The 53,659-nt window shown below is 69.7% G+C and carries 57 protein-coding genes, 1 tRNA gene, 1 pseudogene and 1 riboswitch (1 of these 60 cut by a window edge); of the genes and pseudogenes, 27 read left to right on the top strand and 32 right to left on the bottom strand.

Translation table 11 applies throughout. The features are described from left to right. Nucleotides 1-438, bottom strand: partial view of a hypothetical protein gene (locus ACZ4YL_RS03745; protein WP_389114173.1) — the 5' portion only. Its footprint begins 249 nt before the window's first position; 438 of the gene's 687 nt are visible here — the first part of the coding sequence; it begins with the start codon at nucleotides 436-438; the stop codon falls past the left edge of the window. A gap of 36 nt (nucleotides 439-474) precedes the next feature. Here ACZ4YL_RS03745 and ACZ4YL_RS03740 point away from each other — a divergent pair, with 36 nt between their 5' ends. From ACZ4YL_RS03740 to ACZ4YL_RS03730, 3 genes are read left to right on the top strand one after another with little or no spacing between them, the layout of a single operon-like run. After that, nucleotides 475-1,971, top strand: coding sequence for a transcriptional regulator (locus ACZ4YL_RS03740; protein ID WP_468113570.1), 1,497 nt, complete (start codon nucleotides 475-477; stop codon nucleotides 1,969-1,971). Nucleotides 1,972-1,973: 2 nt separating this feature from the next. Next, entirely contained in the window at nucleotides 1,974-3,800 is a 1,827-nt protein-coding gene (locus tag ACZ4YL_RS03735) for a DEAD/DEAH box helicase (protein WP_468114079.1), read from the top strand. Beyond that, nucleotides 3,784-4,635: a protein NO VEIN domain-containing protein gene (locus tag ACZ4YL_RS03730; RefSeq protein WP_468113569.1), complete on the top strand. Its 852-nt coding sequence runs from the start codon at nucleotides 3,784-3,786 to the stop codon at nucleotides 4,633-4,635. The genes ACZ4YL_RS03735 and ACZ4YL_RS03730 overlap by 17 nt, the downstream gene beginning before the upstream one ends. 51 nt (nucleotides 4,636-4,686) lie before the next feature. Here ACZ4YL_RS03730 and ACZ4YL_RS03725 read toward each other — a convergent pair whose 3' ends face one another. After that, a complete protein-coding gene (locus ACZ4YL_RS03725) occupies nucleotides 4,687-5,157 on the bottom strand; it encodes a very short patch repair endonuclease (RefSeq protein WP_389114177.1) in 471 nt (156 codons plus the stop codon). A gap of 52 nt (nucleotides 5,158-5,209) precedes the next feature. Then, a complete protein-coding gene (locus tag ACZ4YL_RS03720) occupies nucleotides 5,210-5,848 on the bottom strand; it encodes an ATP-binding protein (protein WP_468113568.1) in 639 nt (212 codons plus the stop codon). Nucleotides 5,849-6,061: 213 nt separating this feature from the next. Between ACZ4YL_RS03720 and ACZ4YL_RS03715 the strand changes: the two genes are divergently transcribed. From ACZ4YL_RS03715 to ACZ4YL_RS03705, 3 genes are all read left to right on the top strand, one after another. Continuing rightward, a complete protein-coding gene (locus tag ACZ4YL_RS03715) occupies nucleotides 6,062-6,907 on the top strand; it encodes a helix-turn-helix domain-containing protein (protein ID WP_468113567.1) in 846 nt (281 codons plus the stop codon). Then, entirely contained in the window at nucleotides 6,907-7,113 is a 207-nt protein-coding gene (locus tag ACZ4YL_RS03710) for a DUF397 domain-containing protein (RefSeq protein ID WP_468113566.1), read from the top strand. The genes ACZ4YL_RS03715 and ACZ4YL_RS03710 overlap by 1 nt, the downstream gene beginning before the upstream one ends. 207 nt (nucleotides 7,114-7,320) lie before the next feature. Further along, nucleotides 7,321-8,343, top strand: a complete 1,023-nt coding sequence (locus ACZ4YL_RS03705) for an NAD-dependent epimerase/dehydratase family protein (RefSeq protein WP_468113565.1) — start codon at nucleotides 7,321-7,323, stop codon at nucleotides 8,341-8,343. Nucleotides 8,344-8,357: 14 nt separating this feature from the next. Here ACZ4YL_RS03705 and ACZ4YL_RS03700 read toward each other — a convergent pair whose 3' ends face one another. Further along, entirely contained in the window at nucleotides 8,358-9,680 is a 1,323-nt protein-coding gene (locus ACZ4YL_RS03700; RefSeq protein WP_389114182.1) for a tetratricopeptide repeat protein, read from the bottom strand. Nucleotides 9,681-9,916: 236 nt separating this feature from the next. On the opposite strand from ACZ4YL_RS03700, the gene ACZ4YL_RS03695 reads away from it, so the two are divergent. The 5 genes from ACZ4YL_RS03695 to ACZ4YL_RS03675 all read left to right on the top strand — a co-directional run bounded on the left by ACZ4YL_RS03695 (nucleotide 9,917) and on the right by ACZ4YL_RS03675 (nucleotide 13,873). Next, nucleotides 9,917-10,132: a hypothetical protein gene (locus ACZ4YL_RS03695; RefSeq protein WP_389114183.1), complete on the top strand. Its 216-nt coding sequence runs from the start codon at nucleotides 9,917-9,919 to the stop codon at nucleotides 10,130-10,132. Between the two features lie 435 nt (nucleotides 10,133-10,567). Beyond that, on the top strand, nucleotides 10,568-10,927 hold the full coding sequence (locus tag ACZ4YL_RS03690; RefSeq protein WP_266907177.1) for a hypothetical protein: 360 nt from the start codon (nucleotides 10,568-10,570) through the stop codon (nucleotides 10,925-10,927). A gap of 92 nt (nucleotides 10,928-11,019) precedes the next feature. Continuing rightward, nucleotides 11,020-12,201 carry a radical SAM protein gene (locus ACZ4YL_RS03685; protein WP_468113564.1) on the top strand — a complete coding sequence of 394 codons (1,182 nt, stop codon included), beginning with the start codon at nucleotides 11,020-11,022 and terminating at the stop codon, nucleotides 12,199-12,201. Beyond that, complete coding sequence (locus ACZ4YL_RS03680; RefSeq protein WP_468113563.1) at nucleotides 12,198-13,076, top strand: radical SAM protein; 879 nt, start codon at nucleotides 12,198-12,200, stop codon at nucleotides 13,074-13,076. The genes ACZ4YL_RS03685 and ACZ4YL_RS03680 overlap by 4 nt, the downstream gene beginning before the upstream one ends. Nucleotides 13,077-13,090: 14 nt before the next feature. Continuing rightward, nucleotides 13,091-13,873, top strand: coding sequence for a hypothetical protein (locus ACZ4YL_RS03675; protein ID WP_468113562.1), 783 nt, complete (start codon nucleotides 13,091-13,093; stop codon nucleotides 13,871-13,873). Nucleotides 13,874-13,934: 61 nt separating this feature from the next. On the opposite strand, the gene aspS is transcribed toward ACZ4YL_RS03675, so the two are convergent. After that, nucleotides 13,935-15,251 carry an aspartate--tRNA(Asn) ligase gene (gene aspS / locus ACZ4YL_RS03670; RefSeq protein WP_468113561.1) on the bottom strand — a complete coding sequence of 439 codons (1,317 nt, stop codon included), beginning with the start codon at nucleotides 15,249-15,251 and terminating at the stop codon, nucleotides 13,935-13,937. Between the two features lie 497 nt (nucleotides 15,252-15,748). Here aspS and ACZ4YL_RS03665 point away from each other — a divergent pair, with 497 nt between their 5' ends. Further along, nucleotides 15,749-16,195: an SRPBCC family protein gene (locus tag ACZ4YL_RS03665; protein WP_468113560.1), complete on the top strand. Its 447-nt coding sequence runs from the start codon at nucleotides 15,749-15,751 to the stop codon at nucleotides 16,193-16,195. Nucleotides 16,196-16,199: 4 nt separating this feature from the next. Here ACZ4YL_RS03665 and ACZ4YL_RS03660 read toward each other — a convergent pair whose 3' ends face one another. Together ACZ4YL_RS03660 and ACZ4YL_RS03655 are read right to left on the bottom strand one after the other, a co-directional pair. Continuing rightward, nucleotides 16,200-16,496, bottom strand: a complete 297-nt coding sequence (locus ACZ4YL_RS03660; RefSeq protein WP_301370832.1) for a hypothetical protein — start codon at nucleotides 16,494-16,496, stop codon at nucleotides 16,200-16,202. Between the two features lie 39 nt (nucleotides 16,497-16,535). Further along, nucleotides 16,536-16,727 (bottom strand): hypothetical protein, encoded by a 192-nt coding sequence (locus tag ACZ4YL_RS03655; RefSeq protein WP_468113559.1) that lies wholly within the window; start codon nucleotides 16,725-16,727, stop codon nucleotides 16,536-16,538. Between the two features lie 186 nt (nucleotides 16,728-16,913). On the opposite strand from ACZ4YL_RS03655, the gene ACZ4YL_RS03650 reads away from it, so the two are divergent. Beyond that, on the top strand, nucleotides 16,914-17,450 hold the full coding sequence (locus ACZ4YL_RS03650) for a GNAT family N-acetyltransferase (RefSeq protein WP_468113558.1): 537 nt from the start codon (nucleotides 16,914-16,916) through the stop codon (nucleotides 17,448-17,450). 34 nt (nucleotides 17,451-17,484) lie between these two features. After that, the gene (locus ACZ4YL_RS03645; protein WP_468113557.1) at nucleotides 17,485-18,519 is read left to right on the top strand and encodes a hypothetical protein; all 1,035 of its coding nucleotides are present in this window, start codon (nucleotides 17,485-17,487) and stop codon (nucleotides 18,517-18,519) included. Here the strand turns inward: ACZ4YL_RS03645 and ACZ4YL_RS03640 are convergent. The 5 genes from ACZ4YL_RS03640 to ACZ4YL_RS03620 form a co-directional block, all read right to left on the bottom strand. Beyond that, nucleotides 18,489-20,153, bottom strand: a complete 1,665-nt coding sequence (locus tag ACZ4YL_RS03640) for a DUF445 domain-containing protein (RefSeq protein ID WP_468113556.1) — start codon at nucleotides 20,151-20,153, stop codon at nucleotides 18,489-18,491. The two genes, ACZ4YL_RS03645 and ACZ4YL_RS03640, sit on opposite strands and share 31 nt — an antisense overlap. A gap of 364 nt (nucleotides 20,154-20,517) precedes the next feature. Further along, a complete protein-coding gene (locus ACZ4YL_RS03635) occupies nucleotides 20,518-21,168 on the bottom strand; it encodes a DUF1707 SHOCT-like domain-containing protein (protein WP_468113555.1) in 651 nt (216 codons plus the stop codon). A gap of 106 nt (nucleotides 21,169-21,274) precedes the next feature. After that, complete coding sequence (locus ACZ4YL_RS03630; RefSeq protein WP_301370822.1) at nucleotides 21,275-22,243, bottom strand: ABC transporter ATP-binding protein; 969 nt, start codon at nucleotides 22,241-22,243, stop codon at nucleotides 21,275-21,277. Between the two features lie 4 nt (nucleotides 22,244-22,247). Continuing rightward, nucleotides 22,248-23,162, bottom strand: coding sequence for an ABC transporter permease (locus tag ACZ4YL_RS03625; RefSeq protein ID WP_468113554.1), 915 nt, complete (start codon nucleotides 23,160-23,162; stop codon nucleotides 22,248-22,250). Beyond that, nucleotides 23,155-23,958 (bottom strand): ABC transporter permease, encoded by an 804-nt coding sequence (locus ACZ4YL_RS03620; RefSeq protein WP_373037163.1) that lies wholly within the window; start codon nucleotides 23,956-23,958, stop codon nucleotides 23,155-23,157. Before ACZ4YL_RS03620 ends, ACZ4YL_RS03625 begins: the two co-directional genes overlap by 8 nt. 294 nt (nucleotides 23,959-24,252) lie before the next feature. Here ACZ4YL_RS03620 and ACZ4YL_RS03615 point away from each other — a divergent pair, with 294 nt between their 5' ends. Next, nucleotides 24,253-26,721: a transglycosylase domain-containing protein gene (locus ACZ4YL_RS03615; protein ID WP_468113553.1), complete on the top strand. Its 2,469-nt coding sequence runs from the start codon at nucleotides 24,253-24,255 to the stop codon at nucleotides 26,719-26,721. 17 nt (nucleotides 26,722-26,738) lie between these two features. Here ACZ4YL_RS03615 and ACZ4YL_RS03610 read toward each other — a convergent pair whose 3' ends face one another. The 3 genes from ACZ4YL_RS03610 to ACZ4YL_RS03600 form a co-directional block, all read right to left on the bottom strand. Next, the gene (locus ACZ4YL_RS03610) at nucleotides 26,739-27,059 is read right to left on the bottom strand and encodes a DMT family transporter (RefSeq protein WP_030158619.1); all 321 of its coding nucleotides are present in this window, start codon (nucleotides 27,057-27,059) and stop codon (nucleotides 26,739-26,741) included. A 31-nt stretch (nucleotides 27,060-27,090) separates the two neighbouring features. Then, nucleotides 27,091-27,160, bottom strand: a riboswitch (guanidine-III (ykkC-III) riboswitch). A 41-nt stretch (nucleotides 27,161-27,201) separates the two neighbouring features. Next, complete coding sequence (locus ACZ4YL_RS03605) at nucleotides 27,202-27,543, bottom strand: GroES family chaperonin (protein ID WP_030009035.1); 342 nt, start codon at nucleotides 27,541-27,543, stop codon at nucleotides 27,202-27,204. 43 nt (nucleotides 27,544-27,586) lie between these two features. After that, nucleotides 27,587-27,907: a DUF3618 domain-containing protein gene (locus tag ACZ4YL_RS03600; protein WP_468114078.1), complete on the bottom strand. Its 321-nt coding sequence runs from the start codon at nucleotides 27,905-27,907 to the stop codon at nucleotides 27,587-27,589. A gap of 108 nt (nucleotides 27,908-28,015) precedes the next feature. Between ACZ4YL_RS03600 and bcp the strand changes: the two genes are divergently transcribed. From bcp to ACZ4YL_RS03585, 3 genes are all read left to right on the top strand, one after another. After that, a complete protein-coding gene (gene bcp / locus ACZ4YL_RS03595) occupies nucleotides 28,016-28,483 on the top strand; it encodes a thioredoxin-dependent thiol peroxidase (RefSeq protein ID WP_030009033.1) in 468 nt (155 codons plus the stop codon). Nucleotides 28,484-28,618: 135 nt separating this feature from the next. Beyond that, complete coding sequence (locus ACZ4YL_RS03590; RefSeq protein WP_468113552.1) at nucleotides 28,619-29,260, top strand: HNH endonuclease signature motif containing protein; 642 nt, start codon at nucleotides 28,619-28,621, stop codon at nucleotides 29,258-29,260. Between the two features lie 48 nt (nucleotides 29,261-29,308). Next, a tRNA-Leu gene (locus ACZ4YL_RS03585) sits at nucleotides 29,309-29,381 on the top strand. Nucleotides 29,382-29,432: 51 nt separating this feature from the next. On the opposite strand, the gene rdgB is transcribed toward ACZ4YL_RS03585, so the two are convergent. From rdgB to ACZ4YL_RS03565, 4 genes and pseudogenes are all read right to left on the bottom strand, one after another. Further along, nucleotides 29,433-30,047, bottom strand: a complete 615-nt coding sequence (gene rdgB / locus ACZ4YL_RS03580) for an RdgB/HAM1 family non-canonical purine NTP pyrophosphatase (RefSeq protein ID WP_468113551.1) — start codon at nucleotides 30,045-30,047, stop codon at nucleotides 29,433-29,435. Nucleotides 30,048-30,063: 16 nt separating this feature from the next. Then, the gene (locus tag ACZ4YL_RS03575; protein WP_468113550.1) at nucleotides 30,064-30,444 is read right to left on the bottom strand and encodes a hypothetical protein; all 381 of its coding nucleotides are present in this window, start codon (nucleotides 30,442-30,444) and stop codon (nucleotides 30,064-30,066) included. 105 nt (nucleotides 30,445-30,549) lie between these two features. Continuing rightward, nucleotides 30,550-31,275 (bottom strand): ribonuclease PH, encoded by a 726-nt coding sequence (gene rph, locus ACZ4YL_RS03570; protein WP_301370806.1) that lies wholly within the window; start codon nucleotides 31,273-31,275, stop codon nucleotides 30,550-30,552. A gap of 92 nt (nucleotides 31,276-31,367) precedes the next feature. Then, nucleotides 31,368-31,610: pseudogene (locus tag ACZ4YL_RS03565) on the bottom strand (PTS sugar transporter subunit IIB); the annotation flags it as partial. A 218-nt stretch (nucleotides 31,611-31,828) separates the two neighbouring features. Here ACZ4YL_RS03565 and ACZ4YL_RS03560 point away from each other — a divergent pair. Together ACZ4YL_RS03560 and ACZ4YL_RS03555 are read left to right on the top strand one after the other, a co-directional pair. After that, nucleotides 31,829-33,124 (top strand): PTS transporter subunit EIIC, encoded by a 1,296-nt coding sequence (locus ACZ4YL_RS03560; protein WP_468113549.1) that lies wholly within the window; start codon nucleotides 31,829-31,831, stop codon nucleotides 33,122-33,124. 356 nt (nucleotides 33,125-33,480) lie between these two features. Next, entirely contained in the window at nucleotides 33,481-34,755 is a 1,275-nt protein-coding gene (locus ACZ4YL_RS03555; RefSeq protein WP_468113548.1) for a PTS transporter subunit EIIC, read from the top strand. A gap of 130 nt (nucleotides 34,756-34,885) precedes the next feature. On the opposite strand, the gene ACZ4YL_RS03550 is transcribed toward ACZ4YL_RS03555, so the two are convergent. After that, the gene (locus ACZ4YL_RS03550; protein ID WP_468113547.1) at nucleotides 34,886-35,638 is read right to left on the bottom strand and encodes an MBL fold metallo-hydrolase; all 753 of its coding nucleotides are present in this window, start codon (nucleotides 35,636-35,638) and stop codon (nucleotides 34,886-34,888) included. A gap of 195 nt (nucleotides 35,639-35,833) precedes the next feature. On the opposite strand from ACZ4YL_RS03550, the gene ACZ4YL_RS03545 reads away from it, so the two are divergent. Further along, entirely contained in the window at nucleotides 35,834-36,253 is a 420-nt protein-coding gene (locus tag ACZ4YL_RS03545; protein ID WP_468113546.1) for a hypothetical protein, read from the top strand. Continuing rightward, complete coding sequence (locus ACZ4YL_RS03540; protein WP_468113545.1) at nucleotides 36,250-36,612, top strand: DUF488 domain-containing protein; 363 nt, start codon at nucleotides 36,250-36,252, stop codon at nucleotides 36,610-36,612. Before ACZ4YL_RS03545 ends, ACZ4YL_RS03540 begins: the two co-directional genes overlap by 4 nt. 133 nt (nucleotides 36,613-36,745) lie before the next feature. On the opposite strand, the gene ACZ4YL_RS03535 is transcribed toward ACZ4YL_RS03540, so the two are convergent. From ACZ4YL_RS03535 to clpS, 7 genes are all read right to left on the bottom strand, one after another. Further along, a complete protein-coding gene (locus tag ACZ4YL_RS03535) occupies nucleotides 36,746-37,696 on the bottom strand; it encodes a PLP-dependent cysteine synthase family protein (RefSeq protein ID WP_468113544.1) in 951 nt (316 codons plus the stop codon). After that, entirely contained in the window at nucleotides 37,696-37,974 is a 279-nt protein-coding gene (locus ACZ4YL_RS03530) for a MoaD/ThiS family protein (protein WP_030010597.1), read from the bottom strand. Before ACZ4YL_RS03530 ends, ACZ4YL_RS03535 begins: the two co-directional genes overlap by 1 nt. Before the next feature lie 90 nt (nucleotides 37,975-38,064). Further along, nucleotides 38,065-38,172 (bottom strand): putative leader peptide, encoded by a 108-nt coding sequence (locus tag ACZ4YL_RS03525; RefSeq protein WP_314252769.1) that lies wholly within the window; start codon nucleotides 38,170-38,172, stop codon nucleotides 38,065-38,067. Nucleotides 38,173-38,249: 77 nt separating this feature from the next. Beyond that, nucleotides 38,250-38,672 carry a M67 family metallopeptidase gene (locus tag ACZ4YL_RS03520; protein ID WP_468113543.1) on the bottom strand — a complete coding sequence of 141 codons (423 nt, stop codon included), beginning with the start codon at nucleotides 38,670-38,672 and terminating at the stop codon, nucleotides 38,250-38,252. Nucleotides 38,673-38,817: 145 nt separating this feature from the next. Further along, nucleotides 38,818-40,257 (bottom strand): amino acid permease, encoded by a 1,440-nt coding sequence (locus tag ACZ4YL_RS03515; protein WP_468113542.1) that lies wholly within the window; start codon nucleotides 40,255-40,257, stop codon nucleotides 38,818-38,820. Between the two features lie 318 nt (nucleotides 40,258-40,575). After that, on the bottom strand, nucleotides 40,576-41,178 hold the full coding sequence (locus ACZ4YL_RS03510) for a DUF2017 domain-containing protein (RefSeq protein WP_468113541.1): 603 nt from the start codon (nucleotides 41,176-41,178) through the stop codon (nucleotides 40,576-40,578). Then, a complete protein-coding gene (gene clpS / locus ACZ4YL_RS03505; RefSeq protein ID WP_030010601.1) occupies nucleotides 41,178-41,492 on the bottom strand; it encodes an ATP-dependent Clp protease adapter ClpS in 315 nt (104 codons plus the stop codon). Before clpS ends, ACZ4YL_RS03510 begins: the two co-directional genes overlap by 1 nt. Nucleotides 41,493-41,600: 108 nt before the next feature. On the opposite strand from clpS, the gene ACZ4YL_RS03500 reads away from it, so the two are divergent. Further along, nucleotides 41,601-42,929, top strand: coding sequence for a nicotinate phosphoribosyltransferase (locus tag ACZ4YL_RS03500; protein ID WP_468113540.1), 1,329 nt, complete (start codon nucleotides 41,601-41,603; stop codon nucleotides 42,927-42,929). A 163-nt stretch (nucleotides 42,930-43,092) separates the two neighbouring features. Next, nucleotides 43,093-43,695, top strand: a complete 603-nt coding sequence (locus ACZ4YL_RS03495; protein WP_468113539.1) for a nicotinamidase — start codon at nucleotides 43,093-43,095, stop codon at nucleotides 43,693-43,695. A 66-nt stretch (nucleotides 43,696-43,761) separates the two neighbouring features. Here the strand turns inward: ACZ4YL_RS03495 and ACZ4YL_RS03490 are convergent, their stop codons facing one another. Both ACZ4YL_RS03490 and ACZ4YL_RS03485 read right to left on the bottom strand, forming a co-directional pair. Beyond that, nucleotides 43,762-44,064, bottom strand: coding sequence for a hypothetical protein (locus tag ACZ4YL_RS03490; protein WP_468114076.1), 303 nt, complete (start codon nucleotides 44,062-44,064; stop codon nucleotides 43,762-43,764). Between the two features lie 112 nt (nucleotides 44,065-44,176). Continuing rightward, complete coding sequence (locus ACZ4YL_RS03485; protein ID WP_468114074.1) at nucleotides 44,177-46,531, bottom strand: immune inhibitor A domain-containing protein; 2,355 nt, start codon at nucleotides 46,529-46,531, stop codon at nucleotides 44,177-44,179. A gap of 472 nt (nucleotides 46,532-47,003) precedes the next feature. On the opposite strand from ACZ4YL_RS03485, the gene ACZ4YL_RS03480 reads away from it, so the two are divergent. After that, entirely contained in the window at nucleotides 47,004-47,309 is a 306-nt protein-coding gene (locus ACZ4YL_RS03480) for a hypothetical protein (RefSeq protein WP_468113538.1), read from the top strand. A 78-nt stretch (nucleotides 47,310-47,387) separates the two neighbouring features. On the opposite strand, the gene ACZ4YL_RS03475 is transcribed toward ACZ4YL_RS03480, so the two are convergent. Both ACZ4YL_RS03475 and ACZ4YL_RS03470 read right to left on the bottom strand, forming a co-directional pair. Continuing rightward, entirely contained in the window at nucleotides 47,388-48,131 is a 744-nt protein-coding gene (locus ACZ4YL_RS03475; RefSeq protein ID WP_468113537.1) for an RDD family protein, read from the bottom strand. A 99-nt stretch (nucleotides 48,132-48,230) separates the two neighbouring features. Beyond that, nucleotides 48,231-49,730 (bottom strand): RDD family protein, encoded by a 1,500-nt coding sequence (locus ACZ4YL_RS03470; protein WP_468113536.1) that lies wholly within the window; start codon nucleotides 49,728-49,730, stop codon nucleotides 48,231-48,233. Between the two features lie 258 nt (nucleotides 49,731-49,988). Here ACZ4YL_RS03470 and ACZ4YL_RS03465 point away from each other — a divergent pair, with 258 nt between their 5' ends. Continuing rightward, a complete protein-coding gene (locus tag ACZ4YL_RS03465) occupies nucleotides 49,989-50,468 on the top strand; it encodes an SsgA family sporulation/cell division regulator (RefSeq protein WP_468113535.1) in 480 nt (159 codons plus the stop codon). 77 nt (nucleotides 50,469-50,545) lie between these two features. On the opposite strand, the gene ACZ4YL_RS03460 is transcribed toward ACZ4YL_RS03465, so the two are convergent. Next, complete coding sequence (locus ACZ4YL_RS03460; RefSeq protein ID WP_351162493.1) at nucleotides 50,546-51,928, bottom strand: FAD-binding oxidoreductase; 1,383 nt, start codon at nucleotides 51,926-51,928, stop codon at nucleotides 50,546-50,548. 96 nt (nucleotides 51,929-52,024) lie between these two features. On the opposite strand from ACZ4YL_RS03460, the gene ACZ4YL_RS03455 reads away from it, so the two are divergent. Next, nucleotides 52,025-53,512, top strand: coding sequence for a tetratricopeptide repeat protein (locus ACZ4YL_RS03455; RefSeq protein WP_468113534.1), 1,488 nt, complete (start codon nucleotides 52,025-52,027; stop codon nucleotides 53,510-53,512). Nucleotides 53,513-53,659 lie beyond the last annotated feature (147 nt).

Below are 53,659 nucleotides of genomic sequence, written 5' to 3'. Positions count from 1 at the left end.
GGGGAGCACCACGTCGCGGCGCGAGACGGAAAGCACGGCGGTCTGATTGATGTCGTCGGCGTACGGTTCGGCACCGGTGATGCCGCACACGGTGCACATGTAGTCGTCCCGCTCCAAAGCGGCCCGCACTTCCTTCGCAGACACCTTCTTCGGCGTTGCGGCACGACGCGCGACCGGATCCCACACCGGTACGCCCGCCTTGACGAACCGTTGCTGATCGGAAGCTAGCGAAGCGTCCTCAGTGTTGGTATGCATGACCCAGTCGAAGATACGGAGGCCCCGGATCCGCCGGTCGGCTTGAGCGATTCCAGGGAAGGCTTCACGGATCTGCTCCTTGGTGAAGGTGCCGCCTTCACCAATCTCCTGGAGGAGCCACAACGCCCCGCGGACCATGGTGCCACCGTTGACCTCCGGGTCGTTCCATGCAGGCAGAGACACCGCAACTCCGTTCACACGCTGACTGGGTGACTGATTATGATCATCCGACTCAAGTCGTCAGTGGCTGCTGCAATGATGCATGACATCACGGATGGCCACGGCGCCCTTGGAGGATCAGGCATGGCAGGGAAGTTCGACGTTCCGCCTGAGGCAGAGACGAACCGCATGCTCGTCGAGGAGCGCCTCGTCCAGGCAAGGACGGAGGCCGGCGCCAAGGTCACGGTCGACTGGAGGGGGCAGCAAAAGCACCTAGACGTCATCTCGATGCCTGTCCAGATGCTGTACTTCAACCCTGATACGCACCGCATCCGGGCACAGCGCTCCCTCGACCTGGAGCGGAACCGTGTTTTGGACGAGGAACCTTGGAGCGAGCCCGCCCAGGACTATCTGCGCCACCTGCTCGGCTGCAAGCCCTCGAACCCGAATCAGACCGACCCCGACTTCACCGCCCTCGTCGATGAGCTCCGCGAGTCCGGCCAGAAGGATCCCGGGATCATCACGCCCGAGGGAATCCTCGTTGACGGCAACACCCGATGCGCCGCTCTACGACAGCTCGGAGTCAAGGACATCCGTGTTGCCGTCCTCCCGCCGGACACCTCGCGCAGCGATATCAGCGACGTTGAACTCTCTCTCCAGCTCCGTCGCGACAAGCGGCGCGACTACACATACGTGAACCGGCTCATCGCAGTCGAAGAGCAGCTGGCCGCAGGTAGGCGCGAAGACGACATCGCCCGCGCTTTCAACATTAAGACGAATACCCTCCACAAGGACAGGTGGGTATACCAGCTCATTCTCGATGCGATCGAACGCAGTCGGACAGATAGCGGAGCAACCCTGCGCCTGGTGGACTTCGAAGAAGACCAGGAACAGCTCCGAGAATTGCACCGCGACTACACCAAACTGAAGCAAACCGACCCCGATGCAGCAGATCAGCTGAAGGAGTCGCGCCTGGCCATGGTCGTGCTGGACTTCGCCAAGACGTCAATTCGACTGGCGGAGGCCGACTTCCACACCCGGTACCTTGACGAGCGCCTGCCCATGGAATTGAAGCCTGCAGAACAGCAGTCCGCTTCCGTGGGCATTCCCGGCCTTCCAGGCGTAGCTGTCCAAGACGCAGCCCCGACGGTCAAGACAACTCGTGCCCTGACCGATACCCTCCTGCGAGCAAAAGCCGCAGTACAAAACGCCGACAAGCTGGACCCCGCAGAGGTGGCCAGAGCAGGTCAGCTTATGACTGCTGCAAGCGATGTCTTTACCGCCGCAGTTAAGCTGGCCGGCCTGAATGCCCAACTGCAGAAGCGTAAGATCGCCGTGCCAGAGCGCCTCACGGATGCTGCAGATCACGTGAATCAGTGCGCTTCCGAGTTCGCCGACGCCAAAGCAAAGCGCGTCCTTGATGAAGAATCATTCGACGACGCACTACTTACTCTCCGGGCAAGCCTTGTTCGACTGGCGAAGCAGGCCGGGCGAACGTTCACCACTCCTGGCGACGGCGTGGCATGGCTGCTCGAAGCCACGCGCGCGGAGGCGTGATCATGCAATCGGTCGGACCGAGCCTGAAGATCGAGTTCGGCGATGCCGCGACCAAGGCCCGCCTTCGAGCAGCATTCGGCTTCGAGGCCGACCTGCGCCGGCTCGCGCTGCGCTTCAACAGCAGCACGCAGCGCTCACACGGTTCTGTTGACATCGAAATCGACGACCTTCTCACTAACCTTGTGGCAGTCGCTTCCTGGCCACAACCCAGCTCGGTAGAATGGGATCCTCAGCTGGCTGCCCTCGCCACAGACTCAGCAGCCGACGCTCAAGCTGTAGAGAGGCGCCTCGATCCGGAAGCCGCTGCCGTAGGCGCTGTGAACCCAACCGAGATCGACGGACTCCTCGGCCCTGGATGGACTGCCGATCTGACCGGATTCCAACGGCGGGATATTGCCAAGCTGATCTCGCTTCGGCACGGCGCCAACTTCTCTGTGCCCGGCGCCGGCAAGACCCGGGTCGGCCTCGCTGTCTTCCAAGCCATGCGGCGAGCAGAAGGAGTTGAGCGACTTCTCGTCGTAGGGCCGAAGTCCTGCTACGAGGCATGGCATAACGAGAATTCCCAGTGCCTGGAGAAGCCTCTCAACATGGAAGTCTTCTCCGGAAGGGTGGATCCGACGGCTGAAGCCGTCATCGTGAACTACGAGCGCCTCAGTGGCGCTGTCAATGAGCTGAGCGCTTGGTTGACAGCCCGGCCATCGTTGTTGCTGCTCGATGAGGCTCACCGCATGAAGCTCGGAGCTGACGGCACCTACGGCTCTGCCTGCCTCGCCCTCGGCCCCAGGGCCCGCCGCCGACTCATCCTCACAGGCACCCCGGCCCCCAACGGTGTCAGAGATTTGGAAAATCTGTTTGGATTCGTCTGGCCAGGCCATGGCCGCAGGAAGGTCACTCAAGCCGTGGCCGGCGGCGATCTGGTCAAGGCGAGCCAGGCGCTCCGCCCCCTCTTCGCCCGAACAACGAAGGGCGAGCTTGGGCTGCCGCCCGTGACTACCAGCCTGCGTCCTGTGCCCCTTCCTCCTCTGCACCGCGAGATCCACGACGCGCTCATCGGCCGGTTCTCAGCACGCGTTGCGGGTGCGGAGGCCGATTTTCAGCAACTCGGCAAGGTCATCGTCTACATGCTGATGGCGGCGACCAGCCCTGCGCTCCTAGCAGTGGGCACAACGCGTCACGAGCCTCTGGCGTACCAAGTACCCCCGCTCACCGTGCCGGAGAACACGCCGCTCTACGAGTTGATGCAAGACCTGCCCAGCTATGAGATGTCACCCAAGTACCAGGAGGTGTTGGCCATCGTCTCAGCCAATGCAGCCCTGGGTCGCAAGACGCTCATCTGGTCCACGTTCGTTCGCAGCTTGAACACGCTCAAGCGGATCCTCGGGGCATTCTCCCCGGCTGTCGTTCATGGCGGCACTGAGGATCGTGATGACCAGATCAACCGGTTCCGCAGGGATCCTGACTGCATGGTGCTCCTATCCAACCCAGCGACGCTCGGCGAAGGCATCAGCCTTCACCACGACTGCCACGATGCTGTCTACGTCGATCGGGACTTCGCGGCAGGGCGCTTCCTCCAGAGCCTCGACAGGATCCACCGTCTAGGGCTCGCTCCAGAGGCCGAGACCCGCATCACCGTACTCGCTTCCGAAGGCACCATCGACGAAGTAGTCGCCCAGCGGCTCGCCGACAAACTGCAGTTCATGGGACGCATCCTCGACGATCCTGCGGTTCAGGAACTGGCCGACCTCGATGAGGAGCCAGCCGTTGGCGGTGGCTTGGATCTAAAGGACCTGCAAGCGATGATGGGCTACCTCCATGCCCGTACCTCCTGATCCGGTCCTACGCGCGGCCGCGCGCTGGCTCCACCGCCTCCCGGCATCGGGCGCCGCGCGCTGCCGTGCGCTCTTCACGACGCACGCCGAGTTCAGCGACATCACGCCCACCCAGTACGACGCCGCATACGCATGGATTCGCAAGACGGGGATGCTCGATGCGAAGGACGTCGGCGTACCTCCAGAAGTGAGAATCTACGACGCTGCGATCGTGGACAGCGGCGCCTCCTGGCTGTCTGATGCCGACGTACTCGTCCAGAGCCCCGACGAAATCCCTGAGGACGCACTTCGTGCTGCCGAGGCGCTAGGGCTCAAAGCCGACGACGCGTACGCGCGCATCGGCGCCGCCTGGGGAAAGGTAGACGCAGCTGGACGCGCCCGAATCGGGGCCATGGGCGAGGAGGCCCTACTCAACCTTCTGCATGCCTCGACTGCGGCAGCAGTCGAGCACATTGCAGCGTGGTCCGACGCTCACGGTTACGACATCGCAGTTCAGGGACAGGTCTGTTCGGTCCATCTCGAAGTCAAATCAACTATGCGACGTGGCCGGTTGGCGGTCTACATATCGCGCAATGAGTACGAGACGATGCTCCGCGACCCCCACTGGCGCATGGTCGCTGTCCAGCTCCGACCGAATGGCGAGCCGATCGCCGTATGGACCGTACCGAGCGACTGGATCGCGTCGCACGTTCCGACCGACCCTGGCGTCCTCGGGCGCTGGGAAGCGTGCCGTCTCAACATCCCATCCGATGTTCTCGAATCAGGCATACCGGCACTCGCCCCTCTGCTAACACCCACAGCATCTGTGCTACTCGCAGCAACAGATGCTGGCTGAGGAGGAGCGGAATCCCGAGAGGGAGCTTCGAGGCTTCACCCTTCGAGATCCTCACTCGGGTGCGTTCCTCCGGGCAGCGATCGCACCCCGAACTGCATCCGCGCACTCCTCGGGAGCCTGATGCTCCCAGAAGCGCAAGACAAGCCAACCCGCCTCGGCGAGCTTCTGGTCCGTCTCCCGATCCCGCTGCATGTTCCTGCCGATCTTCTCCCGCCAGTACTCAGGGTTTGTCTTCGGCGCTACGAAGTGATCAGGGCAGCCGTGCCAGAAACAGCCGTCGACGAAGACGGCAACGCGTACAGGGCGGAACACCAAGTCAGCGGTACGACGCATGTCCGGAAGCGGTTTGGCCGCCACGCGGTAGCGCAGCCCGCTGGCGTGCAGCAGAGACCGCAGTGCCCGTTCCGGTGAAGTGTCGCGGCTTCGGTTGCCCAGCATGCTGCGGCGGTTAGCCGCCGACGATGCCCAGGAGCCGGGGGGCGGGCTCCACGGAACGGGCTCGGAGGGTTCTTTCTTGTCCATCGCGTAGGAAGTCTAGGGACTTCCTACGCGATCGCCCCGGCTCCGGCGCTCCCTATGCCGCGCCCGTCTCGGCCTCGTAGTGGGTCTGGGCACGGTCCAGGATGTCGTCCGGGTCGCAACCCTGTGCCGCTAGCCAGTGGAGGACGTCGGCGATGAGATCAGCCACCGACTGCTCCACGGCCTGCGGGCGCCAGGCGGCGGGAGGGTGCGGGCTATCGGAAAGACCGCGGTAGGCCGCCAGGACGGCCGCTCCGCGTTGCACCCGACGGTACTGCCGGTCCGACTGGAGTGCGAGTTCGCACCAGACCGCCTTGCCGGTTGCCGTCAGAACCGTGCCCCAGTCAACCGCCAGCGCAGCCAGCAGGTGCAGGCCCCTGCCGGACTCTTCTTCACGGGACGGCCGCTCCATCACAGGGGTGGTGTGGCTCTTGTCGTGGATCTCTACTCGAAGACGTGCCTCAGCAGGCTCTGACTCCATGACCAGCGTCGCGGACGTGCCCGCACCCACATGCTTGATCACATTGGCCGTGAGTTCTGTGACGGCCAGCTGCGCATCTTCAGCGAGGGCCGGGAGACCCCAGGCAACAAGTTGATCTCTGACGATGCGTCGCAGGAGACACAGTTCCGCAGCCTCCGCCGTGAACGGCAGAACACAGCGAGACCGGCGGTCGACAGACGGATATCCACTCATGGAGCTCCCTCCCATGCCACGACAGCACCTGCACCAGTCGTATCCGTACGACTGCGCTGCGTAGCGTCACGAGTGGAGTATCGCATTGAGAAGTCTCACCATGTAACTTCTCACGAGAATCGTCCGGGTGAATTCCGACGGCGCAACGTCCGTCGCACATAGCCTTGTTGCCTCCACTCCGGCAGCAGAACAGCACCTCGGGAGACGGCACGCATGTCAGCCAGAGCAACCACCCGACGCCGACAGCTCGGGGCGACCATGCGCAAGCTGCGCGCCCGCGCGGGCATGACTCTGGAGGAGGCCGGCCACGTCGTCGGCGTATCCAAGGCCACCGTCAGCCGGTACGAGACCCAGGCGGGGCCGGTGAAGTGGCCCATCGTGGAGGCGTTGTGCCGCGAATACGGGGCCACCGATGCTGAGCGGACTGCAGTCGTAGAGCTAGCGAAGGGCGCGAAGCGGCAGGGATGGTGGAACTCCATCGCCGACTCGATTCCGGAGAGCATGAATCTGTTGCTCACCCTGGAGGACGAGGCTGTGAGGGAGGACCACTTCAACTGCCTCTACGTACCTGGGCTTCTCCAGACACGCGCCTACACAGAAGCCGTCCAGTACGCCTCAGAGATGAGGCTGCCACCCAAGGAGATCGAGCCGCTCGTCGATATCCGGATGAAACGGCAGGAGATCCTCGACCGCCCCAAGCCACCACACCTCTGGGCCATCCTCGACGAGTCGGTGATCCGACGTGTTGTGGGCTCGCGGCAGGTGATGAAAGCTCAGCTCGAGCGCCTCCTTGAGGCCAACGAGTCTCAGCACATCACCTTGCAGGTGCTGCCCTTCTCCAAGGGTGCGCACTCCGCCGCCATGGGCAGTTTCGTGATCATCGGCGGGCCCGAGCCATCCTTGGATGTCGTGTACGTGGACACTCACGTAGGTTCGCTGTTCATGGAGCAGGACAAAGAGCTGGACCGCTACCGGCTTGCCTTCGAGTACCTCCGCGCACAAGCGTTGGACATGGCTGCATCATCAGCACTAATCAAGCGTGTCCACGAGGAGTTGTAATGAACCTCATCTCACCGGCCATAGGCACCACCGTCTGGGTCAAGTCCTCCTACAGCGGGGCCGAGCACAGCGAGTGTGTCGAGGCAGCATTCGTCACCTACTCGATCGCTCTGCGTGACTCCAAGCGACCGATGGGAGAAACGGTTTCGTTCGGGGATGTGGCTTGGCGCGTCTTCATCGAAGGGCTTCGGAACGCACAGCCGTAGCGGTGGTTCTCGGCACCACAAGAAGCCAGAGCGGCCGTGACAACCGCACCAGGTACCGGCCAGCCGCGGCACCGGTCACATCCACTGAACGGGGCATCCAGCCCCACCGCTACCAACCACCAGATTCAACCGGCCTTTCGTGGGCTCAGCCGCTGGCCATGACGGGCGGGATGGTGTCGCATGGCGCTGCATGGCAGGGTCGACCTCATGCGGATTCTCGTGATGGGTGGCACATGGTTCCTCGGCCGAGCGATCGTTGACGAAGCACTTCGACGCGGGTGGGAGGTGACGGCGTTCAACCGTGGCCGCTCCGGTGCGGTCGAGGGCGCCGACACTGTCCGGGGCGACCGGACCAGCCCCGAGGACATGAAGCGGCTCGCCGCACATGGGCCGTGGGATGCTGTCATCGACACCTCCAGCAGCGAGTTCCCTCCCCGTGATGTGCTCCTCGCCGCCGAGGCCCTGCGCCCGGTCGCCGCCCGGTGGGTGCACGTGTCCACGGTGTCCGTCTATCAGGGCTGGCCCCACCAAGCGCTCACCGAGGACTCCCTTCTGCTGGAGTGCCCACCGGATGCCGACGAGTTGTTCGGGCACACCAGCGCCGACGGCAGTCCGACGAAGTACGGGTTCCAGAAGGCGGGCGGAGAGGCTGCTGTACGCGCCGCCTTCGGGGACGACGTGGTGTTCCTGCGGCCCGGGGTGATCTTGGGGCCTGGCGAGTACGTCGGCCGCCTCCCCTGGTGGCTCACCCGAGCCCAGCGCGGCGGCCCGATCGTCGTCCCGGCGCCGGCCGCCCAGAGGATCCAGCCTGTGGACGTGCGGGACGTCGCCGCCTTCGCCGTCGATCAGGCCGGCACCGGTGGCACCGGCCGGGCGTTCAACATCGCCCACCCCGGGGGCGTCAGCTGGGCCGACTTCATCGCCACGTGCCTGGCCGTTACCGATAGCACCGGCAGCCCGGTGTGGGCCGATGCGGCGGCACTCACTGCGCACGGTGTCAAGCAGTGGACGGAGCTTCCACTGTGGCGCACCCACTCCGGGGTGTGGTCCGTCGACGCTTCCCGTGCCGTGGCTGCCGGGCTCCGCTGCCGTCCGCTTGCCGACACCATTGCCGACACCTGGGCGTGGATGCAGGCAGATGGTCGGCCGGTCGAACATCCGAGGTGGGCCGAGCACGGCATGGACCCCGCCAAGGAAGCCCAGATCCTTGCCGCCCTCGGCTACTCGTAGGCGCAGGGGCTGGATCAGGGCTCGATGGTAAGGAGCCCGCTCCCCGTACCCAACTGCCTCGGCGCCGAGAGACGCCCGAACTCTTCGATCTGCTCGCCGAGCGTGACGGCCACCTGCGTCCCTCTGAACGCAGGGGCCGTCAGCGCACGACGCAAGCCGCCAGTGCGCTCCAAGAGTCCCGCCACACGCTGTTCTGCTGGGATCACCCACACCGTCTCCAGCGTCGCCGCCGCCGCGTCCAGGTCGCCCCGGAGCACCTGCGCCGCAGCGAGGTCGGCCGCGGCCTTGCCCCGGACCGCTACCGACTGCCGGGCCGGCGGCCGGGACGCGACCAGGTCCAGCGCCCGCTGCGCAGTCACCTCGGCCCCTGCCCCGTCGCCGACGAGCAGGGCGGTGGTGCCGTTGGACATCAGCAGCCGTTCCTCGTTGAAGGCGAACTCGCCTCCGACGTCGTCGTGCAGGGCGTCCCGATCGCCGCTGTCCTGCCGCGTGGACGCGACGAGCGCGCGGGTGGCCCGTTCCCGGTCCCCGAGGTGTCCGTGGGCGCGGGCTTCGATGGACAGCAGTCGCCGCCGGGCCGTGTCGCCCAGACCGGCGTAGGCCATTGCGGTCCGCGCGTGGCGTACGGCCTCCGAGGGGCGGCCCGTGAAGTACGCGCAGATTGCCAGGGATCCGGTGGCGTAGGCCCGTAGTGGATCGAAGCGGGCCATCTCCCCGTACAGGGCCGCCGACCGGGCGAGGCGTGCCGAGTCGTCCAGGGCGCCGAGGTCGAACGCGGCGGTCGACAGCAGCGCGCATGCCTGTCCCGCCACGATCAGCAGCTCCTGTTGCTGCGCAGGCACCTTGGTGAGTCCACGTTGGTGCTCGGCCTCCGAGCGGAGAAGCCTGGCCCGCCGGAACACCTCGAAGGCGCTTGCGGCGCCGTACGAGCGGGCGAGGGACAGGGCGTCGTCACGGAGCTGGTCGATGGTCGTGTCGGATACGGACTGCGCGGCGGCAGCCCCCGCCTCATCAGCGGCGTCACGTGCGGTCATGGCGATTTCACTTTCGAGGTCGTACGCAGTGGGAGTCACCGATGCCGAGGGCGACAGCGCGGGCGGTGGCCCGAACAGCGCCGCGGCGTCCACGCCGAAGAGTTGCTCCAGTGCCCGGCACGTGTCCGGTCCCGCCATGGTCTTGATCCGGCCCGACGTCCACCGCCGGAACTGTGCCTCCGACACCGACATGCCCTGCACTCCGGCCTGTACGGCCGCGCGCTCGAATGCCGTGACGAAGTCCCTGTAACGCCAATGCCGTTGCTGGACTAACACGCGCAGCAGCGTCGCCGGATCGTCCATCGGTCGCTCCCTCAAGGTCAGGAGACGGGCCACGTCGCGCCCGCTCCACTTCGTGCCTACTGCTCAACATCCCTGCTGCGCAATGGAATCCGTGCAGATGACATCGCGGTGCCACCTCCATGACACCCCGGTCACCCTGGCGAGCACCTGAGGACACCAACCGCGTCGTGGCCGTGACACCCGCACCAGGGGGACCCTTACGCCACCTCGAAGACCCCGGCGAAAGGGAGTGGAACGTGAGCGGCCCCCGGCTTCCCCGAAGAACCCCTGGCGCGATCAGCACGCACTACGAGGCCGTCGTGGCCCCGTACGTGGAGACGTCAGCCGGCACCCCGTCGGAGCGCCGCGGCCTGCCCCGGGCCGCCGAGGCGTTCCGTAGCCGGAACAGCGACCCCTCCACCTGGAGCTCCGCCCAGTTCGACGCCTTCCTCGGCCTCGGAGGAGCCCAATGAGCGAGACCACGGGGACGAACGTCTGGGTCACGGAGGACACCGGGCACCGGTTCCTCGGCCAGGACGTCGCACACCCCGCCAGCGGACGTCGCGGAACCGTGGGCGCCGTCCTGGTCTACGTATCGAAACTCACCGATAGGCCGGTCAGGAAGGTGGCGCACATGCGCCCGATGGACCACTCGGGTCGGGAATGGACTGCCGATCCGAACACTCTCCATCTCCTACGGCCGATCGCCCACCCGGCCCAGCCCAGCGAGACAAGGGGCTGAACAGGCTTCCCGTCGGTGCCGACCAAGCGGACGGCACCGACGGGGAACGGCGCCAGAGCGCCGCGCACGAAACCGGCGAGGTGCCATACGGCACCAGACCGGCGGCACCAGAGCGGATCCAAGCTGCCCGTCCCGGGCGGTCACCCTTCCACCAAGGAGATCAGCTATGCCGAAGCCCAGGAAAGAGAAGCAGAACCACCTCATCTACGCGGACGTCGTGGACTCCAAGTCCAAGGCGGGCGTGTGGATGGGAGAGCGCGCCTCCTTCCGCGACAAGCAGGGCCGCATCCTGGAGGCCCTGAAGGACCGCACCGACTGGGTCAGCCTGGAGGGCGCCGTCATGGTCATCAGCACCGAACCGGCCGGTCTCACGGTCATCGCGCCGAACCCGACTCTCCCCGGTGTGATCGTCCTCTCCGACGGCGGTTCCCCCGCGGCCTCCGCCCGGCTCCAGGCCGACGCCGAGGACAAGGTCCGCGCCGTCATGGCCGAGCTGGGTATCGCCGAAGAGGAAACGGCGGCCTGACCCAGTGGCCACTCCCCAGCTTCTGTGGGGGAAATACTTCCAGTACGACCGGGACGGGGAGGCTGTCCTCCTCGACCCGGTCACGCTGGAGAGTGTGCTTCTCGACCCCGGCCGCGACGCACTTAGCCCTCGCCGGGCTCGGCTTCACCAAGGACGGCCCTGCGGCCGACCGCCGTGAAGCACTCCACCACCGCCTTTACACCCTGGGCATCGACCCGACGCCGCGTCGGATCAGCGGCCTGCGGGTAGTGCTCACCGACCGCTGCAACATGGCCTGCACGTACTGCTTCGTCGACACGAACAGCGGCAAGCCGGACATGACGGAGCAGGAGCTCGCCGCCGGCCTTGAGTTCCTGTTCGAGCAGAACGCTGGGCAGGAAGAGGTCTCGATCCAGTGGTTCGGCGGCGAGCCGACGATCCGCTTCGACCTCATGAAGTACGGCGACGAACTCGCCGACACCCTCGCGGCCCGGCACGGCGTACAGCGGGTCCGGCGCACGGTCGTCACCAACGGCGCTCGCCTGACGGACGAGGCCCTCGACCACTTCGTACAGCGCGAGTACGGGGTGGGCATCTCCATCGACGGCCCGCCGGGCATCAACTCGGCGAACCGGCTCCTCCTCGGCGGACAGCCCGCGGACGACCGCATCCGCCGCAACGTCCGGCGCCTGGTCGAGGCGAAGGGCCTGCACGTTGGCTGCAACCTCACCCCGACGGCGTCGAACATCGGGCGCCTGGCCGAGAGCGTGCAGTGGATCATCGACGACCTCGGCCTCAAGTTCATCTACGTCAACACGCCCATCCCCACCGAGGGCGAGTGGCGGGTGAACGGCACGGACCTGGCCCGGGAGCTCTACGAAGCCCGCCTGACCGCACTCGGGAAGGGCGGGATGCTCTTCTCCGTCCTCGACCGCGCCTTCCAGGCCCTCGATACCCGCCGGCCGATGCTCTTTGACCACATGCAGGGCGACCGCAGCCTCAACGCCGCCCTCCTGCCCGGCAACCAGGTCAGCGTCTGCGACATCAACTTCACCGAACCCGAGTTCCTCCACACACTCGACGAGCTACGGTCAGACCCCAGCCGCCTCACAAGGGCGACGAAGAAGGTCGCGCCGATCCCCGCGTGCGGCGACTGCCCGGCGCTGGCCATATGCGGCGGCCCGTCCCGCAACGAACAAGCCCTCATCGGCGGCAGCACGCCCGACCCGCAGATGTGCGCTTTCTACACCAGCACCGTGGCCATCGCGGTATGGGACAACACGGGGGTGCAATGAGCACCCCGGTCCGTACGGCGCTGATCTCGACGGCGGGGCACTGCGAGGTCGCGTGCAGTTTCTGCTTCCGGGCTGACCGCGCCCGCGGCTTCCTCACCACCGCGACGTACACCCGTGCCCTGTCGCGGCTGAAGGAGACCGGGGTGGAGGGCGTGTGCCTCACGGGTGGTGAGCCGACCCATCACCCAGACCTCCGGCAGCTCGTCCGCCTGGCTCTCCAGTTCGGCATGACGGTGTCCATGGTGACCTCGGCCCGCTCGGAGGCTGAGGTCGCTGCCCTCGCGGAGGTCGGTCACCTTCTGACCAACGTGACCGTCTCCGCGGACTCGCAGGGCGCAATGACGCTCGGCCGCACCACACGGACGGCGGCCTCGGCCGTCGCGACGCTGGACGCCGTCGACACCCCCTCGAAAGTCCTTCACCTCACCTACTGGGGTGTGGACGCCGACGAAGCCGCGCAGCTCATCGACCTCGTAGCGGGAACGGGAATCGACGTCCAGCTGAGTCCCGTCCTCCTCTCCGAAACCGCCCTGCGCCGGGACAGCCGATCACTCCAGGACTCCCTGATGCAGAGGGCACGCGACACGGCGGCACTCGACCAGTACTTCCGCCTGTCCAACGGATACCGCTCCTACCTCGACGACCTGCGGCAGCTACAGCTGTCCAAGGAGGAGAGCCACCCCTGTCGGTCGGCAACGCTCTACATGTCAGCTGACGGCGACGTGCGGCACTGCCCCTATGGAGCATCCGAGGTCAGTGTCCACGCCCCACGTACCGATATCCGAGCCTTCCTCGACGCGCCGGCCACGGACCGCGTCGTACCCGACTGCGCCGCCATCTGCCGCCCGGCGTCCCGCGACTGCGCGGTGGCCTGACCTTGGAGGTCTACGTGCAACCGTCGGTCTCCGTCACCGATCCCGACGACTTCAACACCCACTGGAGGAAGCCGCCGAACTTCCGCATGCAGGTCCCGTTCGACTACCTGTTCCTGCCGGCAGTCGACATCCTCGACCATGTCCGCCGGGACGAGGAGGTGCGGTTCACGATCCTCGGCGAGGACGACTGGAAGGTGCGCATGGACCGCACCGCCGCGTTCCGTACGGCCCCGGTCGAGGAGATCGCCACATGGCCGTTCCGCCTGGTGCACTTCAACCTCGCCCGGTTCTACGGCGAGATCCTGGCCGGCTTCCAGAACGAGGTCATGGTGCCCTGGCGCACCTATCTGTCGTCGCAGGGATTCACGTGGCAGCGGTGCGCGCCCATCCTGTTCCTGTCCACCGAGGGGGCGGCCTCGACCTACCACAACGACAACTCGCACGGTCTGGTGTGGCAGGTCCAAGGGATCAAGACCTTCCACAGCTACCACAACCCCGACAAGCACCTGTCCCCCGAAGCCGCGGTCCTCGGTGAGACCACCGCCGAAGACCCCCCACCGCACGACGAGGCTCAGCGGCAGTCGGTGACGATGCAGCCAGGCGACCAGCTGTGGAGCCACGCCCTGACCCCGCACTGGGTCACCACCGAATCACCACTCGCGCTCAGCGTCACGCTCTCCCACGGCGGCCTCTCCCGCCGCGGCCGGTACGCCGACCGCGAGCTGGCCCTGCGCGCCCACTGGGATAAGAACCCCGCCGAGGCGTGGACCCTCGACCTCGGCCACACCCGGTACTGAGCGAGCCCCCGCTGCCCCACCGCCAGACAGGCGGTGGGACAGCGGTGCGTCTACCCCTGGCTCAGGGGGTGAGGCGGTTCGGCCCCCGGAACAGGAACGCAGCTTCGCGGATCGAGTCCAGGCCGAGCATGACCATCAAGATCCGGCCCAGGCCGGCGCCGAGGCCGCCGTGTGGCGGGCACCCGAACCGGAAGATGTTCATGTAGTCCTGCATCGGCTCTGTGTCCATGCTCTTCTCCTCCGCCTGCTTGAGCAGCACATCGGAGCGGTGCTCACGCTGGGCCCCGGTGGTGATCTCCAGGCCCTTCCAGAGCAGGTCGAAGCTGAGCGTCAGGTCCGGCCGGTCCACCGGACGCATGTGGTAGAAGGGCCGGATGCCGGCCGGGTAGTGCGTAATGAACACGAACTCGTGACCCGTGAGCTCCTTCATATGGGCGGCGATGGTGCGCTCACCCTCCGGGTCCAGGTCCTCCTTGACGCCTTCGGGGTCCCAGCCGCCGGCCCGCAGGATCTCCTGCGCCTCGGCCATCGTGATCCTGGGGAACGGAGCCTCCGGCACAACGACCTCGATGCCGAAGACCTCCTGGATCGCCTCACCGTGGACCTCGGCAACCTTCGCGATGGCATGAGCGAGCATCCGCTCCTCGAACGCCATCACGTCCTCGACGTCGTCGATCCACGACAGCTCAACGTCCACGCCGGTGAACTCGGTCGCGTGCCGAGATGTGTACGACGGCTCGGCCCGGAAGACAGGCCCGACCTCGAAGACCCGGTCGATGCCCGCGGCCACGGCCATCTGCTTGTAGAACTGCGGCGACTGCGCGAGGTAGGCCGAGCGGTCGAAGTACCCGAGCTTGAACACCTCCGCGCCAGACTCCGACGCGGTGCCCATCAGCTTCGGCGTGTGCATCTCCGTACAGCCGTTCTCCGTGGCGTACTCGCGCAGCCCCTGCTCCAGGGTCGTCTGCGCGGCGAACACCATCTGCGCCGTGGCACGCTTGCGTACGTCCAGGAACCGCCAGTCGAGCCGGTGCTCGGGGCCGGTGTGCTCGTCAATCGGCAGCGGCGTCTCCGCCCGGTTCAGCACCTCGATCGTCTCGGGGACGATCTCCAAGCCACCCAGGTTGACCTGGGCCGCCTCTACGAGCCGGCCGGTGATCCGGACGGCGGACTCAGGGGTAACCGATTCGATGATGGCTTCAAGCGGGCCGCCGTCGCGCTTGTGGGTCACCTGGACCATGCCGGAGTGGTCCCGCAGGATGACGAACTGCATCTTGCGCTGCAGCCGGAGCGCGTTCACCCAGCCCGAGACGGTGACGGTCTGGTCGAGGTGTGCGCGTAGGTCAGAAACCAGTACGCGGCTAGTCGTGTGGATCATCGCAGCCCTCCAGGGGCGTCGTCATGATCCCTTGGAAGCGTGGGCGAGAAGGGTACTCGCGGTGCCACCACGCCTTTGCCACCGCCAGACAGCGGCGGCCTCATTCAGCCCGATGACGGGGGCAAACCGGCGGGGCATTGGGCCCGTGGGCCTTTCCTCCCCGCGCTCGGGAGGGTCTTCACCACGGGGCACGAGTCCGCCTTCACAGCTACCGGCGGCTCTCTCTGCTCGCGTGATCCGTGGCTACTCGTCTCCGTCGACGCGTTGCCCGAAAGGATACGGATGCAGTAAGAGCCCCGCAACGGAATCACAGCGGCAGCGCCGGACGTGGCCGGAGATCGATTGTGAGGGGCTGAACCAAAGACTGCTGATGCTGATGCGCCCGGGCGACGCAATTGCGATGGCGCGTCCCATAGCTGCGGCGTCCCTGCGACAGCGCGGTTCCCGCCTCCTACGATGGAATGAGTTGCTTTTCCGCCGCATCCCCAGGGGGCGTGATGACTCAGGACGGCTTGCTCAGGCTCCGCATGGAGCGCGCGTTCCCCGTAGCGCCCGGGGTGGTGTTCCAGGCCTTGACCGATCCCGTGGAGCTGGCGAAGTGGTGGGGGCCGGACGGGTTCAGCATTCCCCGGGTGGAGAGCGACCTGCGGCCCGGCGGGTCCTATCGGATCGAGATGCAACCGCCGGAAGGGGGTTCCTTCTTCCTCACCGGCGAATTCCTCGAAGTGGAACCTCCCGCCCTGCTGTCGTACACGTTCCGCTGGGAAGAACCCGACCCCGAGGACCGGGAGACGATCGTGGTCCTGGAGCTGCACGGCGACGGCACGGGCTCGACCCGGCTCGTCTTCGTGCAGCTCGGCTTCGCCACCGAGGGACGTCTCGCCCTGCACGACGAGGGCTGGACCCAGGGCTTCGACAAGCTCGAGGGCCTGCTGAAGGCCTAGCGGGCTACCTGTCGGCCGCCGCGTAGGCGGCCGTGGCTACCGCGGCCGCCGCCGTGAAGACCGCCGGCCAGGCGCCGATCTTCTTCGCCAGGGGGTGCGACCCCGCAAACGCGGCGACGTAGGCCGCGCCCAGGAGGGCCGTCGTCGCCGGGGTCGTGCGGCGGTGCCATTCGCGGGCCGCGAGGGTGCCCGCGGCCGCGAGGACCACGCCGCCGAGCGGGCGTACGCCGGTCCAGCGGGCCGTGGCGTAGCCGCCGACCAGGCCGGCCGCTGCTACTGCCGAGGTGGGAATCTGCGCCATCGTGGGGTCCTCCAGCCGTTCGAACGTCTCCGGACGAGGCTAACGCGCCCGCCGCGTGAAGCGGCGCGCGGCCGTCACGCCCAGGACCACGACGGCTCCGCCGAGGACGCCGGGCGGGACGGTGTCCTGGACGGTGCGGGGCAGGACGGCGATGACGCCCAGGGTGATGAAGAACGCCACCGCGCACGCGGCGAGGCCGACCAGGGCTTTGCGCAGGAGAGAACTGGACACACGGGTTCAACGCCGGGCCGGGGGACGGCGATACGGGCGGGCCGGAACACCGTACGGAAGTCGGATTTGTCGCACACCCTCCGGATCCGCGCAGGTGCCCTCCGTGGAACCTCCCCGGCGTAGATTCACTCTCCTACACGGGCGATACGACCGAAGCCGCCCAAGCCGGCCCAAGGAGCTGCAAACGTGATCTGCTATGGACCGGCCGTGCTGGACCTGTCGGACGAACTGGCCGACGCCTACAGCGAGGTGTTCTCCGCGCCACCGTGGAACGAGGACGAAGAAACCATTCGCCAGTTCTCCCTCCGGCTCCAGGCCGACAGCCGCCGCGCCGGTTTCCGCACCGCCTTCGCGCAGTCGCCCGCGGGCATCGACGGCTTCGCCACCGCCTGGCTGACCCCCAAGTCCTTCCCCCGCGACCGCGGTTACGGGCAGGTCTCCGCGCAGCTCGGCCGGCAGCGCGTACGGGAACTCCTCATCGGCGCCCTGGAGATCGACGAGCTCGCCGTACGCCCGCACGCGCGCGGGACCGGCACCGGGCGCACCCTCCTCGCCGAGATCACCGCCGACGCCCCCGACGGCCGCGCCTGGCTGCTGACCGCCCGGGTGGCCACCGACACCGTCGCCACCTACCGGCGCCTCGGCTGGCACGAGGTCACCCCGCTGCCCGGCACGCAGAACGGCGTCGTCGTCTTCCTCGCCCCGGACCACCCCTCGGCCTGAGCATCGCGCACGCCCCACCCGGCATACCCGGGGCATGATCACCGCACTCGCCCGTACCGCCCAGCGACAGCTGAACATGGCCACCTACCACCAGCTCAAGCAGGCCGGGATCCCGGCCGCCACCATCAGCGGCCGCAGCCGCCGCGAAGGGCCCTGGCAGCGGCTCCTGCCACGGGTGTACCTCCTGCAGACCGGCCCGCCGGCCGCCAGGCAGCAGGCGCTGTCCGCCGTCCTGTACGCCGCCCACCCCGCGGCCGATCCGCTCTCCGGGGCCACCGCCGCGCTCACCGGCGGCGCCGCGCTCGCGCTCCTGGGCATCCGCGACGCCCCGCCCGAACCGCTGGACGTCCTGGTCCGCGCCCCGCGCTCCCCGGCCGCCGCAGGCCGGGTCCGGCCCTGCCCGACCTCGCGCTGGCCCGCCACCATCCACATCTCCGGCGTCCCCAGCGCCCGCCCAATCCGGGCCGCCGCCGACTTCGCGGCCCGTACGGACGATGCCGACCTGGTGCGCTCCGTACTGGCCAACGTCGTCCAGGGCGGCTGGTGCCACCCGCACGACCTGCACGCCGAACTGCGCGCGGGCCGCGTCCGCGGCCGCCCCGCCGTAGGGGCCGCGGCCGCGGAGCTGGTCGCCGGGGTCCGCTCGATCGCCGAGGGCCGCGCACGCGACACCCTGGCGGCGACCGACCTCCCCGCCCCGCTCTGGAACGCCCGCCTCCACGGCCCGGACGGGGCCTTCCTCGCCAGCCCGGACGCGTACTGGCCCGAGGAGGGCGTGGCACTGGAGATCGACTCCGCGGAGTACCACTACACGCGCGACGCCTGGCAGGCCACCCTGCACCGGCGGCTGCGCCTGGAATCCCTGCGCGTCCTCGTGGCCAGTACGACCCCCGGGCTCCTGCGCCACAGACCGGCGGACGTGATCGCCGCCCTGCGCGCGCTCCTGGTCCTGGGCGCCGCCCGCCCCGCGCCCCCGGAGGTCACCACCCGCGGGCACGCCCAGCTGGAACTGCCGCTCCCGAGATCCGCCTGCGGGGGCTACGCCCCGAAGGCGCGGGACACCGTGTAGATCAGCAGGCCGGCCAGGGCGCCGACCACCGTGCCGTTGATACGGATGAACTGCAGGTCACGGCCGATGTGGGCCTCGATCTTGCGGGAGGTGTGCTCGGCGTCCCAGCCCGCCACCGTGTCCGTGATCAGCGAGGTGATCTCGGTCCGGTAGGTGGTGACGACGTAGACGACCGCGCCCTCGATCCAGCCCTCCACCTTCGCCTGCAGACGGCCGTCGGTGGCCAGGCGCGCACCGAAGGAGATCAGCGAGGCGCGGACCCGCAGGCGCAGCTCGCTCTGCTCGTCCTCCGCCGCCGAGATGATCATCGACCGGATCGCCGACCACGCGGAGGCGATGACGTCCTGGACCTCGTCGCGCGCCAGGATCTCGGACTTGAGCCGCTCCACCTTCGCACGGGTCTCCGTGTCCGACTGGAGGTCGGCCGCGAAGTCCGCCAGGAAACGGTCCACCGCCCCGCGCGCCGGATGCTCGGGCATGTCCCGCATCTCCGTGACGAAGCGGAGCAGCTCCTTGTAGACGCGCTCGCCCACCTTGCGGTCCACGAACCGCGGGGTCCAGCCGGGGGCGCCGCCCTGGACCGCGTCCGTGATCGAGGCCCCGTGCGTGACGAGCCAGTCGTGGGCCTTGGCGCAGATGAGGTCGACGGCCCGGCGGTGGCCGCCGTCCTCGACGACCCGCTCCAGGGTCTTGCCGATGCCCGGCGCGATCTCGGCGGTCTCGGCGCGCCGGGTGATGGCCTCGCCCACGACGGCCTGCACGTCGGAGTCGCGCAGCACGGTGAGCGCGCCGCGCAGGGCGGCGGCCAGCTCGGCCGTGACCCGGTCGGCGTGTTCGGGCTCGGCGAGCCAGGAGCCGAGGCGGCCGCCGATGCCGAGGGCGTGGAGCCGGGCCCGGACCACGTCGGAGGAGAGGAAGTTCTCCCCGACGAACTCGCCCAGGGAGACACCGAGCTGGTCCTTCTTGGTCGGGATGATCGCGGTGTGCGGGATGGGCAGGCCGAGCGGACGCCGGAAGAGGGCGGTCACGGCGAACCAGTCCGCGAGCGCGCCGACCATGCCGGCCTCGGCCGCGGCGGCGACGTACGCGGCCCAGCCGCCCGCGCCCCAGGCGTGCTGGGCGTACTTGGCGAGTACGTAGACCAGCGCGACCAGGATCAGCAGACCGGTCGCGGTGGCCTTCATCCGGCGGACCCCGCGGCGGCGCTCCTCGTCGGCGGCGCTGAACACGAACGCGCCGCGGGTGGGTGGCGGTGGCGGTCCGGTCCTGGTACCTCCGGTGGTGCCGGGACCTCCGGTGGTGCCGGGACCTCCGGTGGTGCCGGGACCTCCGGTGGTGCTGCGGTTCTCCACGTGCTCCTGCCTTCCCCCGGGGGCGCCGGTTTTGTATGCACAGCATCCGACTCCTGAGCGGGGCGCGGAGTTCCCGCCACGCCAGTCCGCTCCCGCGGGGGTGACGGTCCCAATGCACCCGGGCTGCGCCCGGGCTCCCCGGCACTCTGCCGAGCCGATCCCGCAGGGCGGGTCCGGGCCGGTCGGGCCGCATCGGTCTGCGGGCCGGGATCCGGGCGCGGTGCGGGCCGGGTGCGCGGGGCCGGGGAGGGGTGTCTCCTCGGCTCGGCGCGTGCGAGCCATCTCGGCTGTACCCGGCGGTCGCGCGCTCGTCCTGCGGGGACACCCCTCCCCGTCCCCGCTCCCCACGCGCGGGCGGATCCGGGAACGACCCTGGCGGTCCGTGGGTCCAGGTAGCGCTGTCGGAGCCTCGCCGTGGGGCGGGGACACGGCGGAGTGTCCCCGCAGGACGAGCGCGCACCACCGGGCACCACCGCGACATGCCGCACCGCGCGAGCCGAGGAGACACTCCGGCGGGGCACCGCCCCACACCACCCAGCCCCGCCGGCGATTGAGGCGCGGGGCCCGGGGCAGAACCCCCGCACCACCGACCGGCCGGAGCCGAACCGCAGAACCCCGGCACCACCGACCGGCCGGAGCCGAGGCGCTACAGCTCCTTGCGGAGAGAGGGGCCGTCCACGGGCCGCTTGCGCTTCTTGACCTTGATCTCCACGCCGCCCCAGAAGGCGAAGCCCGTCACCACCACCCGCGGCGCACCCGGCTCGGACGGGCCCGGGCTGTCGCGCTGGTCGAACGCGCCCATGAAGCCGAAGCCACGGACGTCCAGTTCCACCCCCGGCGGCACCGTGATCTGGATGCCGCCCATGACCGCGACGCAGTTGATCACCACTTCGCGCTGCGCGAAGTCCGCCTCGCGCAGGTCCAGCTCCCCGCCGCCCCAGAACGCCACCGCGTCGAACCGCGCCGGCACCGTCCACCGGCCCTTGCGCTGGAAGCCCGACATCACCGCGACGGCCGTCGCCGAGCTGCCCGCCCCGCCGATCCGGCCCGGCCAGGGCTCGGCGGCCGCCGTCGGCCGGGCCACCGGCCCGCCCGACGGCGCCGGCAGGTCCCGCGTCAGCGGTTCCAGTTCCGCGTACGTCCGCGACTTGCACGCCGCGTCGAGCCGCTCCTCGAACTCCTCCATGTCGAGCCGGCCCTCGGCGACGGCGTCCCGCAGACGCTCCACCACCCGGTCCCGGTCGGCGTCCGACGCCCTCAGCTCCGGCAACGGCTTCTCCGGCCGCTCGTCACTCATGCGGACCAGACTATGCAGGGTTGTCGGCGAGTTGTACGACTCGACCCCTGAGATCGCCCCCGGATCGTCCCCGGATTTCCCCTGATTCAGGCGATGCGGGGAATCGTCAGCCGCGGCCCGCGTACATCCGCGCGATCACGTCCTCGATGTCCGGCTCCCGCACCGACAGGTCCACCAGCGGATAGTCCGCCGCCACCGCCGCCACCAGCGGCGCCGCCGACGCCCCCGCCGGGAACGCCAGCCACTGCCGCGGACCCTCCACCTTCACCACCCGCGCCCCCGCCACACTGATCGGCGCGAGCTCCCGCTCCAGGTCCACCACCAGCGTCCGCTCGCTCTCCCCCACCGCCCCCGCCGCGTGCAGCCCGCCCAACGGCCCGTCGTACATCAGCCGCCCGTGGTCGATCACCATCACCCGCTCGCACAACTGCTCGATGTCCTGGAGGTCGTGCGTGGTGAGCAGCACGGTCGTACCGAGTTCCTCGTTCAGCTGCCGCAGGAAGCCCCGCACCTTCGCCTTGCTCACCACGTCGAGCCCGATCGTCGGCTCGTCCAGGTACAGCACCTCCGGATCGTGCAGCAGCGCCGCCGCGATGTCCCCGCGCATCCGCTGCCCGAGCGACAACTGCCGTACCGGTACGTCCAGCAGCTCGGCCAGGTCGAGCCGCTCCACGCACCGCTCCAGGTTCTCCTCGAACCGCGCCCGCGGCACCCGGTACAGCCGCCGCATCAGCCCGTACGAGTCCTTCAGCGGCAGGTCCCACCACAGCGTCGTGCGCTGCCCGAACACCACCCCGATCCGGTGCGCGAGCCGCATCCGCTCCCGCGCCGGGTCGATGCCCGCGACCCGCAGCCGGCCGCCGCTCGGCGTCAGGATGCCGGTCAGCATCTTGATCGTGGTCGACTTCCCGGCACCGTTGGGCCCGATGTAGCCGACCATCTCGCCCCGGGCGACCTCGAAGCTGATCCCGTCCACCGCCCTGACCTGGCGTTTCTCCCGGCGCATCAGGCTCACCCGGCGCCGTACGTCAAAAACCTTCTCGACCCCGTCCAACGAGATCAGCGCATCCGCCACAGCTCTAGCTCCCCGTGCTTCGGTACGAACGGACTCCCGCGCGCCAGGCCAGCGACGCGGGCAGGAACACCACGAAGGCCACCAGCGGGCTCAGGTACGCGACCCACCCGGGCAGTCCCAGCGGATCGGGCCGCCCCAACACGTGCAGCGCCGGAAGCCAGTTGACGAATGCCAGCGGGACGATGAAGGTCACCCCCCGCAGCAGGTCCTTCGCGAAGACCGTCGGCGGGTACTGCAGCATCGTGCAGCCGCCGTAGGTGAAGGAGTTCTGCACCTCGGCCGCGTCCCCGGTCACGAACTGGAAGGCCGCCCCGGTCACCATCACGGCCGCGAAGATGGCCGCGCCGGCGAGCACCATCACGGGCACCAGCAGCACCTTCCCGGCCGTCCAGTCCACGTCCAGGGTCCAGACCGCCCAGCCCATCACCCCGACCCCCTGCGCGATCCGGCCCAGCCGGCGCAGCGCGAACCGGTCCGCCGCGACCTGCGCGAGCACCGGGACCGGCCGCACCAGCATCGTGTCGAGCGACCCGTCGCGGATCCGGGCGCCGATCCGGTCGGTGTTCCCCAGCAGCAGGTCCGCCAGGCCCAGGGAGGCCGAGCAGGACCCGTACAGCAGCGCGATCTCGGGCAGCGTGAAGCCGCCGAGGGCGTCCACGTGGGAGAACATGATGGCGATCGCGACGAAGTCCAGGAGGGTGATCGCCGCCTGCCCGACGGTCGTCAGGACGAAGGACATCCGGTACGTCATCGTGGAGCGGATCCACATGCCCACGATCAGCCGGTAGCCGCGCAGCCCCTCCAGAACCGGACCGCGCCGCGGCGCCCCGCCCACCGCGGCATCCCGCTCCCCGGCCCGCGCCCGCGCCCGCGCTGGTACCGCCGCCTCCACACCTGCCCCAGCCTCGGCCTCAGCCACCCTGGACCACCACCTTCCGCGTCGCGGCCGACTGCAACAGCCGTCCCGTTCCCAGCAGTACGAGCGCCCACCCGGCCTGGAAGCCCAGCGCCTCGGCCGCACCCCCGGCCCCCGCGTGCTTGCCCAGCAGGACGTCCATCGGCACCTGCAGCATCGCCGCCCACGGCAGGGTCCGGACGAACTCGCCGAAGCCGCCCGGGAAGACGGTCAGCGGCAGCAGCATCCCGGAGAAGAAGATCGAGGCGACGGTGGCCATGATGTTGATCCCCGCCCCGTCCATCAGCCAGAAGGCCACCAGCCCCACCATGTAGCGCAGCGCGAAGCTCACCACCAGCGCCAGCAGGACGGACACCAGGAACAGCAGCCAGCGCAGCGGATCGACGGGCAGCGCCAGCGGGAACGCCAGCGCCCCCGCCACCAGCGGCACCACCCCGCGGCCCAGCAACTGGAAGCCCGCCCGGCCCAGATCGGCCGCGAGCCACCACATCTGGAGGTCCGCGGGCCGGTAGAGGTCGACCGCGATGTCACCCGTCCGGATCCGCTCTTGGAGCTCCTCCTGGAAGCCGCCGCCGATCAGGGCGGCGGCGGCCAGCAGCGACTGGCTCACCCAGACGAAGGTCAGCGCCTGCGACTGGTCGTAGCCGCCGAGTCCGGGCCGCTCGTCCCACAGCGCGATGTACGTGTACGCGACGATGAACCCGAACACGGTGTTGGTGAACACCCCGGCCGCGGTCGCCGTCCCGTAGGTCGCGTAGCGCCTGAATCCGCCTGCCGCGACCGCCAGGTGGAGACCCACCGCCCGACGCACTCCCTGAGGCACTCCGCGACGCACTCCGCCACTCGCACCGCCACTCGCACCGCCGCTCGCACCGTCACCCGCTCCGCCACGCACTTCGCGACGCACTCTCCGGCGCACCGTATCCCTCCGTTTCCCACGTCGTTCCTACGTCGGCCAAAGCGCGCGAGCTTAGTGCGGAGGGGCGAGCCACGCGACCGATTTATGCCCGTCCGGAGCGGAATCAGCGGCCATCGGGTAGACACCATGAGGTACAGAAGTGGATATTTTGAACGGCGTCGAGGAGTCCTGGAGATGAGCGACCAGTCACCACCCCCGGGCTGGACCCCTCGCGACCCCGACACCCCGCCCGACGTACCGCAGCCGCGGGCAGAACCGTCACCGCCGGAGCAGGCAGAGCAGGCAGGGCAGGCAGGGCAGGCAGGGCAAGCGCAGCAGATGGACCAGGGCGGACCGGGGAAGAACGCCCGGCGCGGGAGAACCGGCCGGCGCCGCTTCCTGCCCACCTGGCGCATGGTCCTGGGCGGCATCCTGCTCATCGCCCTGCTGATCGGCGGCGCGCTCGTGGCCGGCTACCTGCTGGTCGACATCCCGCCGGCCAACGCCGCCGCCACCGCGCAGTCCAACGTCTACCTCTACTCCGACGGCTCCCAGATCGCCCGCGACGGCGAGGTCAACCGCGTCAACGTGCCGCTGTCGCAGATCCCCCGGACCGTCCAGGAGGCCGTACTGGCCGCCGAGGACCGGGACTTCTACTCCGAACGGGCCGTCGACCCCAAGGCGATGCTCCGCGCCGCCTGGAACACCGCGACCGGCAAGGGGACCCAGTCCGGTTCGACCATCACCCAGCAGTACGTCAAGAACTACTACTTGGGCCAGGAACAGACGATCAAACGAAAGGTCAAAGAGTTCTTCATCGCGATCAAACTGGGTCGCGAGAAGTCGAAGAACTACATCCTTGAGGGCTACCTGAACACCAGCTACTTCGGCCGCAACGCCTACGGCATCCAGGCCGCCGCCCAGGCCTACTACGGCAAGGACGTAGGCAAACTCACCACCGCCGAAGGCGCCTACCTCGCCACCCTCCTCAACTCCCCCAGCGCCTTCGACGTCGTCGCCCACCCCCAGAGCCGCCCCCGCGCCCTCGCCCGCTGGAACTACGTACTCGACGGCATGGTCAAGAAGGAATGGCTGCCCGCCGCCGAACGCGCGACGACGCAGTTCCCCGAACCGGGCAAGGTCCGCGCCGCCGCCGGCCTGTCCGGCCAGCGCGGCTACCTCGTCGAAGCGATCAAGGACTACATCGTCGACAACAAGATCCTCGACGACAAAACCCTCGCCGAAGGCGGCTACCGCATCACCACCACCATCGACAAACGCCGCCAGAACGCCCTCGTCGACGCCGTCAACGACCAGATGGTCAACAAGCTCCAACCCGACAAGCGCAAGGCCGACCGGCTGGTCCGGGCCGGCGGCGTCTCCATCGACCCGGCCACCGGCAAGGTCCTCGCCATGTACGGCGGCATCGACTACACCAAGCAGTACGTGAACAACGCGACCCGCCACGACTACCAGGTCGCCTCCACCTTCAAGCCCTTCGTCTTCGCCGCCGCCGTCGAGAACGACTCCCGCACCCAGGACGGCCGCCGGATCACCCCGAACACGATCTACAACGGCGACAACAAACGCCCCGTCGCCGGCGGCCGCATCCGCTTCGCCCCCGAGAACGAAGGCCAGGTCTCCTACGGGAACATCACCGTCAACACCGCCACCGACCTCTCCGTCAACGCCGTCTACGCGCAGATGGCGGTCGACGTCGGCACCGCCAAGGTCAAGAAGACCGCCATCGACCTCGGCATCCCCGAGAACACCCCCAACTTCGTACCCGGCCCGGCCATGGCCCTCGGCACCCTGCAGGCCAGCGTCCTGGACATGACCCAGGCCTACGCCACCCTCGCCGACCACGGCCGCCGCACCCCCTACACCTTCCTGGAGAAGATCACCAAGGGCGGCGACACCATCAGCCTCCCCCAGCGCACCCCCACCCAGGCCATCAGCCGCGAAGCCGCCGACACCACCACGTCCATGCTGGTCAGCGTCGTGGACAACGGCACCGGTACGGCCGCCCTCGCCGCCGGCCACCCCGCCGCGGGCAAGACCGGCACCGGCGAACTCGACCGCTCGGCCTGGTTCGCGGCCTACACCCCGGACCTGGTCACCGTGATCTCGATGATGGGCCAGGACCCGGACACCGGAACCCTGGAATCCCTCTACGACGCCCTCGGCGAGGCCCGCATCGGCGGCGGCGGCTACCCCGCCCGGATCTGGGCCGCCTACACCAAGACCGCCCTGGAAGGCACCGACCCCGTCGACTTCGACCTGGAACTCCAGCCCGGCGCAGCCCAGCCCCCGCCGCCGCCCAGCCCGGAATCCAACCCACCGCAGGAAACCCCCGGAGAACCCTCGCCCAGCGCCCCCGAACGCCCCACCCGGCCCTCCCCGTCGAACTCCACGGGCGGCCGCAACCAGGGCGGACAGAACAACGGCGGCCAGAACCAGGGCGGACAGGACAACGGCGGCCCGGTGAACGGAGGCCAGGACAACGGCGGCCAGGACAACGGCGGCACCACCCAGGGCGGCGACCAGGGCGGCACCACCCAGGGCACACAAGGCAACACGCAAGGCGGCACCCAGGGCAGCGCACAAGGCGGCGACGGAGGCCCGGCGGACGGCCTCCGCCCGCCGTCGGCGTTCCTGGAGTAACCGGGACAGACCTCCGGTCAGTGACCGGAGGTCGCCTTCAGCCCCACCACGGCGACCAGCAGCAGACAGATGAAGAAGATCCGGGCGGCGGTGACGGGCTCACCCAGCACCGCCATACCGAGCACGGCCGCGCCGGCCGCGCCGATGCCCACCCACACCCCGTACGCCGTACCGATGGGCAGCGTCTTCGCGGCGTACGACAGCAGCACCATGCTCGCGACGATCCCGGCACCCGTGAACACACTGGGCCACAGCCGGGTGAAACCTTCGGTGAACTTCATGCCGATCGACCAGCCGACTTCGAGCAGACCGGCGACGAGAAGAAGAACCCATGCCATGACGGCACCTCCGAGACATCGAGCGATACGGGGTGCGTCGTCTTGTCGTACCCGGTACGGCGCGTCTCGTCGGGTTCTCCTCCACCGTAGCAAAGGGCAGCGAAAAGGGCCGGTGACCTGCGCCACCAGCCCCTTCTCAGACCTACAGGTACAGCCCGGTGGAGTCCTCCGACCCCTCCAGCCGCTCCGCGGCCACGGCGTGCAGGTCCCGCTCGCGCATCAGCACGTACGTCGCACCCCGCACCTCGACCTCGGCACGGTCCTCCGGGTCGTACAGCACCCGGTCACCGGGCTCGACCGTCCGGACGTTCTGCCCGACCGCGACCACCTCGGCCCAGGCCAGCCGCTTGCCCACCGCGGCCGTCGCGGGAATCAGGATGCCGCCGCCCGAGCGCCGCTCGCCCTCCGGCAGATCGGACTTCACGAGCACGCGGTCATGCAGCATGCGAATGGGCAGCTTGTCGTGGGTGGTGTTCTCGCTCACGCCCCGAACCTACCTGCCCGCGCCCGTCCCGTACCGCTCAGGGTCATCCGCGCTTGCGGCGCGCCGACACCACGAGCAGCCCGACCAGGCTCACCGCGACCAGCGCGACGGGCACGATCCGGCCCACGCGCGGAGCCCCGTCGTCATGGCGCAGACCGTCCCGCAGATCCGTCACCATCCGGTTCACCGTGGCGAAGGCCCGCCCGGCGGTCTGGTCGACGGTCGAGGCGACCCGTGCCTTCGCGTCCCCGATGATCGTCTTCGGGTGCATGCGCACGCCGATCTCGTCGAGCGTCTCGGCGAGCTGCTCACGGCGGCGGACGATGTCCGCCTCGATCTGTGCGGGGGTCCTGGCTTCCGGCACCGCGCTGCCTCCGTCGTCGTCGTGGTCGTGTGGGGCGTAGTCCACCATGAACAGTCTGTCAGCTTAGTCTCATGGGCATACCGATCCCCTCCCGAGGAGAGTGTCACGATGAGCGAGCGACTCCAGCCGGGCGACACCGCCCCCGCCTTCACCCTGCCCGATGCGGACGGCAACGAGGTCTCGCTCGCCGACCACAAGGGCCGCAAGGTGATCGTCTATTTCTACCCGTCCGCGCTGACCCCGGGCTGCACGAAGCAGGCCTGCGACTTCACGGACAACCTGTCCTTCCTGACGGGACACGGCTACGACGTCATCGGCGTGTCCCCGGACAAGCCGGAGAAGCTGGCGAAGTTCCGCGAGAAGGAGGACCTGAAGGTCACCCTGGTCAGCGACCCGGAGAAGGAGACGCTGACGGCGTACGGCGCGTACGGCGAGAAGAAGCTGTACGGCAAGACGGTCACCGGGGTCATCCGCTCCACGGTGGTCGTCGACGAGGAGGGCAAGGTCGAGCACGCCTTCTACAACGTCAAGGCCACGGGCCACGTAGCCAAGATCATCAAAGACCTGGGCCTCTGACCCCGCCCTCCCCACCGCAAGCGGCCCGCACCCCACCGGTGCGGGCCGCTCCGCTTATCGGACGTAACTACCCGCATATCGGTTCGTTGATCCGTGCGAGGCCACGAACGCGTGGCCGGAACGGAGGGGGCCGGGGTGCCGATCAGTCAGTACACGAAGGAACGCCTCGCGGAGGCGGCGCGCACGTCGCGCACGCTGTCGGAGGCGCTGGAGAAGCTGGGGGTCGACCCGAAGAGCGGCTCGCGGCGCTATCTGCACGACCGCATGCGGAAGCTGGGCGTGGACACGTCCCACTTCGAGCGAGCGGAAGCCGTCAAGTGGACGAGGGAGATCCTGGCCGCGGCTGTCGCCGATTCGACGAACATGTGCCAAGTTCTGCGACACCTCGGCCTTGAAGTCGTGGGTGGCCACCACACGCACATCAGCAGGCGCGTCAAGGCGTTCGGCATAGACACCTCCCACTTCGAACGGCCCTCGCCCGCCAGGCGGCCGAAGACCCGGCGTGCCCCGGAGAGCCTCCTGGTCAGGCGGGACGACCCGCACGCCCGGCGTGCGCAGAGCGCGCACCTGAAGCGGGCACTCGCCGCACTGGGCGTGCCCGAGGTGTGCCGGATGTGCGGCACACCTCCGACCTGGCAGGGCTATCCGCTGCCGCTGGAGGTGGACCACATGGACGGCGACTGGCGGAACAATCTGCCCGAGAACCTGCGGCTGCTCTGCCCCAACTGCCATGCGGTCACCACCACGTGGTGCCGCGGAGGACGACGCGATCGATGATGCCGCTTCCCCTGAACGGCACGGTGCGCAGTAGAGTGTCCATGGCTCGCGCCCGTACGCGACCTGGTTAGCGGTGGTCTTTAGGTGGCCACGTATGTCGGTTCGAATCCGACCGGGCGTACCGAAGACGAGGCCTGGTTCCCCCACCCGGAGGGAACCAGGCCTCGCCGCGTCAGCCCAGGAGGGCGCGGACGAAGGGGACCAGGGCGCGGAAGGCCTGGCCGCGGTGGGAGATGGCGTTCTTTTCCGCCGGGGTCAGTTCCGCGCACGTGCGGGTGTCGCCCTGCGGCTGGAGGATCGGGTCGTAGCCGAAGCCGCCGATGCCGGACGGGGTGTGGCGGAGGGTGCCGAGGAGGCGGCCCTCGACGACGCGTTCGGTGCCGTTCGGGAGGGCCAGGGCCGCCGCGCACGCGAAGTGGGCCCCGCGGTTCTCGTCGGCGATGTCGCCGAGCTGGGCCAGCAGCAGGTCCAGGTTGGCCTTGTCGTCGCCGTGGGCGCCGGCCCAGCGGGCCGAGAAGATACCGGGGGCGCCGTGCAGGACGTCCACGCAGAGGCCGGAGTCGTCGGCGACCGCCGGAAGGCCGGTGGCGCGGGCCAGGGCGTGGGCTTTGAGGAGGGCGTTCTCGGCGAAGGTGACGCCGGTTTCCTTGACGTCCGGGATCTCGGGGTACGCGTCCGCGCCGACCAGCTCGTGCGGCAGGCCGGCGTCGGACAGAATCGCGCGGAGTTCGGAGACTTTGCCCGCGTTGCGGGTGGCCAGGATGAGGCGGCTGGGCGTCGAGGTCATGCCCCCATTATCCGGGTCATCCCGGGGTGCAGACCTTGGAGATCTCGCCTGCCGCGTCCGCCACCGGCTGGATGTCCGGGACGCTGTTGCCGCTCTCGATCGAGGCGCGGACGTTCTTGACGGCGGTGTTCATCGAGTCGATGGCCTTGCCCAGGTCGGCGTTGTCCGTCTGGTCGCCGATCTTCTTCAGGTTCGACTCGATCTGGTTGAGCGCGTTCTGGGCGTCCTGGGGGCTGTTGCCCGCCTGGGAGACGGCCTGCTGGAGGTCGTTCGCGCCGTCCGTGATGGCCACGGCCGTGTTCGCGCAGTCCATCGCCGTGGAGATCGCGTCGCAGGCGGACAGGGCCGGGACGGTGAGTACGGCGGCCACGGCTACGGCCGCTATGCGGAGCTTCATGCGGTTCTCCCCCTGAGGGCTTGGACGCTACGAGGACGGGCGCACGGCTTCGAGACCGTGCGCCCGTATCTTCCTGGACGCCGGGCCGGGCCCGGCGGTTGCCGTTTACAGTTCGAGCGCGCCCAGCTGGATGGCTTCGAGGTCCGCGCAGCCGCCGGCGGCGAGGTCGAGGAGGGCGTTCAGTTCCTTGCGGTCGAAGGGCTCGCCCTCGGCGGTGCCCTGGACCTCGACGAAGCGGCCGTCGCCGGTGCAGACCACGTTCATGTCGGTCTCGGCGCGCACGTCCTCCTCGTAGCAGAGGTCGAGGAGCGGGACGCCGTCGACGATGCCGACGCTGACGGCGGCGACGGTGCCGGTGAGCGGCTTGCGGCCGGCCTTGATGAACTTCTTCTTCTGGCCCCAGGCGACGGCGTCGGCGAGGGCGACGTAGGCGCCGGTGATGGCGGCGGTGCGGGTGCCGCCGTCGGCCTGGAGGACGTCGCAGTCCAGGACGATGGTGTTCTCGCCGAGGGCCTTGTAGTCGATGACTGCGCGCAGGGAGCGGCCGATCAGGCGGGAGATCTCGTGGGTGCGGCCGCCGATCTTGCCGCGGACGGATTCGCGGTCGCCGCGGGTGTTGGTGGAGCGGGGCAGCATCGAGTATTCGGAGGTGACCCAGCCTTCGCCGCTGCCCTTGCGCCAGCGCGGGACGCCTTCGGTGAAGGAGGCGGTGCAGAAGACCTTGGTGTCTCCGAAGGAGACGAGGACGGAGCCCTCGGCGTGCTTGCTCCATCCGCGTTCGATGGTGACCGGGCGGAGCTGTTCGGGCGTACGGCCGTCGATGCGAGACATGGCTCCGAGCCTAGTCCCTGCCCGGGTACGCGAAGACCCCGTCCGGGGCTTTCCGGGACGGGGTCCGCTGGGACCTGGTCAGGGGGTCCGGATCACATCATGTCTTCGATGTCGGCGGCGATGGGGTCGGCGTCGGTGCCGATGACGACCTGGATCGCGGTGCCCATCTTGACGACGCCGTGGGCGCCGGCGGCCTTGAGTGCGGCTTCGTCGACCAGGTCGGGGTTGATGACCTCGGTGCGCAGGCGGGTGATGCAGCCCTCGACCTCTTCGATGTTCTCGATGCCGCCGAGCCCGGCGACGATCTTCTCAGCCTTGGTGGCCATGTGTTTCTCCCTGAGTGTTTCGAAGAACGGGTCTCGGCGGCCGGTACATGGCTACCCACCTGCACGGTCCGCTTCGTCACGGTAACGCACGGTTGGCCCATCTACGCAGGCACATGACGGGCCTCTGCCGAATGATGACGATCAGCAGCAACCCGCCCACAACTGGTCTACACCAGTGTGCCGTAAGTGTTGCGGCAGCCAAAACGGGCCGGTCAGGGAGGACGCCGATGAGCGTGAGCATCTCCAAAGCAGCGCCACCGCCGAATTGGCGGAACAACCTGTTCCAGGGGCTGCAGAAGATGGGGCGCAGCCTTCAGCTGCCCATCGCCGTCCTCCCCGCGGCCGGCATCCTGTTGCGGCTGGGCGTGATCGACGCCGGGGGTGACGGGTTCTGGTCCGACGTCGCCAAGGTCATGGCCGCGGCGGGCGGCGCCCTGCTCGGCTCCAGCCTCGGTCTGCCGCTCCTCTTCTGCGTCGGTGTCGCGATCGGCATGGCCAAGAAGGCCGATGGCTCGACGGCGCTGGCGGCGGTGGCCGGGTTCCTCGTCTACCACGGCGTCCTGGAGGCATTCCCTTCACCCTGCCCCGAGGGAACCAAGGACGTCGGGGGTGGATGCCTGGGGCAGGACGACTCCTTCGCCGAGTACACCTTCCAGAATCCCGGGGTCTTCGGCGGCATCGTCATGGGACTGCTGACTGCCTGGTTCTGGCAGCGCTACCACCGCGTGAAGCTGGTCGACTGGCTCGGCTTCTTCAACGGCCGCCGGCTCGTTCCGATCATCATGGCCTTCGTCGGCATCGCCTTCGCCGTGATCTGTCTGTGGATCTGGCCGCCGATCGGTGACGCGCTGGAGAGTTTCTCCGACTGGCTGGTGGGCCTGGGTCCCTGGGGTTCGGGCGTCTTCGGCGTCGCGAACCGCGCACTGCTGGTGATCGGCCTCCACCAGTTCCTGAACGTGCCGGTGTGGTTCCAGTTCGGCAGCTACACCACGCCGGGCGGGCAGGTCGTGCACGGCGACATCACCATGTTCCTGAACGGCGACCCGGAGGCGGGGCAGTTCCTGTCCGGCTTCTTCCCGATCATGATGTTCGCCCTGCCGGCAGCGGCGCTGGCGATCACGCACTGCGCGAAGCCGCAGCGGCGCAAGGAGGTCGGGGGCCTGATGGTGTCGGTGGCCCTGACCTCGTTCGTCACGGGCATCACCGAGCCGCTGGAGTATTCCTTCCTCTTCGTGGCGCCCCTGCTGTACGTGATCCACGCGCTGCTGACGGGCGTGTCGATGGCCGTGACGTGGGCTCTGGGCGTCCACGACGGCTTCACCTTCTCGGCGGGCCTGATCGACTACATCATCAACTGGGGGCTGGCCACGAAACCCTGGCTGATCATCCCGATCGGGCTGGGTTTCGCGGTCGTCTACTACGCGGTCTTCCGTTTCGCGATCACGAAGTTCGACCTGGCGACGCCCGGCCGGGAGTCGGACGAGGAGATCGCGGCGATGGAGTCGGAGACCACCAAGGCCTGAGCCCGGTCGGCCCGGCCGGCCCCCAGCCCGTCCGGCCCAGCCCGTCCGGCCCGGCCCGACCCGGCCCGACCCGGCCCGACCCGGCCCGACCCGGCCCCCGCAGGGTTACCGCACGGTCCGTCAAGGGCCTCCGGATCACGATCCGGGGGCCCTTCGGCATCCCCCAGGAGATGTGATCCAGGCCACAGGAAATCGAAGGTTCCTTATCTAACCCTCACCGTGTTACAACTGGTCTACACCATGAATTGGTGTAGACCACGACCGCTTCCCCCGGCGGCGTGTCCCCCTTTCTGAGACGTCGCCGTCCCTCTTGGTTCCACCCCCTTGGCGGCGCCTTGCTCCCCCCGGAGGAAGTTATGAGTACGGCTACTGACGCCGCTGCGCCGCCCGCCAAGAAGCGGGGATCCGGCCTGATCCAGGGCCTGCAGAAGGTCGGCCGCAGCCTCCAGCTGCCCATCGCCGTCCTGCCCGCCGCGGGCATCCTGCTGCGTCTCGGTCAGCCCGACGTCTTCGGCGCGGACGGTCTCGGCTGGGGCAAGGTCGCCACGGTGTTCGCCACCGCCGGTGATGCCGTCTTCAGCAACCTGCCGCTGCTGTTCTGCATCGGTGTCGCCATCGGCTTCGCCAAGAAGGCCGACGGTTCCACCGCCCTCGCGGCCCTCGTCGGCTTCCTCGTCTACAAGAACGTGCTCACCGCGTTCCCGGTGCACGAGGCCATCATCAACACCACCGAGAACAACGGTGTCGACATTCCGGCGGTGTACAACAACCCCGGCGTCCTCGGCGGCATCATCATGGGTCTGCTCGCCGCGGTCCTGTGGCAGCGCTACCACCGCACCAAGCTGGTGGACTGGCTCGGCTTCTTCAACGGCCGCCGGCTCGTCCCGATCATCATGGCCTTCGTCGGTGTCATCGCCGGTGTGTTCTTCGGCCTGGTGTGGCAGCCGATCGGCGAGGTCATCTCCAACTTCGGTGAGTGGATGACCGGGCTGGGCGCCGCGGGCGCCGGCATCTTCGGTGTCATCAACCGCGCGCTGATCCCGATCGGCATGCACCAGTTCGTCAACACCGTCGCCTGGTTCCAGATCGGTGACTTCACCAACGCCGCCGGCGAGGTCGTCCACGGTGACCTGAACCGCTTCTTCGCCGGTGACCCGGACGCCGGTCTGTTCATGACGGGCTTCTTCCCGATCATGATGTTCGGCCTCCCGGCCGCCGCCCTGGCCATCGCCCACACCGCCCGCCCGGAGCGCCGCAAGGCCGTCACCGGCATGATGGTCTCGCTCGCCCTCACCTCGTTCGTCACGGGTGTCACCGAGCCCATCGAGTTCTCGTTCATGTTCATCGCGCCGGTGCTGTACGCGATCCACGCCGTCCTGACCGCGCTCTCCATGGCGATCACCTGGGCGCTCGGGGTCCACGCGGGCTTCACCTTCTCCGCGGGTCTGATCGACCTCGGTCTCGGCTGGAGCAAGGCGACCAACCCATGGATGATCATTCCGGTGGGCCTGGTCTTCGGAGCGGTCTACTACTTCGGATTCCGCTTCGCGATCACCAAGTTCAACCTCCCGACGCCGGGCCGCGAGTCCGACGAGGAGCTGGCCGAGATGGCCAAGGCGGAGGCCAAGTAGGCCCCGCAGGACCGAAGAAGCCCCCGCTCTCCCGGAAGGGAGGGCGGGGGCTTCTCGCTGTCGCGGAGGGGTGCGGCGCTTCCCCGGCGGGGTCGCGGGCGGGGGCGCGGCCCGGGGGCGCCGACGGGATTCAGACCTCGTAGACCGCGCCCGAGCGCGCCAGTTCGACCGGGCCGTCGTAGACCGCGCGGGCGTCGGCGATGTTCTGCGCGGGGTCGGTCCACGGCGGGATGTGGGTGAGGACGAGCCGGCCCACACGGCCGCCGTGCGCGTACTCGCCCGCCTCGCGGCCGTTCAGGTGGAGGCCCGGGATGTCCTCCTTGCCGTGCGTGAAGGAGGACTCGCACAGGAAGAGGTCGGTGCCGTCGGCGAGCAGGCCCAGCTCGGGGCAGGTGCCGGTGTCCCCGGAGTACGTGAGCGAGCGGCCGCGGTGCTCGATGCGGATGCCGTACGCCTCGACCGGGTGGGAGACCCGCTCGGTGCGGACCTGGAACGGGCCGATCTCGAAGGTCCCGGACTTCAGCGTGCGGAAGTCGAAGACCTCGCTCATCGAGCGCTCGTCGGGGACGTCGTCGTAGGCGGTGGTCAGGCGGCGTTCGGTGCCCTCGGGCCCGTAGACGGGGATGGTGCCGCAGCGGCCGCCCTCGTGCCGGTAGTAGCGGGCGACGAAGTACGCGCACATGTCGATGCAGTGGTCGGCGTGCAGGTGGCTCAGGAAGATCGCGTCGAGGTCGTAGAGACCGATGTGGCGCTGGAGGTCGCCGAGGGCGCCGTTGCCCATGTCGAGGAGCAGGTGGAAGCCGTCGGCCTCGACGAGGTAGCTCGAACAGGCCGATTCCGCGGACGGGAACGACCCCGAACAGCCGACGACGGTGAGCTTCATGGAGCGTGAACCTCCGAGGACGGTCCGTGGACGGAATGCGGGCCGTGCGTGGGTCGAGCGTAAGGCGCGAAACGTCCGGTCGCTCCTCCGCGGCAGGCCGTTGTGGGGGGAATCACCTGCGCTGTCACCCGGGGGAGCGACGGTGGGCACGGGCGTTGCCATGCCGGGGCGTTCCCGCGCGGCTACGGTCGAAGCATGGACACGTCCTGGTGGCCCGCGGTGGCCGCGGTGGTGGCCGTGGCGCTGCTGGTGCTGGTCGCCGGGGGCCGTTTCGGGCTGCCCCGCCGGACCCCGTCGGCGCACGGGACGGGTCCGCCGCCACAGCCGCGGGCGGGCGAGCTGTGGAGCCTGGCCGACGGCCGTACGTGCCTGGTCCTCGCGGTGGGATCGGTACGGGGCCACCGGGCGCGGGTCGCGTGGATCACCGGGAAGTACGACGACCGGCGGGCCGGGGTGATCCCGCTGCCCCCGGGGACGGTCGGGGCGCAGGGCCGGGCGAGCTTCCTGGAGGCGGACCGGCCGGCGGAGGTGTCGCTGTGGGAGTTCCGCACCCGGATGGGGATGCTGGACCCTGCGGTGTGGGACGAGATCAAGGGACTGGGAGGCGCGCGGTGACGCGGGAACCGGTGATCCGCCTGCGGCGGGTGTACGACCCGCCGGACCCGGCGGCGGACGGGGTCAGGGTCCTGGTGGACCGGCTCTGGCCGCGGGGCCTGGCGAAGGCGGTGGCCGGGGTGGAGGAGTGGCCGAAGGCGGTGACGCCGTCGGCGGAGCTGCGGAAGTGGTTCCACGACGGGGGTTCGGCGCGGGAGTTCCGGCAGCGGTACGAGGCGGAGCTGGCGGAGCCGGGGGCGGTGGCGGAGCTGGCGCGGCTCCGGTCGCTGGCCGAGGCGGGCCCGCTCACCCTCCTGACCGCGGTCAAGGACCCGGCCTCCAGCCACGCGGCCGTGCTCGCGGAGCTGCTGTCCGACTGACCGGGCTCTGCCCGGACCCGCGCCTCAAACGCCGGCGAGGCTGGAGTGCAGCCGGCGAGGCTGAAAATCAGCCCCGCCGGCGTTTGAGGCGCGGGGGTTCGGGGGCGGCGCCCCCGCAACGGCGCCTCAGGGGCTACGCCCAGAGTTGGCCCTGGAGGACCTCGATCGCTTCCTCCGTGGTCGCGGCCGTGTAGACGCCCGTCGACAGGTACTTCCAGCCGCCGTCGGCCACGACGAAGACGATGTCCGCCGATTCGCCCGCGGCCACCGCCTTGCGGCCGACGCCGATCGCCGCGTGCAGGGCGGCTCCCGTGGAGACGCCGGCGAAGATCCCCTCCTGCTGGAGGAGCTCCCGGGTACGGGTCACCGCGTCCGCGGAGCCCACCGAGAAGCGGGTGGTGAGCACGGAGGCGTCGTAGAGCTCCGGGACGAAGCCCTCGTCCAGGTTGCGCAGCCCGTAGACCAGGTCGTCGTAGCGCGGCTCGGCCGCGACGATCTTGATGCCCGCCACGTGTTCGCGCAGGTAGCGGCCCACTCCCATGAGGGTGCCGGTGGTGCCCAGGCCCGCCACGAAGTGGGTGATGGAGGGGAGGTCCGCGAGGATCTCCGGGCCCGTGGTGGCGTAGTGGGCGCCCGCGTTGTCCGGGTTGCCGTACTGGTAGAGCATCACCCAGTCGGGGTGCTCGGCGGCCAGTTCCTTGGCCACCCGGACGGCCGTGTTCGAGCCGCCGGCGGCCGGCGACGAGATGATCTCGGCTCCCCACATGGCCAGCAGGTCACGCCGCTCCTGGCTGGTGTTCTCCGGCATCACGCACACGATGCGGTAGCCCTTGAGCTTGGCCGCCATCGCCAGCGAGATGCCGGTGTTGCCCGAGGTGGGCTCCAGGATGGTGCAGCCGGGGTAGAGCCGGCCGTCCTTCTCGGCCTGCTCGACCATGTGGAGCGCGGGGCGGTCCTTGATCGAGCCGGTCGGGTTGCGGTCCTCCAGCTTCGCCCAGATGCGGACCTCGTCCGAGGGCGACAGCCGGGGCAGCCGGACCAGCGGCGTGTTGCCGACCGCGGCCAGCGGGGAGTCGTAGCGCATTACTTCGATCCGCCGGCCACGGCCGGGAGGATGGTGACGCTGTCGCCGTCCTTGAGGGCGGTGGAGATGCCGTCGAGGAAGCGGACGTCCTCGTCGTTGAGGTAGACGTTGACGAAGCGGCGGAGCTGGCCGCCGTCGACAATGCGCTCCTCGATGCCCTTGTGACGGGTCTCCAGGTCCGCGAAGAGGTCGGCGAGGGTCGCGCCCTCACCGGAGACTGCCTTCTCGCCTTCGGTGTAGGTGCGGAGGATGGTGGGGATGCGGACCTCGATGGCCATGGCTGTCTCCAGTCGTCTGGGAGTGCGTGAGAAGCGTGGGAAGGTGCGGCGCGCGGTTCGTCGGCCCCCCGCGCGGAAGGGCTCTGGTGCTCAGAGCGCAGGACAGATGGCGCTGGCGAGGCGGCACAGGTCGACGTGCAGCCGCGCCACGAGCAGCAGCCTGCCGGGCGTCTCGATGCTCACGTCGTGGGAAACCATGCGGTCATGTTAACGATTCCCGGTCCCCCGTTTGGAGTGTGATCCCGCATCATGGACGCCCACCGCTCATATACTGGTCAGTAGGTGTCGACGACCTGCACTTCTTCCTCGGTGATCACTCCGTCGACGATCCGGTACGAGCGGAACTGGAACTCCCCGAGGCCGTCCTCGTCCGCCGTCGAGACGAGCACGTAGTGCGCGCCGGGCTCGTTCGCGTACGTGACGTCGGTGCGCGAGGGGTACGCCTCGGTCGCGGTGTGCGAGTGGTAGACGATCACCGGCTCCTCGTCGCGGTCGTCCAGATCGCGGTAGAGCTTCAGCAGATCCTTCGAGTCGAACTCGTAGAACGTGGGCGAGCGGGCCGCGTTGAGCATCGGGACGAACCGCTCGGGGCGGTCGGTGCCCGCCGGGCCGGCCACGACACCGCACGCCTCGTCGGGGTGGTCCTTGCGGGCGTGCTCGACGATCCGGTCGTACAGGGCCTGGGTGAGGGTCAGCATGAGCGACAGGATAAACAGACGGGCCCTCCCGTACCGAGGAGTGGTACGGAAGGGCCCGCATGATGGACACGCCGCCCTGGGGGCAACGTTGTGGGAGCGCGGTTCCCGGCCGTGGCAGGCGGCCGGGACGCACGGTCTCCGGGTGCTACGAGGCCTTGGTGAAGGCCGCGCCGCGCGGGTCGCGGGACTTCATGACCAGGTAGGAGACGCCCAGGATCAGGCCCCACAGCGGGGCGCAGTACAGCGACACGCGGGAGTCCTTGTCGGCGCCCATCATCACGATGACCATGCCGATGAAGAGCAGCGCGAACCAGCTCGTGTACGGGGCGCCGGGGGCGCGGAACGCGGACTGCGGCAGCTCACCGCGGTCGGACTTGGCCCGGTAGCGGATCTGGCAGACCAGGATCATGATCCAGGCCCACATGCCGGAGATGGTGGCGAAGGAGACGACGTAGTCGAAGGCCTTGCCCGGGGCGACGTAGTTGATCCAGACGCCCACCAGCATCAGCGCGGCGGAGAAGGTGGTGCCCACCAGCGGGGTGCCGCTCTTGGTGAGCTTGGTGAAGACCTTCGGGCCCTGGCCGTTGATCGCGAGGTCGCGCAGCATGCGGCCGGTGGAGTACATGCCCGAGTTGCAGGAGGACAGGGCGGCGGTCAGCACGACGAAGTTGACGATCGCGGCGCCGATGCCCAGGCCCATGCGCTCGAAGGCGGCGACGAAGGGCGAGACGCCCGGCTGGAAGTGCGTCCACGGGACGACCGACAGGATCATGATCAGCGCGCCGACGTAGAAGACGGCGATGCGCCACGGCACGGTGTTGATGGCCTTGGGCAGGGTCTTCTCGGGGTCCTTGGACTCGCCGGCGGTGACGCCGACGAGCTCGACCGCGAGGAAGGCGAACATCACGATCTGCAGGGTCATCAGCGTGCCGCCGATGCCCTTGGGGAAGAAGCCGCCGTCGTTCCACAGGTTGGAGACGGTGGCGGTGTCGGCCGCGTCGGAGAAGCCGATGGTGAGGATGCCGGCGCAGATCAGGATCATGCCGACGATGGCGGTGACCTTGACCATGGAGAACCAGAACTCCAGCTCACCGAAGAGCTTCACGGAGATCAGGTTGGCGGTGTAGAGGATGACCGTGAAGATCAGCGCGTAGGCCCACTGCGGGAAGCTGTCGTGGGTCCAGTACGACATGTACTGCGCGGCCGCGGTGACCTCGGTGATGCCGGTGACCACCCAGAACAGCCAGTACGTCCAGCCGGTGACGTAGCCCCAGAACGGGCCCAGAAACTCGCGGGCGTAGTCCGAGAAGGAGCCGGAGACGGGCCGGTACATGAGCAGCTCGCCCAGGGCCCGCATGATGAAGAAGATGACCAGGCCGGCGATGGCGTACGCCAGGATCAGGCTCGGGCCCGCCTTGGAGATCGCCTTGCCCGCGCCCAGGAACAGGCCGGTGCCGATGGCCCCGCCGATCGCGATCATCTGGATCTGACGGGCGCCGAGCGTGCGGTGGTAACCCTCGCCGCCCTCGCCCTGTCCGCCCTCGCCGGGCGTCTTGTCGTGCTGCTCGACCTGCACAGAGGTCATGTCTGGTGCGCCTTTCTCCACGCCGACCCGCGCCGTCGTTGGCTGCGGATCGGGTCCTCGATCCCCCCGGATACGGATGGAGTTGCACGCCGGCGGTCAGCCGGTCCAAGCGAGCCGGGAGACATGGGTGGCGTCCCGTCGGCGATCGTGAAGATTTATCACGTGCTTACGGCCGCCCGAGGGGGAGAAATGTGGCGCAGGGCATCAAAAAATCACCCCAAAGGCAGAGAAATGGATCAGATCACCGCATGGCGGTGATCTGATCGTTATCCGGATTTGAGCGTCCGCTGAGCGAACGGTGTTCCGGCTTGAGGATTCTCAGAGGGTTTCGATCAAGGTTTCCTGGAGACCGCCGAGCCAGAGGTAGGCCATCACCATGGGCTTGCGCGGGTCCTCGTCCGGCAGCCGGAACAGCACCGCGCTCTCGTCGTCCTCGGTGATGTCGAGGCGGGCCGCGATGGTCAGGCGCAGGTCGTTGAGCGCGCCGAGCCAGCGCAGCGGCAGCTCGCCGGACAGCTCCAGCACGGCCGCACCGTCACCGGACGGGGTGAGCCCGTCCAGGCTGCGTACGACGGCCAGCGCGTCCTCGCGCTTGCGGGCGCGCAGGTCGTTCTCGGTGAAGCGGCGGAACTCCGCGGAGCGGGCCGCGAGCTCCTCGGGGGCCACGCCCTTGTCGCCGGCCCCGTCGGGGGCCCCGTACGCGTCGGGGAAGAGCCGGGCCAGCGCCGGGTCGGACGGGGGCTCGGAGGGGCCCTCGGCGAACAGCGCGGCGAGCGGGTCGGCGTCCTCGGCGGGCTCCGGCTCGCCGGGGCCGATCAGCTCCAGCAGCTGGACGGCCAGGGAGCGCAGGATCGAGATCTCGATCTCGTCGAGCGCGATGGCGGCGCCGCCGCCCTTCAGGGACTCGAAGGTGCCGCCCATCAGTTGCGGTCCTGCGAAAGGGTCGCCCACAGGCCGTAGCCGTGCATGGCCTGCACGTCGCGCTCCATTTCCTCGCGGGTGCCGCTCGAGACGACCGCCCGCCCCTTGTGATGGACGTCGAGCATCAGCTTGTGCGCCACGTCCTTCGAGTAGCCGAAGTACGCCTGGAACACGTACGCCACGTAGCTCATGAGGTTGACCGGGTCGTTGTGCACCAGGGTCACCCAGGGGACGTCGGGTTCGGGGACCGCGAAGGTCTCTTCGGCGGATTCGGTGCGTTCGATCTCAACGGGAGCAACACTCACTCGTCCCATGCTGCCACCTCGACCGCACCCACGCCCAAACGGGGGCCGCACGGCCCGGTCCGGCAATCCCCGCCTACATCTCGTCACTTTGACGAAATGTGCGCTAGCATCCCAGCCATGAACCCTGCGGACCTGGGCCTGCCGGTGGACGTGCCGTCGACAGCGCTCTTCACGGACCATTACGAGCTCACGATGCTGCAGGCCGCCCTGGCCAACGGCACCGCCGACCGGCGCTCGGTCTTCGAGGTGTTCACCCGGCGGCTGCCCGAGGGGCGCCGCTACGGGGTGATCGCCGGAACCGGGCGGGTGCTCGACGCGGTGGAGAACTTCCGCTTCGACGGCGCGGTGCTGGAATTCCTGCGCGAGCGGGCCGTCGTCGACATGCGGACGCTGGACTGGCTGGCCTCGTACCGCTTCTCCGGCGACATCTGGGGCTACCAGGAGGGGGAGGTCTACTTCCCCGGCTCCCCCGTCCTGCGGGTGGAGGGCAGCTTCGCCGAGTGCGTGCTGCTGGAGACCGTGATCCTGTCGATCCTGAACCACGACTCGGCGATCGCCGCGGCCGCCTCCCGGATGTCCTCGGCGGCGGGCGGACGCCCGCTGATCGAGATGGGCGCCCGGCGCACGCACGAGCTGGCGGCCGTCGCCGCGTCGCGTGCCGCGTACGTGGGCGGCTTCACCTCGACCTCGGACCTGGCGGCCGGATTCCGGTACGGCATCCCGACGGTCGGCACGAGCGCGCACGCCTTCACCCTGGTCCACGACAGCGAGCGGGACGCCTTCACGGCGCAGGTGGACTCGCTGGGGCGGGGCACCACCCTGCTGGTGGACACGTACGACGTGGCCGAGGCCGTCCGTACCGCCGTCGAGGTGGCGGGCACCGACCTGGGCGCGGTCCGGATCGACTCCGGAGACCTGCTGCTGGTGGCACACCGCGTGCGGCAGCAGCTCGACGAGCTGGGCGCGACCTCGACGAAGATCGTGGTCACCTCGGACCTCGACGAGTACGCCATCGCCTCGCTGGCGGCGGCTCCGGTGGACGCGTACGGCGTGGGCACCCAGCTGGTGACCGGCAGCGGGCACCCGACGTGCTCGATGGTCTACAAGCTGGTGGCGCGGGCCACCTCGGCGGACCCGAAGGCGGCGCTGGCCCCGGTGGCCAAGAAGTCCTTGGGGGGCAAGACCTCCATCGGCGGCCGCAAGTGGGCGGCCCGCCGCCAGGACGCCGACGGCGTCGCGGAGGCGGAGGTGATCGGCGTGGGACCCGTCCCCGCCGCCCTGGCCGACCACCAGCTCCTGACCCAGCTGGTCAAGGCCGGCGAGGTGGTCGCCCGCGAGCCGCTGGAGGCCGCGCGGGACCGCCACCGCGCTGCGCGCGCGAGCCTGCCGCTGTCCGCGATGCAGCTGTCGCGGGGCGAGGCCGTGATCCCGACGGAGTACGTCTGACCCTGCGGGTCCGCTGCCGGGGCCCTGCCCCGGACCCCGCGCCTCGATCGCCGGCGGGGCTGGAAGACCGGGGCGGAGCCCCAGTTTCGGGAAGGGGCGGGGTGGGGGAAGAGCCTCCCGCAGGGCCCGCCGCAGCACACCATCAAGCCGAAGGGCACGCGAAATGCACCGCGCACTGATCGTCGTCGACGTACAGAACGACTTCTGCGAAGGCGGCAGCCTCGCGGTCACCGGCGGGGCCGACGTCGCCGCCGCGATCACCGAGCTGATCGGCCAGGCCACGGCCGGCTACCGGCACGTCGTCGCCAGCCGCGACCGCCACATCGACCCCGGGTCGCACTTCGCCCGCCCCCCGGCGAAGCCGGACTACACGACCTCCTGGCCCGTGCACTGCGTCGCCGGCACCGAGGGCGTCGGGTTCCATCCGAACTTCGCTCCCGCCGTCGCCTCCGGAGCCGTTACCGCCGTCTTCGACAAGGGGGCCTACGAGGCCGCGTACAGCGGGTTCGAGGGGGCCAACGAGAACGGCACCCCGCTCACCCAGTGGCTGCGAGATCAGCGCGTGAGCGAGGTGGACGTCGTCGGGATCGCCACCGACTACTGCGTGCGGGCCACGGCCCTCGACGCCATCCGCGCCGGCTTCTCCACCCGCGTGCTGCTGGACCTGTCGGTCGCCGTGGCCCCCCACACCGCCGCCCGGGCGGTGGAGGAGCTCCGGTCGGCCGGGGTCCGGATCGTCGGCGAGATCCCACGCCAGAGCCCCTGACGGCCCCGGCAGCCGCGCGGCCGTCCAGGCCCCAGTGGCGGCCGGCGGCCCGGCGGCCCGGCAGGGCTACTGGCCCAGCAGGGCCCGGATCGGGTGCCAGAGCTCCTGCGCCCGGTCCGGGGCCCCGCGCCACAGCAGGCCGTCCGGATGGTGCAGGACGGCCGTGACCTCGTCCGGGGTCGGCGGGTGCGCGTTGCCCCGCAGGTACACGGCCCGCATGCCGAGGTTCCGCAGCCTGGTCAGGGCGCGGGCCCGGTTCGCGGCGTGCACCAGCACCCGGACATTTCCGCCTTCTCCGGTCGGCTTCGGCAGTGTGAGCGCAACCACCACACTGCCGCCCGGCAATCTCACGAAACCGCCGCCTGGCATCGCTGTCATCTCCCCCGTCAATAAGAAACTCGTACCGGGCATCTAAACGCGAACGGCCGCCGCCCGCTAGAGGGCGACGGCCGATCACGCTTTGACCTGCAGGTTTAACGAGTTACTTCGCGGAGGGGCCGACCTCGATGGTCATGACCTCACCGTCGTAGGTCTCCTTCAGGATCTTGATCTTGGTGTTGGTGTCAGTGACCTTCACCGATCCGGTCGGGTTCTCGTCGTAGTAGTACTTGCCCTTGTGGTCGTCGAAGACCAGGTTCGCGGGCTTCGGCTTCAGGAACAGCGACTCGCCGTTCTTGTGCAGCGTGAACGCATCCGTCGAGTACGCGCTGAAGGTGGCGTCGTACGGCTGGACCTTGTTGCGCAGCAGGGTGCCGTCCGCCCACTTCATGGGCTTGGCGTTGGCGTCGATCGGCAGGATCAGACCCTGGCCCGGGTGGACGCTGGTGTTGTTGTCCTTCTGGCTGGTGTCCCACTGCCAGATGAGCAGACCGTCCTGGTACGGGTAGTGCTCGACCCAGTCCGGCTTGGTGTTGCCGAAGCCGAAGTTGTACGGGCCCACCTTGAGGGTGGAGTCGTACGAGACGTAGCGGCGGTTCTCGGCGATGTAGCGCTGCGCGTACTCCTTGGAGAAGTCGGCGCCGATGCGCGAGAAGCCCTTGCCGGTCCAGCCGTTGTCGCCGTTCTCGGCGCCGTCGGTGAACAGCGCGGAGCCGTCGGCGGTCAGGGAGACGGCATCGGCCGTGAAGCCCTTGCCGCCCGCGCCGCCGTCCGTCTGGTAGCGGAAGCGGAGGTCGACCTTCTTGCCCGCGTAGGCGTCGAGCGGGAAGTTCAGGTTCTTCCAGGCACCCGAGACACCGGTGAGCGACGGGCTGCCGGAGGCGTCGGCCGGGATGGCCGTGCCGTCGGCGGTGCCGGCGAGGGCGGTCCAGGTGGCGCCGCCGTCCGTGGACACCTCGGTGTAGAGGTAGTCGTAGTCGGCCTCGATGTCCCACCAGCCCTTGAGGGACAGGGCGGCGGACTTCTTGCCCGTCAGGTCGACCGAGCGGGTCAGGGTGTTCTTGAGGTCGTCACCCATGTTGCTCCACCACTGGGTGGAGCCCTCGGCCGGCTTGACGACCTCGGTCTTGACCTGCTTCTTCGGCAGCTCAACGACGAGCGCCTGCTTGTCCTTGGTGTTGAACTCCGCCACGCCCAGCTTGTGGGTGGACTTCGTCGCGGCCTTGGCCGTGTCGTAGTTCAGCCAGCCCAGCTGGAGCTTGTCCCAGGCGTTCATGTCGCCCGGGAGGTCGCCGATGGAGTCCTTGCCCTTGCCGAGCCAGGAACCGGCCGACATGAGGGACCAGAAGCCGACGCTGTTCTCGCCGCCACCGGTGGTGTCGTAGAGGTCCGGCAGGCCGAGGTCGTGGCCGTACTCGTGCGCGAAGACGCCGAGGCCGCCGTTCTCGGGCTGCATCGTGTAGTCGCCGACCCAGATGCCCGTGCTGCCGATCTGGGTACCGCCGGCCTTGTTGTTGTCCGGGCCGGTCTTGCCCGCCGCGGTGCCGTAGGCGTACCAGCGGTGCGCCCACAGCGCGGTCGTGCCCTGCACGCCGCCACCGGCCGACTCGTCCTCGCCCGCGTGGACGATCTGGAAGTGGTCGATGTAGCCGTCGGGCTCGTTGAAGTTGCCGTCGTTGTCGAAGTCGTAGCGGTCCCACTGGTCGTACTGGGACAGCTGCGCCTTGATCTGCGCGTCGGTCTTGCCGGCCTTCTTCTGGGCCTCCGACCATGCGGTGACGCCGTCCTTGACGGTGTCCCACACGTTGGAGCAGTTGGTCTGGCCGCAGTAGTTGGAGCCGTAACGGCCCTCGTTGTACGGGACCTTGACCCAGTCGGCGACCTCGCCCTCGACCGAGTAACGGCCCGAGGAGGTCTTCTCGTAGTAGGTCTTCAGCGAGTCCTTGCCCTGACCCGTGGCGAAGTACAGGTCCTGGAAGTACTCACGGCTGAAGTCCTTGCGCCAGGCGGTGCTGTTGTCCTTGGCGCGGTCCGGCTGGGCGATCGTGTTGTGCAGCGGACCGGGGGTACCGCCGTACTTGGGGGCCTCGGGCTTGGGGCCCGGGCCGTCCGGGTCGAACATGGTCGTGTTGTCGACCTGGTCGCCGAACTCGACGAGGATCGTGAAGATCTTGTCGGTCTTCTCGCGGCCGAGCTCGACGTACTTCTTGTCGTCGAGCTTGACGACCTTGGAGGCGCCGCGCTGCTCGACGCCCTTCTTGCCGGTCAGGACCTGGTCCAGGGCGGCAGCGCGCTGCTTGGCCTGCTGGTCGCTGAACGGGCCCTTGAGGTCGTGCTCGACGACCTTGGAAGGCGCGGTCGGGTCCTGCCGGTCGGCCGCCGGGGCGCCCGGGCCCTTGGTGTCGGCCTGGGCCGCGGCAACACTGAAGAAAGTGGCGCTCGTCGCACAAGCGGCCATGGTCACGGTGACGGCGGCAGCGCGTATCGCACGCCGTCTGGCGGAATTGCTGGTCACTTGATGTCGTTCCCCTCCCGCGGCCGCAACGTTGGTCGGAACTTCTCCATAGGAGCGGGGGGTTCCGCGCGGCGCGCGTCTCAAGTGACGACATTTGACCGGAGGGAAGCAAGAAAAGACAGACCTTGACTTGACCCTTACAACTGCACTATGCGGTCAGGGAGTTCCGCTATCCGGACGTTCCACAGCCATACGGGGCGAAGGGCCCTTCCCGACCCCGCGAGAGGTCCGTCCCGTCCCTCTTTCTCCCCCTGCCGTCGCCCGGAAAATGATCCTGTGCGCCCCCTGTGCTCCGGCACCGTGTGTTAGGTCACGCTTACCGGCGGTCCGACTGGGCATCTCCCGTCATAGAGTCACTTGACGCGCGAACTGGTTGAGCCGACTCCCCCTCCCCTCACCGAGGACGGATATCGCCATGCCGCGTCCGACTGCCGCACAGCTCGCGTACGGGTCCGCCACGGTCGTCGTGTCGACGATCGCCATGCTGTTGCTCTCGCAGACGAGCACCGGGCTCGGCGTCGCGGTCATCTCCGCCGCCGCGCTCGCCCTGGGTCTGCTCGTCGCGCTCACCGTGCCCATCCCGCGGCGCCGTGGCCGCCATGCGGCGCGTACGGGGTCCTCCGCGGCCGCCGGGGCCTCCGCGGCCCAGGAGGGCGCGACAGGGGCCGCCCGGGTGCCCGAGCCCCGGACGGCGCCGGCCGAACACCCCGTACATCACTGACGGTTGACGCCAGAACGCGGCGCGGGCGGCCTCCCCGGAGGGACGGCCGCCCGCGTGGCGATGCGTCATGTCTGGCGACTAGCTGGTGGCCTGGACCACCACGGTCTTGGCGACCTTGTCGTGCAGGCCCTGCTTGTACGGCTTGTCGACCAGGATCGAGACGACCAGCGCGATCGGCCATAGGCAGGCGCAGCAGATCAGGGTCGGCAGCCAGAGCACGGCGGCGCGCGACAGGGAGGCGTTGGAGTTCGGCACGCTGCCGTCGTTGAGCATCGCGACGCGCAGGCCCATCGCCTTCTTGCCGACCGTCCGGCCGTTCTTCTTGGTGAACCACCAGTCGTAGCCGACGTACGCGACGATCGAGATCAGGGTCATGATCAGGCCGCTGCCGCTGTAGGACTTGCCGACGACGTCGCTGATGTCCTCGCCCTGGTCGGATTCGAACCGGTAGCGGTTCGTGCCGAAGGCCAGCTGGATGAGGGCCAGCGGGATGGCGACGATCACGACGTCCATGATGCGCGCGAGGAGCCGCTTGCCGAAGTCGGCGAGCGGGGGCATCCCGGCGAGGGGGTCGGGCATGCCGTAGCCGCCGCTCCCGCCGTACGGGTCTCCGCCGCCGCCTCCGTACGGGGGCGGCGGGGGCGGGTATCCCCCGCCGCCGCCAGGACCTCCGGGCGGACCTCCGGGCGGGGGCGGCGGACCACCGCTGCCGGGGGGCGGCGAGCCGTACGGCGAACCGCCCGACGGAGGCGTCGGTTCCTGGGGCTTCTTGAGGAACGGGTCGTCCTCGGGCGGCTGGCCCGGCGGCTGGTCGGTACTCATGGCCCGAGTCGAACCCGGCTCCGACACCCCCGCAACGGGACCGCGTCCATTCGGGGGGAGGGGCGGCCCCGGCCGCGGGACCGGGCCGTCCCGGCGCGCTCAGCGGGCCACGTACGTCCTGGCCGCCTTGTCGTGCCAGGCCTGGCGGCGCGGGCGGTCCACGAGGCACCAGAGGCTGCCCGGGAGGCCGAGGAAGGCGTACACCAGCCAGCGGCGCAGGGCCCCGCCGAAGGTGGGCGGGCACAGGGTGGCGGTGGCCAGGACCCGGACGCCCAGCAGCTTCTTGCCCGGGGTGCGGCCCCAACGGGCGGTGGGCAGCACCTCGTAGAGGATCCCGAAGAGGAGGACGGCGCCGAGGACCAGGCCCAGGAGGCCGGCGATGGTCCCGTCGAGCAGCCAGACGGTGGTGGTGCGGCCGCTCGCCCGGGCGGCGTCCACCTTGGCCTCGACGTGGGCGGCGGCCTCGGGGAGGAGGGGCCGGGCCACGGCCACCGCGACGGCGGCGTAGACGAGGGAGTCAAGGGCGCGGGCCACGGCCCGGCGCGGCAGCCCGGCGGGACGCACGGCCCGCTCGGCCATCCGCTCGAACACCTCCCGGGGCGTACGGGCCCCCGCGGGGCGGGAGCCGGAGCCGCCCGGGCGGGCCTCCTCGGACCCGCGCGGCTCCCAGCTCCGGGGCTGCGGCTGCGACTGGGCCTGGGGCTCCGCCGGGGCGGGCTCCTCGGGCCGCGCCGCGATCCTCGGACGCGCTCCGGCGGGGCGCGGCGCCCACACCTCGGGCCGGTCGGCGGCCGGGGCGGCGGGGCGGTACCGGGACGGGGCGGGTGCCGGAGCCGGGGTGGGCACGGGTGCCGAAGCCGGGGTGGGCGCGGGTGCGGCGGCGGCGGCCTCGGGCCAGGAGGAGGTGAGCCCGGACCCGCCGGCCCCGGGGGCGTCGGGCCACTCCGGGGCCGGAGCCGGGGCAGGGGCCGGGGCCGGAGCAGGGGCCGGGGTCTGGGCGGCCGGGGACCGCACCGACAGGATCCCGGCGGAGGCCTGCTCGGGGAGTCTCGCGGGGGCCGCCGCGGGCGCCGCCGCGGCGGCCGCCGTACGGGCCAGGGAGATGCCCGCCGACCGCGGGGACGGTTCCGGTTCGGGTTCCGGTTCGGGTTCCGATTCGGACTGCGCGGCGGGTTCCGGATCCGGCGCGCTGCCCCACGACACCCGGTGGTCGCGGGGCCCGCCGAAGCCGGCCTGGTGCACGGGATCGGCCTGCCACACCACGGGCTCGGCGAACGCCTCGGCGACAGGGGCGGGGGTGAGGGCGGGGGTGGGCTCCGGCAGCGCCTCGGTCATGGAGGTCTCGTCGAGGAACACCGGCCCCGTCTCGTCCGTGCGCAGGGCGTGTCCGCTGCGGACGGCGGGCGCGAGGGGTGCGGCGGCGGGCGCGGGCGCGGCGGCGGGCGCGGCCTGCGCGGCAGGTGCCGGCTGCGGGGCAGGGCGGCTCGTACCCGGTACCCAGGCCGCTCCGTTCCAGTAGCGGATGTACCCCGGGATGGACGGATCCGGGTAGTAGCCCTCGCGGGCCGCGTGCTCGCCGTCACCAGGGGAGGCCGTCATGTCCCCAACTCCGATCGTGGCTTGAGGCTTGTGCAAGGGAGGACCATAGCCAAGAACCGCCCCCCGGCAGGTCCGGTAACGGGAGAATCCAAGCAAACGAGCGAACGTCACCCTGCACGACGGTTTTCGGTCAGCCGAAAGAAATCGGCCAATCTCCGGTTCGCTGCCCGAAGTCGCGTCATACCCGGGCACACTGCCGCTCTCTCCCGGGTGTGGGGCCCCGTCCGGCCCCGCACACCGAACCGAAGTGAGGCCGTCATGCACCACCCCGTCATCGAGCGCGAGCTGGAACTGAAGCTGGTCCTGTCACCCGAGCGCAGCATCCCCGTCCCCGCGCGGCTCCTCTACCTCACGCACGACCCGTACGCCGTCCACATCAGCTTCCACACCAGCTCGAACACCCCCGTCAACTGGACGTTCGCCCGCGAGCTCCTCGTCGAGGGGGTGTTCCGCCCCTGCGGCCACGGCGACGTCCGGATCTGGCCCACGAAGGTCGACAACAAGGCCGTGCTCTGCATGTCGCTCACCTCCCCCGACGGCGACGCCCTCCTGGAGGCCCCGGCGTCCTCCGTGTCGGCCTGGCTGGAGCGCACGCTGCGCGTCGTCCCGCCCGGCACCGAGACCGAGCGTCTCGGCCTGGACGACGCGCTGGCCGAGCTGCTCGCCCCGACCCCGGCCGACGACCTGTGGCTGCGCGACCCGTGGCCGTCGGACGAGTCGGCGGACGGGGACCTGTGATGCCGGGCGACCGCACGCCCGCCGGCCCCGGCAGGCCCGGCCGCCCCGGCCGCCCCGGCCGCACCCGGCGGGAGGCGTCAGAAGAGCTTGCCGGGATTGAGCAGCCCGAGCGGGTCGAAGGCCTGCTTGACGGCCCGCTGCATCTCCAGCCCCACCGGGCCGAGTTCGCGGGCCAGCCACTCCTTCTTCAGTACACCGACCCCGTGCTCGCCGGTGATGGTCCCGCCCAGGGAGAGGCCGAGCGCCATGATCTCGCCGAAGGACTCGCGGGCCCGCCGCGTCTCGTCCTCGTCCGCGGGGTCGAAGCAGACGATCGGGTGGGTGTTGCCGTCCCCGGCGTGCGCGCAGACCCCGATGAGCAGGTCCTGGGCGCGGGCGATGGCGGCCGTACCGTCCAGCATCTCGCCGAGCCGCGAGCGCGGTACGCACACGTCGTCGATCATCGTCGCCGGCCGCAGCGCCTCCAGCGCGGGGAAGGACATCCGGCGGGCCTGGAGCAGCAGTTCGGACTCCGCCTCGTCCTCGGCGGGGACGACGGCGGTGGCTCCGGCGGCCGTGCACAGCTCCCCCACGGCCGCGAGGTCCTCGGGGGCGTGCGGGGTGTCGAAGGCGGCCAGCAGCAGGGCCTCCGTGGCTTCGGGCAGGCCCATCTTCCCGAGGGCGTTGACGGCCCGGACGGTCGTCCGGTCCATCAGCTCCAGCAGCGAGGGGGTCAGACCCGCCTCCATGACGGCGCAGACGGCCTCGCAGGCGGCCGCGACGGAGGGGAACTCGGCGGCCAGCGCCAGCTGCCGGGGCGGCGCCGGGCGCAGGGCGAGGACGGCCTGGACGACCACGCCCAGGCTGCCCTCGGAGCCCACGAAGAGCCGGGTGAGGTCGTAGCCCGCCACGCCCTTGGCGGTACGCCGGCCCGTGCGCAGCAGCCGCCCGTCGGCCAGGACCACGTCGAGGCCGAGCACGTACTCGGCGGTGACCCCGTACTTGACGCAGCACAGACCGCCCGAGGCGGTGCCGATGTTGCCGCCGATGGTGCACTGCTCCCAGCTGGAGGGGTCGGGCGGGTAGTACAGGCCCTGTTCGGCGACGGCCCGTGAGAGCACGGCGTTGACCACGCCCGGCTCGACCACGGCGATCCGGTCGACGGCGCTGATCTCCAGGATCCGGTCCATCTTGACGAGCGAGAGCACGATGCAGCCGTCGGAGGCGTTGGCTCCGCCCGACAGGCCCGTCCGGGCACCCTGCGGGACCACGGGGATCCGCAGGGCCGTGGCGGTGCGCAGGACGTGCTGGACCTGTTCCACGGTGCGGGGCAGGACGACTGCGGCCGGCGTGCCGGCGGCGCAGAAGCTGGCCATGTCGGTGGCGTAGGAGGTGGTCACCTGGGGATCGGTGAGCAGGGCCTCGGCGGGGAGCCCTTCGAGCAGGCCGGCCCGCAGACGTGCGAAGAGATCGTCATCCATGGGACCAGCGTGGCAGCCGGGGCCATCGGTGTGAACACGACCGCGCTCCCCTTCGGACACCTCGGCGAGCTCTTCATATTGACGCACAGTGACCCCATGGACCGTATCGACGAGGAATCGCAGACGCCGGCGCCGCCCGTGACCTTCACCGGCCGCAAGACGCTCGTGGCGGCCGCGGTCGCCGTGGTCCTGATCGCCGGGGCCCTGCTGATCCGGCCTGCCAGGACCGGTGACGACGCCCGTCCGCCGGAGCCGGGCGAGCGCGCCGCGTCGGCGGTGGGCATGGGCGCGCCCGCCGCGGTGGTGGACCTGACGGCGCTGGTGGCGGACCGGGAGAAGTGGCTCGCGGCGCATCCGGACGACGAGGCCTCCTGGGCCGTGCTCGGCTCCGCGTACCTCGAACAGGCGCGGCGGACGGCCGATTCCGGCTGGTTCCCGAAGGCGGAGAAGGCCCTGAAACGCTCGCTGGAGGTCCGCCCGGCCGAGAAGGGCAACTTCGACGCGATGACGGGCATGGGCGCGCTGGCCAATGCCCGGCGGGACTTCGGGACGGCCCGCAAGTGGGGCGAGCTCGTACGGGCGCAGGCGCCCAAGCGGTGGACGGCGTACCCGGTGCTGGTGGACGCGTACACCGGGCTCGGCGACTACAAGGGCGCGCAGAAGGCGATGGAGCTGCTGCTGGACATCCGGCCGGGCCTGGCCGCGTACGTCAGGGCCTCGCAGGTCTACCGGGACCGCGGCTGGCGCGAGGACGCGGTGGTGGCGATGGAGCACGCGACGGGCGCGGCGAAGGCCCCGGCGGAGAAGGCGTACGCGCTGTTCCGCCTCGGGGAGCTGTCCTGGGAGCGGGGCGACGCGGCCGAGGCGCTGCGGCAGTACGAGGGCGCGCTGCGGACGGATCCGGCGCAGGCGGAGGCCCTCGGCGGCCGGGCCCGCGCGCTGGCCGCTCTGGGGCGCGGCGGGGAGGCGGTACGGGACTACCGGCTGGCGCTGGGCCGGTCGGCGGTGCCGCAGCTGGCGCGGGAGCTCGGTGAACTGCTGGACTCGCTGGGCCGGGGGCCGGAGGCGCGCACCCAGTACGAGGCGCTGACGACGATGGTGGCCCGGGACAGCAGGAACGGGGTCGACGACGCGGTGCTCCTCGGCCTGTACGAGGCGGACCACGGCGATGCGACGTCGGCCGTGCGGCGCCTGTCGGAGGAGTGGTCGCGGCACAAGAGCGTGCAGGTCGCGGACGCGCTGGGGTGGGCGCTGCACCAGACCGGCGAGGACGCGGCGGCACTGGAGTACGCGAAGAAGGCCACGGAACCGGGGCTGCGCAGCGCCGATTTCGCCTTCCACCGGGCGATGATCGAACGCGGCCTCGGTGACGAGGAGGCGGCCCGCCGCCACTTCCAGGAGGCGATGCGGACGAATCCGCACTTCTCGCCGCTGCGCGGTCCGGTGGCGAAGGAGGCCCTGGAGTCGATCGCGCAGCAGCCGCCGGGGGGCCCGGAGAACATCCGGCCGACCGCTCCGTGGGTGGAGCCGGAGCTCCCGAAGGCGGCGAAGCCGAAGCCGTCCCCGAAGCCGACGGGGCACTGAATTCCAGCCCCGCCGGCGTTTGAGGCGCGGGGGGGGTGCGGGGGCGGGGCCCCGAAAGCACGACGGCGCCGCACCCGGGAACGGGTGCGGCGCCAGGCCCCCCCCGGGCCGTGTCGTGAAGACCCGCTTCGCGGTGCACCGGAGCGG

It is taken from the genome of Streptomyces sp. NPDC030021, assembly GCF_055574035.1.
This window is presented reverse-complemented; position numbering and strand designations above follow the sequence as displayed.

What these genes read in the sequence shown, in the direction of transcription:
- ACZ4YL_RS03515 (WP_468113542.1), bottom strand. Translation starts at nt 40,257, where the DNA reads ATGACCTCTGTGCAGGTCGAGCAGCACGACAAGACGCCCGGCGAGGGC.
- ACZ4YL_RS03645 (WP_468113557.1), top strand. Translation starts at nt 17,485, where the DNA reads ATGATCACCGCACTCGCCCGTACCGCCCAGCGACAGCTGAACATGGCC.
- ACZ4YL_RS03465 (WP_468113535.1), top strand. Translation starts at nt 49,989, where the DNA reads ATGCACCACCCCGTCATCGAGCGCGAGCTGGAACTGAAGCTGGTCCTG.
- ACZ4YL_RS03575 (WP_468113550.1), bottom strand. Translation starts at nt 30,444, where the DNA reads ATGAAGCTCCGCATAGCGGCCGTAGCCGTGGCCGCCGTACTCACCGTC.
- ACZ4YL_RS03475 (WP_468113537.1), bottom strand. Translation starts at nt 48,131, where the DNA reads ATGAGTACCGACCAGCCGCCGGGCCAGCCGCCCGAGGACGACCCGTTC.
- ACZ4YL_RS03545 (WP_468113546.1), top strand. Translation starts at nt 35,834, where the DNA reads ATGGACACGTCCTGGTGGCCCGCGGTGGCCGCGGTGGTGGCCGTGGCG.
- clpS (WP_030010601.1), bottom strand. Translation starts at nt 41,492, where the DNA reads ATGGGACGAGTGAGTGTTGCTCCCGTTGAGATCGAACGCACCGAATCC.
- ACZ4YL_RS03665 (WP_468113560.1), top strand. Translation starts at nt 15,749, where the DNA reads ATGACTCAGGACGGCTTGCTCAGGCTCCGCATGGAGCGCGCGTTCCCC.
- ACZ4YL_RS03710 (WP_468113566.1), top strand. Translation starts at nt 6,907, where the DNA reads ATGAACCTCATCTCACCGGCCATAGGCACCACCGTCTGGGTCAAGTCC.
- ACZ4YL_RS03725 (WP_389114177.1), bottom strand. Translation starts at nt 5,157, where the DNA reads ATGGACAAGAAAGAACCCTCCGAGCCCGTTCCGTGGAGCCCGCCCCCC.
- ACZ4YL_RS03720 (WP_468113568.1), bottom strand. Translation starts at nt 5,848, where the DNA reads ATGAGTGGATATCCGTCTGTCGACCGCCGGTCTCGCTGTGTTCTGCCG.
- ACZ4YL_RS03700 (WP_389114182.1), bottom strand. Translation starts at nt 9,680, where the DNA reads ATGGACGATCCGGCGACGCTGCTGCGCGTGTTAGTCCAGCAACGGCAT.
- ACZ4YL_RS03550 (WP_468113547.1), bottom strand. Translation starts at nt 35,638, where the DNA reads ATGAAGCTCACCGTCGTCGGCTGTTCGGGGTCGTTCCCGTCCGCGGAA.
- ACZ4YL_RS03525 (WP_314252769.1), bottom strand. Translation starts at nt 38,172, where the DNA reads ATGGTTTCCCACGACGTGAGCATCGAGACGCCCGGCAGGCTGCTGCTC.
- ACZ4YL_RS03735 (WP_468114079.1), top strand. Translation starts at nt 1,974, where the DNA reads ATGCAATCGGTCGGACCGAGCCTGAAGATCGAGTTCGGCGATGCCGCG.
- rdgB (WP_468113551.1), bottom strand. Translation starts at nt 30,047, where the DNA reads ATGACCTCGACGCCCAGCCGCCTCATCCTGGCCACCCGCAACGCGGGC.
- ACZ4YL_RS03530 (WP_030010597.1), bottom strand. Translation starts at nt 37,974, where the DNA reads ATGGCCATCGAGGTCCGCATCCCCACCATCCTCCGCACCTACACCGAA.
- ACZ4YL_RS03460 (WP_351162493.1), bottom strand. Translation starts at nt 51,928, where the DNA reads ATGGATGACGATCTCTTCGCACGTCTGCGGGCCGGCCTGCTCGAAGGG.
- ACZ4YL_RS03495 (WP_468113539.1), top strand. Translation starts at nt 43,093, where the DNA reads ATGCACCGCGCACTGATCGTCGTCGACGTACAGAACGACTTCTGCGAA.
- ACZ4YL_RS03510 (WP_468113541.1), bottom strand. Translation starts at nt 41,178, where the DNA reads ATGGGCGGCACCTTCGAGTCCCTGAAGGGCGGCGGCGCCGCCATCGCG.
- ACZ4YL_RS03705 (WP_468113565.1), top strand. Translation starts at nt 7,321, where the DNA reads ATGCGGATTCTCGTGATGGGTGGCACATGGTTCCTCGGCCGAGCGATC.
- ACZ4YL_RS03480 (WP_468113538.1), top strand. Translation starts at nt 47,004, where the DNA reads ATGCCGCGTCCGACTGCCGCACAGCTCGCGTACGGGTCCGCCACGGTC.
- ACZ4YL_RS03485 (WP_468114074.1), bottom strand. Translation starts at nt 46,531, where the DNA reads ATGGCCGCTTGTGCGACGAGCGCCACTTTCTTCAGTGTTGCCGCGGCC.
- ACZ4YL_RS03560 (WP_468113549.1), top strand. Translation starts at nt 31,829, where the DNA reads ATGAGCGTGAGCATCTCCAAAGCAGCGCCACCGCCGAATTGGCGGAAC.
- ACZ4YL_RS03615 (WP_468113553.1), top strand. Translation starts at nt 24,253, where the DNA reads ATGAGCGACCAGTCACCACCCCCGGGCTGGACCCCTCGCGACCCCGAC.
- ACZ4YL_RS03500 (WP_468113540.1), top strand. Translation starts at nt 41,601, where the DNA reads ATGAACCCTGCGGACCTGGGCCTGCCGGTGGACGTGCCGTCGACAGCG.
- ACZ4YL_RS03555 (WP_468113548.1), top strand. Translation starts at nt 33,481, where the DNA reads ATGAGTACGGCTACTGACGCCGCTGCGCCGCCCGCCAAGAAGCGGGGA.
- ACZ4YL_RS03535 (WP_468113544.1), bottom strand. Translation starts at nt 37,696, where the DNA reads ATGCGCTACGACTCCCCGCTGGCCGCGGTCGGCAACACGCCGCTGGTC.
- bcp (WP_030009033.1), top strand. Translation starts at nt 28,016, where the DNA reads ATGAGCGAGCGACTCCAGCCGGGCGACACCGCCCCCGCCTTCACCCTG.
- ACZ4YL_RS03490 (WP_468114076.1), bottom strand. Translation starts at nt 44,064, where the DNA reads ATGCCAGGCGGCGGTTTCGTGAGATTGCCGGGCGGCAGTGTGGTGGTT.
- ACZ4YL_RS03715 (WP_468113567.1), top strand. Translation starts at nt 6,062, where the DNA reads ATGTCAGCCAGAGCAACCACCCGACGCCGACAGCTCGGGGCGACCATG.
- ACZ4YL_RS03640 (WP_468113556.1), bottom strand. Translation starts at nt 20,153, where the DNA reads ATGGCTCGCACGCGCCGAGCCGAGGAGACACCCCTCCCCGGCCCCGCG.
- ACZ4YL_RS03660 (WP_301370832.1), bottom strand. Translation starts at nt 16,496, where the DNA reads ATGGCGCAGATTCCCACCTCGGCAGTAGCAGCGGCCGGCCTGGTCGGC.
- ACZ4YL_RS03610 (WP_030158619.1), bottom strand. Translation starts at nt 27,059, where the DNA reads ATGGCATGGGTTCTTCTTCTCGTCGCCGGTCTGCTCGAAGTCGGCTGG.
- aspS (WP_468113561.1), bottom strand. Translation starts at nt 15,251, where the DNA reads ATGATCCACACGACTAGCCGCGTACTGGTTTCTGACCTACGCGCACAC.
- ACZ4YL_RS03680 (WP_468113563.1), top strand. Translation starts at nt 12,198, where the DNA reads ATGAGCACCCCGGTCCGTACGGCGCTGATCTCGACGGCGGGGCACTGC.
- ACZ4YL_RS03690 (WP_266907177.1), top strand. Translation starts at nt 10,568, where the DNA reads ATGCCGAAGCCCAGGAAAGAGAAGCAGAACCACCTCATCTACGCGGAC.
- rph (WP_301370806.1), bottom strand. Translation starts at nt 31,275, where the DNA reads ATGTCTCGCATCGACGGCCGTACGCCCGAACAGCTCCGCCCGGTCACC.
- ACZ4YL_RS03520 (WP_468113543.1), bottom strand. Translation starts at nt 38,672, where the DNA reads ATGCTGACCCTCACCCAGGCCCTGTACGACCGGATCGTCGAGCACGCC.
- ACZ4YL_RS03470 (WP_468113536.1), bottom strand. Translation starts at nt 49,730, where the DNA reads ATGACGGCCTCCCCTGGTGACGGCGAGCACGCGGCCCGCGAGGGCTAC.
- ACZ4YL_RS03455 (WP_468113534.1), top strand. Translation starts at nt 52,025, where the DNA reads ATGGACCGTATCGACGAGGAATCGCAGACGCCGGCGCCGCCCGTGACC.
- ACZ4YL_RS03730 (WP_468113569.1), top strand. Translation starts at nt 3,784, where the DNA reads ATGCCCGTACCTCCTGATCCGGTCCTACGCGCGGCCGCGCGCTGGCTC.
- ACZ4YL_RS03740 (WP_468113570.1), top strand. Translation starts at nt 475, where the DNA reads ATGATCATCCGACTCAAGTCGTCAGTGGCTGCTGCAATGATGCATGAC.
- ACZ4YL_RS03635 (WP_468113555.1), bottom strand. Translation starts at nt 21,168, where the DNA reads ATGAGTGACGAGCGGCCGGAGAAGCCGTTGCCGGAGCTGAGGGCGTCG.